Origin of the sequence: Streptomyces hyderabadensis (assembly GCF_020404845.1) — a bacterium.
GTDB classification, from domain to species: domain Bacteria; phylum Actinomycetota; class Actinomycetes; order Streptomycetales; family Streptomycetaceae; genus Streptomyces; species Streptomyces hyderabadensis.
On record NZ_JAIOJZ010000020.1, the window covers coordinates 1 to 54,896 of the forward strand.

Annotated in this window: 60 protein-coding genes (1 of these 60 running past the window's edge); 30 read left to right on the top strand and 30 right to left on the bottom strand. The window is 71.8% G+C overall.

Annotation, left to right across the window (positions count from 1 at the left end; genetic code table 11):
• Positions 1-43 precede the first annotated feature (43 nt).
• Together K7854_RS17240 and K7854_RS17245 are read right to left on the bottom strand one after the other, a co-directional pair.
• Positions 44-706 (bottom strand): response regulator, encoded by a 663-nt coding sequence (locus tag K7854_RS17240; protein ID WP_226027415.1) that lies wholly within the window; start codon positions 704-706, stop codon positions 44-46.
• On the bottom strand, positions 703-1,980 hold the full coding sequence (locus K7854_RS17245) for a sensor histidine kinase (RefSeq protein ID WP_226027416.1): 1,278 nt from the start codon (positions 1,978-1,980) through the stop codon (positions 703-705). Before K7854_RS17245 ends, K7854_RS17240 begins: the two co-directional genes overlap by 4 nt.
• Before the next feature lie 94 nt (positions 1,981-2,074).
• On the opposite strand from K7854_RS17245, the gene K7854_RS17250 reads away from it, so the two are divergent.
• Complete coding sequence (locus K7854_RS17250; RefSeq protein WP_226027417.1) at positions 2,075-2,635, top strand: GNAT family N-acetyltransferase; 561 nt, start codon at positions 2,075-2,077, stop codon at positions 2,633-2,635.
• Positions 2,636-2,652: 17 nt separating this feature from the next.
• Here the strand turns inward: K7854_RS17250 and K7854_RS17255 are convergent, their stop codons facing one another.
• The 6 genes from K7854_RS17255 to K7854_RS17280 form a co-directional block, all read right to left on the bottom strand.
• On the bottom strand, positions 2,653-4,188 hold the full coding sequence (locus K7854_RS17255) for a type IV secretory system conjugative DNA transfer family protein (RefSeq protein ID WP_226027418.1): 1,536 nt from the start codon (positions 4,186-4,188) through the stop codon (positions 2,653-2,655).
• A 43-nt stretch (positions 4,189-4,231) separates the two neighbouring features.
• A complete protein-coding gene (locus tag K7854_RS17260) occupies positions 4,232-5,644 on the bottom strand; it encodes an ATP-binding protein (protein WP_226027419.1) in 1,413 nt (470 codons plus the stop codon).
• A gap of 12 nt (positions 5,645-5,656) precedes the next feature.
• A complete protein-coding gene (locus tag K7854_RS17265) occupies positions 5,657-7,198 on the bottom strand; it encodes an SCO6880 family protein (protein ID WP_372481041.1) in 1,542 nt (513 codons plus the stop codon).
• 14 nt (positions 7,199-7,212) lie between these two features.
• Positions 7,213-8,547 carry a hypothetical protein gene (locus tag K7854_RS17270; protein ID WP_226027421.1) on the bottom strand — a complete coding sequence of 445 codons (1,335 nt, stop codon included), beginning with the start codon at positions 8,545-8,547 and terminating at the stop codon, positions 7,213-7,215.
• Complete coding sequence (locus tag K7854_RS17275; RefSeq protein WP_226027422.1) at positions 8,537-9,337, bottom strand: DUF8175 domain-containg protein; 801 nt, start codon at positions 9,335-9,337, stop codon at positions 8,537-8,539. Before K7854_RS17275 ends, K7854_RS17270 begins: the two co-directional genes overlap by 11 nt.
• Positions 9,338-9,503: 166 nt before the next feature.
• Positions 9,504-9,812, bottom strand: a complete 309-nt coding sequence (locus tag K7854_RS17280) for a DUF8827 family protein (protein ID WP_019526682.1) — start codon at positions 9,810-9,812, stop codon at positions 9,504-9,506.
• A 349-nt stretch (positions 9,813-10,161) separates the two neighbouring features.
• Between K7854_RS17280 and K7854_RS17285 the strand changes: the two genes are divergently transcribed.
• Together K7854_RS17285 and K7854_RS17290 are read left to right on the top strand one after the other, a co-directional pair.
• Complete coding sequence (locus K7854_RS17285; RefSeq protein WP_226027522.1) at positions 10,162-11,181, top strand: C40 family peptidase; 1,020 nt, start codon at positions 10,162-10,164, stop codon at positions 11,179-11,181.
• 206 nt (positions 11,182-11,387) lie between these two features.
• Positions 11,388-12,104, top strand: a complete 717-nt coding sequence (locus tag K7854_RS17290) for a phosphatase PAP2 family protein (RefSeq protein WP_226027423.1) — start codon at positions 11,388-11,390, stop codon at positions 12,102-12,104.
• A gap of 11 nt (positions 12,105-12,115) precedes the next feature.
• Here K7854_RS17290 and K7854_RS17295 read toward each other — a convergent pair whose 3' ends face one another.
• Together K7854_RS17295 and K7854_RS17300 are read right to left on the bottom strand one after the other, a co-directional pair.
• Positions 12,116-13,708 carry an FAD-binding oxidoreductase gene (locus tag K7854_RS17295; protein WP_226027424.1) on the bottom strand — a complete coding sequence of 531 codons (1,593 nt, stop codon included), beginning with the start codon at positions 13,706-13,708 and terminating at the stop codon, positions 12,116-12,118.
• 273 nt (positions 13,709-13,981) lie between these two features.
• Complete coding sequence (locus K7854_RS17300) at positions 13,982-14,152, bottom strand: hypothetical protein (RefSeq protein WP_226027425.1); 171 nt, start codon at positions 14,150-14,152, stop codon at positions 13,982-13,984.
• A gap of 91 nt (positions 14,153-14,243) precedes the next feature.
• Between K7854_RS17300 and K7854_RS17305 the strand changes: the two genes are divergently transcribed.
• Together K7854_RS17305 and K7854_RS17310 are read left to right on the top strand one after the other, a co-directional pair.
• Positions 14,244-15,188, top strand: coding sequence for an SCO4651 family lipoprotein (locus K7854_RS17305; RefSeq protein WP_226027523.1), 945 nt, complete (start codon positions 14,244-14,246; stop codon positions 15,186-15,188).
• A 77-nt stretch (positions 15,189-15,265) separates the two neighbouring features.
• Positions 15,266-15,430, top strand: a complete 165-nt coding sequence (locus K7854_RS17310) for a hypothetical protein (RefSeq protein WP_007451049.1) — start codon at positions 15,266-15,268, stop codon at positions 15,428-15,430.
• Here the strand turns inward: K7854_RS17310 and K7854_RS17315 are convergent.
• On the bottom strand, positions 15,416-15,805 hold the full coding sequence (locus tag K7854_RS17315; RefSeq protein WP_226027426.1) for a metal-sensitive transcriptional regulator: 390 nt from the start codon (positions 15,803-15,805) through the stop codon (positions 15,416-15,418). The genes K7854_RS17310 and K7854_RS17315 overlap by 15 nt on opposite strands.
• A gap of 206 nt (positions 15,806-16,011) precedes the next feature.
• On the opposite strand from K7854_RS17315, the gene K7854_RS17320 reads away from it, so the two are divergent.
• Both K7854_RS17320 and pitH read left to right on the top strand, forming a co-directional pair.
• The gene (locus K7854_RS17320; RefSeq protein WP_030403626.1) at positions 16,012-16,632 is read left to right on the top strand and encodes a DUF47 domain-containing protein; all 621 of its coding nucleotides are present in this window, start codon (positions 16,012-16,014) and stop codon (positions 16,630-16,632) included.
• Positions 16,633-16,639: 7 nt separating this feature from the next.
• Complete coding sequence (gene pitH, locus K7854_RS17325) at positions 16,640-17,638, top strand: low-affinity phosphate transporter PitH (RefSeq protein WP_226027427.1); 999 nt, start codon at positions 16,640-16,642, stop codon at positions 17,636-17,638.
• 112 nt (positions 17,639-17,750) lie between these two features.
• On the opposite strand, the gene pstB is transcribed toward pitH, so the two are convergent.
• The 7 genes from pstB to K7854_RS17360 form a co-directional block, all read right to left on the bottom strand.
• Entirely contained in the window at positions 17,751-18,527 is a 777-nt protein-coding gene (gene pstB, locus K7854_RS17330; RefSeq protein WP_226027428.1) for a phosphate ABC transporter ATP-binding protein PstB, read from the bottom strand.
• A 53-nt stretch (positions 18,528-18,580) separates the two neighbouring features.
• Positions 18,581-19,645, bottom strand: coding sequence for a phosphate ABC transporter permease PstA (gene pstA / locus K7854_RS17335; RefSeq protein ID WP_109035063.1), 1,065 nt, complete (start codon positions 19,643-19,645; stop codon positions 18,581-18,583).
• Positions 19,642-20,652, bottom strand: coding sequence for a phosphate ABC transporter permease subunit PstC (gene pstC / locus K7854_RS17340; protein ID WP_226027429.1), 1,011 nt, complete (start codon positions 20,650-20,652; stop codon positions 19,642-19,644). Before pstC ends, pstA begins: the two co-directional genes overlap by 4 nt.
• A 120-nt stretch (positions 20,653-20,772) precedes the next feature.
• Positions 20,773-21,900 carry a phosphate ABC transporter substrate-binding protein PstS gene (gene pstS, locus K7854_RS17345; RefSeq protein ID WP_226027430.1) on the bottom strand — a complete coding sequence of 376 codons (1,128 nt, stop codon included), beginning with the start codon at positions 21,898-21,900 and terminating at the stop codon, positions 20,773-20,775.
• A 185-nt stretch (positions 21,901-22,085) separates the two neighbouring features.
• A complete protein-coding gene (locus K7854_RS17350) occupies positions 22,086-22,532 on the bottom strand; it encodes an NUDIX hydrolase (protein ID WP_226027431.1) in 447 nt (148 codons plus the stop codon).
• Between the two features lie 34 nt (positions 22,533-22,566).
• The gene (locus K7854_RS17355; RefSeq protein WP_226027432.1) at positions 22,567-23,979 is read right to left on the bottom strand and encodes a CHAD domain-containing protein; all 1,413 of its coding nucleotides are present in this window, start codon (positions 23,977-23,979) and stop codon (positions 22,567-22,569) included.
• Positions 23,960-26,200 (bottom strand): RNA degradosome polyphosphate kinase, encoded by a 2,241-nt coding sequence (locus K7854_RS17360; protein ID WP_226027433.1) that lies wholly within the window; start codon positions 26,198-26,200, stop codon positions 23,960-23,962. Before K7854_RS17360 ends, K7854_RS17355 begins: the two co-directional genes overlap by 20 nt.
• A gap of 250 nt (positions 26,201-26,450) precedes the next feature.
• On the opposite strand from K7854_RS17360, the gene K7854_RS17365 reads away from it, so the two are divergent.
• From K7854_RS17365 to K7854_RS17385, 5 genes are read left to right on the top strand one after another with little or no spacing between them, the layout of a single operon-like run.
• Positions 26,451-26,993, top strand: coding sequence for an RNA polymerase sigma factor (locus tag K7854_RS17365; protein ID WP_011029464.1), 543 nt, complete (start codon positions 26,451-26,453; stop codon positions 26,991-26,993).
• Positions 26,990-27,853, top strand: a complete 864-nt coding sequence (locus K7854_RS17370) for a cupin domain-containing protein (protein ID WP_226027434.1) — start codon at positions 26,990-26,992, stop codon at positions 27,851-27,853. The genes K7854_RS17365 and K7854_RS17370 overlap by 4 nt, the downstream gene beginning before the upstream one ends.
• A gap of 52 nt (positions 27,854-27,905) precedes the next feature.
• Entirely contained in the window at positions 27,906-28,766 is an 861-nt protein-coding gene (locus K7854_RS17375) for an ABC transporter ATP-binding protein (protein ID WP_226027524.1), read from the top strand.
• The gene (locus tag K7854_RS17380) at positions 28,763-30,286 is read left to right on the top strand and encodes an ABC transporter permease (protein ID WP_226027435.1); all 1,524 of its coding nucleotides are present in this window, start codon (positions 28,763-28,765) and stop codon (positions 30,284-30,286) included. The genes K7854_RS17375 and K7854_RS17380 overlap by 4 nt, the downstream gene beginning before the upstream one ends.
• Before the next feature lie 2 nt (positions 30,287-30,288).
• Positions 30,289-30,951 (top strand): ABC transporter, encoded by a 663-nt coding sequence (locus K7854_RS17385; RefSeq protein WP_226027436.1) that lies wholly within the window; start codon positions 30,289-30,291, stop codon positions 30,949-30,951.
• A 63-nt stretch (positions 30,952-31,014) separates the two neighbouring features.
• On the opposite strand, the gene mshD is transcribed toward K7854_RS17385, so the two are convergent.
• Positions 31,015-31,944: a mycothiol synthase gene (gene mshD, locus K7854_RS17390; protein ID WP_226027437.1), complete on the bottom strand. Its 930-nt coding sequence runs from the start codon at positions 31,942-31,944 to the stop codon at positions 31,015-31,017.
• A 208-nt stretch (positions 31,945-32,152) separates the two neighbouring features.
• On the opposite strand from mshD, the gene K7854_RS17395 reads away from it, so the two are divergent.
• Together K7854_RS17395 and K7854_RS17400 are read left to right on the top strand one after the other, a co-directional pair.
• Positions 32,153-33,988, top strand: coding sequence for a bifunctional metallophosphatase/5'-nucleotidase (locus tag K7854_RS17395; protein ID WP_226027438.1), 1,836 nt, complete (start codon positions 32,153-32,155; stop codon positions 33,986-33,988).
• A gap of 200 nt (positions 33,989-34,188) precedes the next feature.
• Complete coding sequence (locus K7854_RS17400; protein WP_226027439.1) at positions 34,189-35,118, top strand: hypothetical protein; 930 nt, start codon at positions 34,189-34,191, stop codon at positions 35,116-35,118.
• 30 nt (positions 35,119-35,148) lie between these two features.
• Here the strand turns inward: K7854_RS17400 and K7854_RS17405 are convergent, their stop codons facing one another.
• The 5 genes from K7854_RS17405 to K7854_RS17425 form a co-directional block, all read right to left on the bottom strand.
• Complete coding sequence (locus K7854_RS17405) at positions 35,149-36,630, bottom strand: sensor histidine kinase (protein WP_226027440.1); 1,482 nt, start codon at positions 36,628-36,630, stop codon at positions 35,149-35,151.
• A complete protein-coding gene (locus tag K7854_RS17410; protein WP_226027441.1) occupies positions 36,627-37,367 on the bottom strand; it encodes a response regulator transcription factor in 741 nt (246 codons plus the stop codon). The genes K7854_RS17405 and K7854_RS17410 overlap by 4 nt, the downstream gene beginning before the upstream one ends.
• 89 nt (positions 37,368-37,456) lie before the next feature.
• Positions 37,457-38,527 carry a S1C family serine protease gene (locus K7854_RS17415; protein WP_372481042.1) on the bottom strand — a complete coding sequence of 357 codons (1,071 nt, stop codon included), beginning with the start codon at positions 38,525-38,527 and terminating at the stop codon, positions 37,457-37,459.
• 118 nt (positions 38,528-38,645) lie between these two features.
• Complete coding sequence (locus K7854_RS17420) at positions 38,646-39,668, bottom strand: LacI family DNA-binding transcriptional regulator (RefSeq protein WP_186778296.1); 1,023 nt, start codon at positions 39,666-39,668, stop codon at positions 38,646-38,648.
• A 42-nt stretch (positions 39,669-39,710) separates the two neighbouring features.
• Complete coding sequence (locus K7854_RS17425) at positions 39,711-40,505, bottom strand: response regulator transcription factor (RefSeq protein WP_226027443.1); 795 nt, start codon at positions 40,503-40,505, stop codon at positions 39,711-39,713.
• A 226-nt stretch (positions 40,506-40,731) separates the two neighbouring features.
• Here K7854_RS17425 and K7854_RS17430 point away from each other — a divergent pair, with 226 nt between their 5' ends.
• From K7854_RS17430 to K7854_RS17460, 7 genes are all read left to right on the top strand, one after another.
• Positions 40,732-41,592 (top strand): alpha/beta hydrolase, encoded by an 861-nt coding sequence (locus K7854_RS17430; protein ID WP_226027444.1) that lies wholly within the window; start codon positions 40,732-40,734, stop codon positions 41,590-41,592.
• A 36-nt stretch (positions 41,593-41,628) separates the two neighbouring features.
• Complete coding sequence (locus K7854_RS17435) at positions 41,629-41,883, top strand: MoaD/ThiS family protein (protein ID WP_003974810.1); 255 nt, start codon at positions 41,629-41,631, stop codon at positions 41,881-41,883.
• Between the two features lie 3 nt (positions 41,884-41,886).
• Entirely contained in the window at positions 41,887-43,065 is a 1,179-nt protein-coding gene (locus tag K7854_RS17440; protein WP_226027445.1) for a hypothetical protein, read from the top strand.
• Positions 43,066-43,223: 158 nt separating this feature from the next.
• Entirely contained in the window at positions 43,224-43,961 is a 738-nt protein-coding gene (locus K7854_RS17445) for an LmeA family phospholipid-binding protein (RefSeq protein WP_226027446.1), read from the top strand.
• A gap of 477 nt (positions 43,962-44,438) precedes the next feature.
• Positions 44,439-45,284 (top strand): sulfurtransferase, encoded by an 846-nt coding sequence (locus tag K7854_RS17450; protein ID WP_226027447.1) that lies wholly within the window; start codon positions 44,439-44,441, stop codon positions 45,282-45,284.
• Between the two features lie 33 nt (positions 45,285-45,317).
• Complete coding sequence (locus K7854_RS17455; RefSeq protein ID WP_100048746.1) at positions 45,318-45,605, top strand: DUF1416 domain-containing protein; 288 nt, start codon at positions 45,318-45,320, stop codon at positions 45,603-45,605.
• Positions 45,606-45,705: 100 nt separating this feature from the next.
• The gene (locus K7854_RS17460; protein ID WP_226027448.1) at positions 45,706-45,966 is read left to right on the top strand and encodes a DUF3099 domain-containing protein; all 261 of its coding nucleotides are present in this window, start codon (positions 45,706-45,708) and stop codon (positions 45,964-45,966) included.
• 11 nt (positions 45,967-45,977) lie between these two features.
• Here K7854_RS17460 and K7854_RS17465 read toward each other — a convergent pair whose 3' ends face one another.
• Positions 45,978-46,625, bottom strand: coding sequence for a TetR family transcriptional regulator (locus tag K7854_RS17465; protein ID WP_226027449.1), 648 nt, complete (start codon positions 46,623-46,625; stop codon positions 45,978-45,980).
• Between the two features lie 93 nt (positions 46,626-46,718).
• Here K7854_RS17465 and K7854_RS17470 point away from each other — a divergent pair, with 93 nt between their 5' ends.
• The 5 genes from K7854_RS17470 (at position 46,719) to K7854_RS17490 (ending at position 50,921) form a co-directional block, all read left to right on the top strand.
• Positions 46,719-47,504 carry an SDR family NAD(P)-dependent oxidoreductase gene (locus tag K7854_RS17470; protein WP_226027525.1) on the top strand — a complete coding sequence of 262 codons (786 nt, stop codon included), beginning with the start codon at positions 46,719-46,721 and terminating at the stop codon, positions 47,502-47,504.
• 37 nt (positions 47,505-47,541) lie between these two features.
• Complete coding sequence (locus tag K7854_RS17475; RefSeq protein ID WP_226027450.1) at positions 47,542-48,306, top strand: glucose 1-dehydrogenase; 765 nt, start codon at positions 47,542-47,544, stop codon at positions 48,304-48,306.
• Between the two features lie 112 nt (positions 48,307-48,418).
• Complete coding sequence (locus K7854_RS17480) at positions 48,419-49,291, top strand: hypothetical protein (RefSeq protein WP_226027451.1); 873 nt, start codon at positions 48,419-48,421, stop codon at positions 49,289-49,291.
• Positions 49,288-50,043, top strand: a complete 756-nt coding sequence (locus tag K7854_RS17485; protein ID WP_226027452.1) for a hypothetical protein — start codon at positions 49,288-49,290, stop codon at positions 50,041-50,043. Before K7854_RS17480 ends, K7854_RS17485 begins: the two co-directional genes overlap by 4 nt.
• A complete protein-coding gene (locus tag K7854_RS17490; protein ID WP_226027453.1) occupies positions 50,040-50,921 on the top strand; it encodes a hypothetical protein in 882 nt (293 codons plus the stop codon). The genes K7854_RS17485 and K7854_RS17490 overlap by 4 nt, the downstream gene beginning before the upstream one ends.
• 16 nt (positions 50,922-50,937) lie before the next feature.
• Here K7854_RS17490 and K7854_RS17495 read toward each other — a convergent pair whose 3' ends face one another.
• The 3 genes from K7854_RS17495 to K7854_RS17505 are packed head-to-tail and all read right to left on the bottom strand — an operon-like array spanning position 50,938 to position 51,969.
• A complete protein-coding gene (locus K7854_RS17495; RefSeq protein ID WP_003974797.1) occupies positions 50,938-51,300 on the bottom strand; it encodes a DsrE family protein in 363 nt (120 codons plus the stop codon).
• A 28-nt stretch (positions 51,301-51,328) separates the two neighbouring features.
• Positions 51,329-51,580 (bottom strand): hypothetical protein, encoded by a 252-nt coding sequence (locus tag K7854_RS17500; RefSeq protein ID WP_226027454.1) that lies wholly within the window; start codon positions 51,578-51,580, stop codon positions 51,329-51,331.
• Positions 51,577-51,969, bottom strand: a complete 393-nt coding sequence (locus K7854_RS17505; protein ID WP_226027455.1) for a hypothetical protein — start codon at positions 51,967-51,969, stop codon at positions 51,577-51,579. Before K7854_RS17505 ends, K7854_RS17500 begins: the two co-directional genes overlap by 4 nt.
• Before the next feature lie 172 nt (positions 51,970-52,141).
• Here K7854_RS17505 and K7854_RS17510 point away from each other — a divergent pair, with 172 nt between their 5' ends.
• From K7854_RS17510 to K7854_RS17520, 3 genes are all read left to right on the top strand, one after another.
• On the top strand, positions 52,142-52,984 hold the full coding sequence (locus K7854_RS17510; RefSeq protein WP_226027456.1) for a helix-turn-helix domain-containing protein: 843 nt from the start codon (positions 52,142-52,144) through the stop codon (positions 52,982-52,984).
• On the top strand, positions 52,966-53,181 hold the full coding sequence (locus K7854_RS17515; RefSeq protein ID WP_226027457.1) for a DUF397 domain-containing protein: 216 nt from the start codon (positions 52,966-52,968) through the stop codon (positions 53,179-53,181). The genes K7854_RS17510 and K7854_RS17515 overlap by 19 nt, the downstream gene beginning before the upstream one ends.
• A gap of 172 nt (positions 53,182-53,353) precedes the next feature.
• Positions 53,354-53,929, top strand: a complete 576-nt coding sequence (locus K7854_RS17520) for a heme-binding beta-barrel domain-containing protein (protein ID WP_226027458.1) — start codon at positions 53,354-53,356, stop codon at positions 53,927-53,929.
• Positions 53,930-53,945: 16 nt separating this feature from the next.
• Here K7854_RS17520 and K7854_RS17525 read toward each other — a convergent pair whose 3' ends face one another.
• Positions 53,946-54,209, bottom strand: coding sequence for a hypothetical protein (locus tag K7854_RS17525; RefSeq protein ID WP_226027459.1), 264 nt, complete (start codon positions 54,207-54,209; stop codon positions 53,946-53,948).
• Positions 54,206-54,556, bottom strand: a complete 351-nt coding sequence (locus K7854_RS17530) for a DUF6247 family protein (protein WP_226027460.1) — start codon at positions 54,554-54,556, stop codon at positions 54,206-54,208. Before K7854_RS17530 ends, K7854_RS17525 begins: the two co-directional genes overlap by 4 nt.
• Positions 54,557-54,672: 116 nt before the next feature.
• Between K7854_RS17530 and K7854_RS17535 the strand changes: the two genes are divergently transcribed.
• Positions 54,673-54,896, top strand: the 5' portion of a protein-coding gene (locus K7854_RS17535; RefSeq protein ID WP_087808594.1) for a Fur family transcriptional regulator. It continues 214 nt past the right edge of the window; 224 of the gene's 438 nt are visible here — the first part of the coding sequence; it begins with the start codon at positions 54,673-54,675; the stop codon falls past the right edge of the window.

The window sequence follows — 54,896 nt, forward strand, 5'->3', positions numbered from 1 at the left end:
TCTGCGTTTTTCCCCCCGATCAATCCCTGGCCCCGTTCCATCCCTAGCCCACCAGCTTCGTTTCGTAGGCCAGGATGACGGCCTGGACGCGGTCCCTCGAGCCCGTCTTGGCCAGGATGCGGCCCACGTGGGTCTTCACCGTCGACTCGGCGAGGTGGAGACGCTCGGCTATCTCCGTGTTGGTCCAGCCCTGGCCCATGACGCGCAGGATCTCGGTCTCCCGGTCGGTGAGCGGGGACAGGCGCGGATCGGGGGAGACCGCCGGGGTGGTGGTGGCGGCCGGCAGGTGGTGGACGTATGCGTCGAGGAGGCGGCGGGTCAGGCTGGGGGCGACCACGGCGTCGCCCGTGGCCACCGCGCGGATGCCGGAGAGGAGTTCCTCCGGCTGGGCGTCCTTGACGAGGAAGCCGGAGGCGCCGGCGCGCAGGCCGGAGTAGGCGTACTCGTCCAGGTCGAAGGTGGTGAGGATGAGGACGCGGGTGCGGCCGCCGCCCGCGACGATGCGACGGGTCGCCTCGATGCCGTCCAGGCCGGGCATGCGGACGTCCATGAGGACGACGTCCGGGTGGAGTTCGGTCGTCATCCGGGTCGCTTCCGCGCCGTTGGACGCCTCGCCGACGACCGTCATGTCGTCCTGGCTCTCCAGGAGCATGCGGAAACCGAAGCGCTGGAGGGGCTGGTCGTCGGCGATGAGGACGGTGGTCACTGCGGGGATTCCTCCGGTAGGTGCAGATGGACGCGCCAGCCCTGCTCGGGGGCCGGGCGGGGGCCGGCCTCAAGTGTGCCCCCGTACAGGGAGGTTCGTTCGCGCATCCCGGGCAGGCCGCGGCCGCCGGAGAGCGCGGGGGACGGGAGCGGGGTGGTTCGGCCGGTGTCGGTGACGGTGAGGGTGACGGCGCCGCCCGCCTCGTAGGAGAGGTCGATGTGGGCGGTGGCGTCGGGGCCGGCGTGCTTGAGGGTGTTGGTGAGGGCTTCCTGGATGACGCGGTAGAGCGTGAGCTGGCGGCCCTCGGGGAGTGCGGGCTCGCCCTTGATGGTGGTGCGGACGGGCAGGCCGGCCTGGCGGACGCCGTCCAGGAGGCGGTCGAGGTCGGTGAGGGCGGGCTGCGGGGCCAGTTCGGGTGCCTGGCCGGCGCCGCCGTCCTGGTCGTCGTCGCGCAGGATGTCCAGGAGGCGGCGGAGTTCGCCGAGGGCCTGGCGGCTAGTCGTGCCGATGGCGTCGAGGGCCTGGGCGGCGCGGTCGGGGGACTTGGCGGCGGCGTAGCGGCCGCCGTCGGCGAGGCCGGTGATGACGGAGAGGTTGTGTCCGATGATGTCGTGCATCTCCCGGGCTATGCGCGCGCGTTCGGCCGCCGCGGCGAGCCTGACCTGCTGGTCGCGTTCGGTCTCCAGGCGGCGGGCGCGGTCCTCAAGGGCGGCTGTGTAGTCGCGACGGGTGCGCACGGTGATGCCGATGAGCACGGCCACGCCGAGGGACACGAGGTGCGAGCCGACCTGCTGGTTCCAGGAGCCCGCGCTGTCGCCGTAGCGGACGACCGTGACACAGGCCGGAACGGTCGCCAGGGTCACCGCCCACCAGAGGTTGCGCAGCGGCAGCCGCAGGGCGATGTGGTGGACGAGGAGGAGTTGGAGCAGGGCGGCCTGCAGGGCGGCGCCCGACCAGGCGCTCACCAGTGCCGGAGGCAGGGTGATGAGGAGGGCGGTCGCGGGGTGGCTGCGGCGCCAGAGGAGGGGGACGGAGAGGGCGACGCTGAGGACGAGGACGAGGCCGAAGGGCACGTCGGGGTTGTGGGCGACGTTGTCCCAGCCGCCGCTGGTGGCGTCGATCAGGGCGGCCAGTACCCAGAAGCCGGTGAGGTGGAGGTCCCACACGAGCGGATGACGGTGGTCGAAGGAACGGATCCGCCGGTTGACACGCTGGACGTACTCGGTGAGGGGTTCGGCGGCTCGGTCTTCCGGCACCGGCTTCACGGGCTGCATCCGACCATGGTCGGGGATGGGGGCGACGCGGGCGTCCGCCTGGGGGCCGTATATGAGGTGAGGAGCGTAGTACCCGGGTATTACGGTGACCGGCATGAGTGCCTCGGTCCCCGGTGACTACGTGATCCGCTCCATACGCGCCGACGAGTGGCCCGCGGTGAAGGAGCTGCGGCTGCGGGCCCTGCAGGACCCCGTCGCGGACCTCGCGTACCTGGAGACGTACCAGAACGCGGCGGCGCGGCCGGACTCCTTCTGGCAGGAGCGGGCGGCCATGGGCAGCGAGGGGGCTTCCGGAGCGCAGCAGCTCGTCGCCGTCGGGCCCGGCGGGCTGTGGCTCGGCACGCTGACCGTGATCGTGGAGGAGGCCGGCACGACGGACTGGGCCGGGTTCCCGGTGGACCGGCGGCAGGGGCACGTCGTCGGGGTGTTCGTACGGCCCGAGTGGCGCGGGAGCGGGCTGACGAAGGCGCTGTTCGACGCCGGTCTGGAGTGGGCCTGGGCGAGTGGTCTGGAGCGGGTGCGGCTCATCGTGCACCCGGACAACGGGCGGGCGCGGGGCGCCTACCGCAAGGCCGGGTTCGTGCCGAGCGGGCGGACGGTGCCGCTGGAGGGCGGGCCCGGCGACCACGAGTTGGAGTACGTGCTGGAGCGCTGATTCGTCCCGTGCCGCGGTCAGACGGGGAGTTCGTCGTGCGGCCAGCGGGCGCGGCCCTGTTCGCGGGAGCGGAGCAGGGCCAGGGTCGGCATGCCGAGGTCGGTCCCGGTGGCGAGCAGCTCCGGGAGCTGGGGGAGCGGGGCCACGGCCGCGACGTCGTCCAGGACGAGCGTCAGTGGTGGGTCGAGGCGACCGGAGGATGACCGTTCGGCCATGCGCCGGCCGCGCTCGACCACGCTGGAGACGAGCGCCGTCAGCAGCGGCATCGCGCCCGGGCTCGTGCGGGGGTCCTCGATGGATTCACCCACCACGTAAAGGGTTCCCTGTTCGTGGACGAAGGAATCCAAGGCGAGGGCATCATTTCGGTTGGGAGTGCAGGCCTCGCGGATATTGACCGTGGAGAGCGCGGCCAGGGCCCGGGCGGTCAGCTGCTGGGCCATGTCCCGGCGTTCGGGGTGGGCGGTGAGGGACCCTTCGAGTTCTCCCGCGGAACCGGGGGCGGCCTTGGGATGGGTGCGCAGGATGCGGACGGCGTCCTGCACCTGGAGGCCCTGGGACCAGCGGTGGACGTGGCGGATGGTGCGGCCGTCGATGGCGGCGGCGTGGAGGTAGCTGCGCAGCAGCAGTTCGGCCGTGTCGCCGACCGCCTGGTCGAGGCGGGCGGTGGGGCGGACCGGGGTGAGCAGCGCGGCGGCTCTGGCGGTGGCCGTCTCTCTGTCCTCGCAGCCCGCGGTGGGGGACCAGTGGAAGCGGGCCGGGGTGTCGCAGAGGTGGTTCGGGTCGTAGAGGTGGGCGGGGCCGAGTTTCGCGCGGGCGTCCTTGGTGTCCGACCAGAGGGCCGGGTTGGAGGTGATGACGAGGGCGGCGCCTTCTGCGTCCCGCAGGGTTTGGACGGCTGCTGAGTGGCGGCCTTCCCTTGGGCCGTAGTGCACCCCGCCTTCGGCGCGGTTGGTTTCCCACCCGCCCACTCGCTTGCCGTTGGACACAGCGGCCAGGGGCTCGGTTTCCGGAGCCGGGGCTTGTTGCGGCGCCCTGGGGGTGGGCACCTCGTGCACCGGTACCTCACTTACCGGTACCTCGCTTACCGGTACCTCGTGTACCGGTGCTTCCCGGACTCGGGGCTCCCCGACCGGCTGCTCCTGCGCTGCCGGTGCCGGTGCCGGTGCCGCCGCCGGCACCTCGCGCCGTCGCTGCCGTACCGCGCGCCACCGGGCGACCGTGCCCATGACGAACACCGTGAGTACCACCAGCACCATCAACTGGCCGATGAACAGCCCCCAGAACAGCCCGTACCCGGAGAGCGCCGCCCGAGGGGCGTCCGGCCAGGCGCCGGGGATGTCGTGGGGCTGGGCGATCAGCTGGCGCATGGCCTGCGGGGTGCCGGTGAAGCTGACGCCGTCGGGCCAGGAGCCGTGCGCGAACAGGGCGGACAGGCCGGTCGCCGTCCACACCAGCAGGGTCATGCCGAGGAGGAAGGCCAGTATGCCGATCAGCAGGCCGTCGGGGATGCCGCCCTGGGCCGGCCGCTGGTCGCGGCGGTCGTCCGGTCTCATGCGTCCGGTGCCTCTCCGTCTCTCGTGCTGTGCCGCCGTCGTGCTAAGCCACCGTCGATTCCGACGAGTCGCCGATGTGCTGCTCCATGAACGCGGCCGCCCGCTCCTCCGCCTCCAGCTCGGCGGCCCGCAGGGCGTCGTCGGTCAGATCGGAGGACGACTCGGTCATCGCGCGGTCGGTGAAGACCAGGGGGCGTTCGGTCTCGGTGATGAGGTGCTTGACCACCTGGACGTTCCCGTTGACGTCCCACACCGCGATGCCGGGGGTGAGGGACGGGATGATCTCCACCGCCCAGCGGGGCAGGCCGAGGACGCGCCCGGTGGCCCGTGCCTCGTCGGCCTTCTGGGCGTAGATGGTGCGGGTGGAGGCCATCTTGAGGATGGCGGCGGCCTCTCTGGCGGCCGCCCCGTCGACGACGTCGGACAGGTGGTGCACCACCGCCACGAACGACAGACCCAGTCGGCGCCCGAACTTCAGGAGCCGCTGGAACAGCTGCGCCACGAACGGGCTGTTGATGATGTGCCAGGCCTCCTCGACCAGGAAGATGCGCTTCTTCCGGTCCGGCCGGATCCAGGTGTGCTCCAGCCAGACGCCCACGATGGCCATGAGGATGGGCATGGCGATGGAGTTGCGGTCGATGTGGGAGAGGTCGAAGACGATCAGCGGTGCGTCGAGGTCGATGCCGACGGTCGTCGGGCCGTCGAACATGCCGCGCAGGTCGCCGTCGACGAGGCGGTCCAGCACCAGCGCCACGTCCAGGCCCCAGGCCCGTACGTCGTCTATGGCGACGTTCATCGCCTCGGCGGACTCCGGCTCGGGGTGGCGGAGCCGCTCGACGATGTCGGTGAGGACCGGCTGGCGTTCGACGATGGTCTCGTTGACGTAGGCGTGCGCGACCTTGAGGGCGAAGCCGGAACGCTCGTCCAGGCCGTGGCCCATGGCGACCTCGATGATCGTGCGGAGCAGCGCGAGCTGGCCCGTCGTCGTGATCGCCGGGTCGAGCGGGTTGAGGCGGATGCCGTGGTCCAGGGCGGCCATCGGGTCGAGGCGGATGGGAGTTATGCCCAGCTCCTCGGCGATGAGGTTCCACTCGCCGACGCCGTCCTCGCCCTGGGCGTCCAGGACGACGACCTGGCGGTCGCGGAAGCGGAGCTGGCGCAGGACGTACGTCTTCTCCAGGGCCGACTTGCCGTTGCCGGACTCGCCCAGCACGAGCCAGTGCGGGGCGGGCAGCTGCTGGCCGTAGAGCTGGAAGGGGTCGTAGATGTAGCCCTTGCCGGAGTAGACCTCGCGGCCGATGATCACGCCGGAGTCGCCGAGGCCGGGGGCGGCCGTGGGCAGGTAGACGGCCTGGGCCTGGCCGGTGGACGTGCGGACGGGGAGGCGGGTCGTCTCCACCTTCCCGAACAGGAAGGACGTGAAGGCGTCGGTGAGGACGGTCAGCGGGTCCCGCATCAGGCTCAGCCCCTACCTTCGGATGCCGGTGGCGAACGGAAGAGTGTTCACGAAGGCGCGATGGTGCTCACGGTCGCACCACTCCAGTTTCAGGTACGACTTTCCGGCCGAGGCCCTTATCGTCCGCTTGTCGCGGGCCAGCGCCTCGGGGGAACGGGAGGAGACGGTGATGTAGCCGACCAGGTTGACGCCGGCCGCGCCACTGGCGAGGTCCTCGCCGCGCTGGTCGAGGCGGCCGTGGGCGGCGATGTCGCGGGGGTCCACGGTCCGGTTCATCTTGGCGGCGCGGGACGCCTCGGCGTCGTCGTTCGTCTTCTCGGTCAGCATGCGTTCGATGGCGACCTCGGTGGGTTCGAGGTCCATCGTCACGGCGACGGTGCGGATCACGTCCGGGGTGTGGACGAGGAGCGGCGCCAGGAAGTTGACGCCCACCGGGGTCATCGGCCACTCCTTGATCCAGGCGGTGGCGTGGCACCAGGGGGCGCGGGTCGCGGACTCCCTGGTCTTGGCCTGGAGGTAGGTGGGCTCCATGGCGTCCAGCTCGGCCGGCCAGGCATTGCGCTTGGTCATCGCCTGGATGTGGTCGATGGGATGGTCCGGGTCGTACATGGCGTGGATCAGGGAGGCGAGCCGGCCCTGGCCCAGCGGCTGGCGTACGCGGATGTCGGCTTCCTGGAGGCGGGAGCAGATGTCGGTCAGCTCGCGCGCCATCACGACCGCGAGTCCGGCGTCCCGGTCCAGTTTGCGCCCGGTGTGCGGGCGGGCGGCGCGGGCCATGGTGTGGGCCTCGGCGGCCAGCTCGCGGTTGTAGTGCATGCAGGCGATCAGATAGGCGCGGTGCTGCTCGCTGCTGGTCGACACCATCGACTGGAGCTGGTCGTACGACTGCTGCAGCCACGCCGGTGACCTGTCGTCGCCGCGCTGGGCGACGTCCTTGGCGTGTGCGTCGGGGTCGGCCGGGAGGGTGCGGGCGAGCATCTGGATGCGGGTGACGAAGCCGTCGCCGTTGGCCACGTGCTTGAGCAGGGTGCCGAAGCGGTCGACGAGGGCTTCCTGGTCCTCGGAGTCGCGCAGTCCGACGCCGGGGCCCTCGATCTCGATCGCGGCCGTCACCGTCTTGCGGTCGGCGTGCAGCAGTACGGCGATCTCGTCGGGCCCGAAGGGCGCCGCCAGCCAGGAGATGCGGCCGATGCCGGGCGGCGGCCCGACCTCGACCTCCCGGCCGTCGATCCTCGTGCCCGCCTCGATGGCGCCGGAACGGTAGGTCGTACCCCTGCGGAGGGTGCGCTTGTAGCTGCGGTTGATCTCGAACCACCGGTAGAACGTGCGGTGGTTGTACGGCACGTAGACCGCCGCCAGGGCGAGCATCGGGAAGCCGACGAGCAGCACGATGCGCAGGGACAGGACGGGGACGAGCAGCCCGCACATCATGCCGAGGAACGCGCCCGCGACGATCAGCGCGATCTCTCCGGTCTCGCGGTTGCGGCCGACGATCGCGTTCGGCCGGGCGCGGCCGATCAGATACGTACGGCGGGGCGTGACCGTATGGGACATGTGGGACTCGGTCGTCAACGCCCGTCACCTCCTGTGCTCTTGCTGTTGCGGGTGTTGCTTGCGTGCGGTGTGTTCACCGGGCTGCCGGAGCGCGGTGCGGGTGCGGCGGAGGGGACATTTCCGCCGCCGCCGTTCGAGGGGCGCGAGCTGTGCGCGGCGACTCCGCCGGAGGCGGGGTTGGAGGGGCGGGCGGCTGCGGAGGAGGACTGTCCGCCGCCGCCGCCGTCGCCGCCGCTGCGGGTGCTGTGGGTTCTGATGCCCTGGGCGACCAGGTTCGCCGGGGAGCTGATCACGGCGGCGGCCTTGCCCTCGGCACCCTGCATGATGCGGTTGTTGCGCCCGTTGGCGATCTCGTCGCCGAAGCCGGGGACGAAGCGGTAGATCATCGCCGAGGCGAAGATCGCGAGCAGGATGATGGCCAGGCCGGACACGATGGCGGCCACGGAGTCGGGCCCGTCCTCCGTGGTCAGCGCGCCGGCCAGGCCCAGCACGATGACGATCACCGGCTTGACCATGATCACCGCGATCATGATGCCGGCCCAGCGGCGGACGTGGCCCCACAGGTTCTTGTCCACCAGGCCGGCGTAGACGACGACGCCGAGCAGGGCGCCGACGTAGAGCAGGACGGCGCGCAGGTACAGCTCCAGGTAGAGGACGCCGGCGGCGACGATCGACACGAAGGACACCAGGATCAGCATGATCGGGCCGCCGCCGATGTCGTTGCCCTGCTTGAGCGCCTGGGAGAACGTGCCGAAGAAGGTGTCCGTCTGGTCGCCGGTGCCCTTGGCCAGGACGTCGGTGACGGCGTCGGTGGCCGACACGACCGTGTACAGGATCAACGGCGTGAAGGCCGACGCCAGGACGGTGAGCCAGAGGAACCCGACGGCCTCGGAGATCGCGGTGGTGAGCGGGACGCCGCGGACGGCACGCTTGGCCACGGCCAGCAGCCACAGGACGAGCGTGAGGAACGCGGACGCCGCGAAGACGACGGCGTACTGCTTGAGGAAGGTGTCGTTCGTGAAGTCGACGTCGGCGGTGCTCTTGACTGCGTCACTGAGCGTGTCGACGGTCCAGGCGGCGGCGTCGGCACAGCCCTTGGCGAGGGAGGAGAGGGGGTCGAGGGTGCTGGGGAGCGTGTCGGGCGTTGACCCGCCACCCCCGGAACCACCGCCTTCGCCTCGTTCGCAGTAGTCCTTGGCGGGGCCCACGATGAGGTCGCAGTTGTCGTCCGACGGGGTCGGCGACGGCGTGGGGGCGGCTGCGGCACGGGTGGCGACCAGTACGAGCGTGGTCTGTACGGCGGTCAAGGCCGTCGCGGCCTTGAGTACGCGGCGCTGGTCAGCGGGCATACGTGAACCCTCCGTACTCCTGGACGGCCTTGGACATCTCGTCGGCGCTGGAGGCCTTGTTGTCGCCCGGGACAGGCGCGGGGCCGTCCTTCTGGGAGAAGGACTCCACCTTCCAGTCGCCGCCCACCCAGCGCAGCTGCAGGGTCATGGTGAACCAGTCGCTGCTGACGGGTGTGGTGGTCTTTTCACCCGCTGTGCCGAACACCCCCGTGCACCAGACGTCCACGGTCGCGTTCGTGTCGGAGTACTGCGTGGTCTTGGTCCCGATCGGCATGGTGCGCGACACGTAGGTGTTGCCACCTGTGGCGTTGCCGTTCTTGTCCAGGCCGATGCTGCTGAGGAACTTTTCGCTGTAGGCCTTGTCGAACTTGTCGGCGAGAGCTGCCTGTTTGTCGGCGACGAAGACCCGCCGCACGATGTCGTCCCGCAGGGCCGGCTTGACGATGTCGGCCGATACGAGAGTCACCGCGTAGTTCGCCGCCGCGCTCTGTGCTCCCTGTTCGTCATGGGCGAAGCCCGCCTGTACGGGGCGCGTGCCCGACGGTGCCGTCGCCGACGTCTTGGGCTTGTCGCCGTCGCCGCCCTCCGCGGATGCGGAATCGTCTCCTCCACGGTTCGCGAAGGCGATCGCGGCGATGAGCAGGACGACGACGCCGACCACGGTGACCAGGCTCCGGGAGGAGGAGCGGCTACCGCGCCGGGGGCCGCCGTCCTCCTCCGGCAGCCGGAGCCGGGTCTGGCCGGTGCCGCCGTAATCGCCGGACGACTGGTGATCGTCTCCGAGACTCATGCCGCGTACGCCCCCTCGACGTCGGGTCGGCCGTGTACGTACGACGGTAGCCGTGCTGGTTCCCGCTCGGGCGCGGTGTTATGACTCGACATCAGGGAAACGCAACCTCAGCCGGTTGGCACGACGGGCGGGTGGGATGGAGGGGGAGGAACGGTTGGGTGCCGGGCTACACGGCCATCCCGTACACGATGGTGAAGAGCGTGCCGAGCGAGCCGATGATGAACACGCCCGTCAGCCCCGCGATGATCAGGCCCTTGCCCTGCTCCGCGCTGAAGGTGTCCCGCAGAGCGGTGGCACCGATGCGCTGCTTGGCGGCGCCCCAGATGGCGATGCCGAGGCAGAGCAGAATGGCGACGGCCATCACCACCTCGATCATCACCTTGGCCTCGTTGCCCAGGCTGCCGAAGGGGCCCCAGTCCGGAGCGATCCCCCCGATGATGGTGTTGATGTCTCCCTCGTCGGCCGCAAAGAGCATGTAAGTCACCGCCCCTGTTGGGTAGTTCCGCGCCCTCTGCGGACATGCAGAGGTCAAGCCTCATTGTCGCCGACAATGGCACCGTCGCATGTCGACTTGGCGTCATTGATTGGCGGGTTTCGTACGAACAGCTTGCCACCGGTCCGCGCCGGGCCCTGGCCGGGTGGTGCGGAACGGTGTGCGAAGAGTCGTATGGTCACTCTGTGTATCACGTGAGGTTACACCGGGCAATGATGCGGGGGCGCAACCTGTCACGCGGTTCCGTCGTTGGACCTCTTTCGGGTGTTCGCGGCCGACGCGGTCAGGTGCCGTGCGACATGGCCGGGAAACGGCACTGAACGGTGCACCCATGGGGGATGGTTGGGGCATGCGCAAGATGTGGGTCGGAGCCGGTGCCGCGGTCGCCCTGGGGATGGGCTTCGTGATGCTGCTCGTCGTGGGTGTCTACCTCGTCGCCGGGAACCTGGCCGGCGGTGCGGGCGGCGGGGCCAAGAAGCTCGCCAAGGGGAGCGTGCCCGCGGCGTACCAGCCGCTCGTCCAGAAGTGGGGCAATCTCTGTCCCGCCATCAACCCCGCACTGCTCGCGGCGCAGTTGTACCAGGAGAGCGGGTTCAACCCGAAGGCCCGGAGCGCTGCGGCGGCGCAGGGGATAGCGCAGTTCATCCCCGGGACGTGGGCCACCCACGGCATCGACGGGGACGGGGACGGGGACCGGGACGTGTGGGACCCGGCGGACGCGATTCCGTCGGCGGCGTCGTACGACTGCTCGCTCGCCTCGTACGTGAAGGACGTGCCCGGCGATCCGACCGAGAACATGCTGGCCTCCTACAACGCCGGGGCCTATGCGGTGATCAAGTATCAGGGTGTGCCGCCGTACAAGGAGACGCAGAACTACGTCAAGGTGATCACGACCCTGGAGAAGAGCTTCGCTGCGCCCGCCGGGCGGGTTGATCCGTCCGAGCAGGCTGCGGGGGCCATTGCCTATGCGCAGAAGAAGCTGGGGACGCCGTATCTGTGGGGTGGGAACGGGACGGCCGACCAGGGTGGGCGGTTCGACTGTTCGGGGCTGACCAAGGCGGCATACGAGAGTGTGGGGATCAAGCTGCCGCGGGTTGCCAACGACCAGTACAACGCGGGGCCGCATCCCGGGCGGGACGAACTGCTGCCGGGTGACCTGGTGTTCTTCTCGGACGACCTCACCAACTCGCGGGCCATCCGGCACGTGGGGATCTACGTGGGCGGCGGGTACATGATCGACGCGCCGCGGACGGGGGCGGTCATCCGGTTCGACCCGATCGACACTCCCGACTACTTCGGGGCCACCCGGGTGACCGAGGATGGCGCGAAAGCGCTGCCCACCACGGTGTGAATGGGAGGGTGTGGACTCAGCGTGAAACCCTGCCCTGAGCTGCGGCGACGTGTCTCTCTTCGATAACGTCTGCGTGATCATTCAGTGGAGTGTGGAACGTATCAACAGGGGACGTGCGTTCCTGTTGACGTACAGCTGACCACGGGGGTGGCAGAAGAGGCGTGCGACAGGTGCGCCGGAGGACATGACGAAGGGGCCGCAGCACCATGGCTGGACTCGCCGAATCCGGGTCGAACCCCGACGTCGAGCTGCTCTACGACATCAACGGCCTGGCCAAGGACGCGCCGCACTGGTTCGACCGGGTCATGGAGTTCGTCGGTGAGTACGGACTGCTGTTCGCGATCGTGCTGCTGGTGCTGTGGTGCTGGTGGGGTGTGCGGCGGCGGGGCGGCGAGGACGCTGCCTCGAACGTGGCCGCGCTGGTGTGGGCACCGCTCGCCGCCGGGGTCGCCGTACTGGTCAACGTGCCGATACGGGGGTTCGTCGAGCGGCCGCGGCCCTTCAAGTCGCATGACGGGCTCGAAGTGCTGGTGGAGGGGAAGAACGACTTCTCCTTCGTGAGCGACCACGCCACGCTCTGCATGGCCCTGGCGGTCGGACTCTTCGTCGCCAACCGGAAGTTCGGGATCGCCGCCATCGTGCTGGCGCTCTTCGGCGGCTTCGCCCGGGTCTACATGGGCGTGCACTACCCGACGGACGTCGTGGGCGGGTTCGCCCTCGGTACGGCGGTCGCGCTGCTGCTGTCGCCGGTCGCCATGGCCCTGCTGACGCCGCTGACCCGGGCGGTCGAGCGTTCGCCCCGGGTGGGGTGGCTGGTCAGCGCGCGGGGGCGGACGGGTGCCGCCGGGCGCGGTGCGGTGATCCCCGGGGCGCGCAAGGAGAGTGCCGCCGAGGCGTCGGGCGAGCGGGATCTCGCCGCCTGACGCTCTGACGGTCACAGTGCCTGCGGGTAGGTGAAGACGCGGTCCGGGTCGTACTGGTGCTTCAGCCGCGCCAGACGCGGGGCCGCGTCTGCGTAGTAGGCCTTCCGCCAGTCCTTCAGGGTCGGGTCCGGATAGTTCTGGTAGGCCGCGCCCGAGGCGTACGGGCGCATCGCCGCGTGGGCGGATTTCAGCCAGGACTGGGCCGCCGTACCGTTCGTGCCCGGCCGCCACGAGACGAGGTACTGGGCCAGCGTCCGGGAGCGCCGGTGGACGAACGCGGTGGCCGTCGGGGAGACGCGGTTCACGGCGCCGCCGAGTGCGGTGAACGCGATGCTGCCGGCGCCGCCGCGCACCTGGGGGAGCTTGGCGAGCAGGGTCTTGATGCCGGCCGGCGGGATCGAGTGGTCGAAGAAGTCCGAGCGGGCCGCGTACGTCTCGCGGCCGAGCGAGCCCTCCGGCGAGTGGCCCGGGGCGGAACCCGGCAGGTGGCAGCGGGCGTCGGTCGAGAAGGACGAGCAGCCCGCGTACACCTCCATCGACTCCTCGTACGTGCGGCGCCTGAGCAAGACCTTGCTCGCGGATGATCCGACCCGGTCGGCGAGGCGGTCGACGGCGTTCTGCAGCTCGCCGTAGGTGCCGAGGGAGAAGGCGGCGACCGAGACGGTGGGGGTGCGGCCGGGGGCGGCGGCCAAGTGGAGGGAGGACCAGATCTCGTCGGGCTGGTCGGGGCCCCACTCCTGCCAGGCGCGGACGACCGCCGCCGCCCTGCGCCAGGGCCAGGTCAGGTACGCCGATACGGCGCGGGGCGCGGGGTGGGTGCGGAAGTGGAACTCCGTGACGATGCCGAAGTTGCCGTTGCCCGCGCCGCGCAGCGCCCAGAAGAGGTCCTTGTGGTCGCCCGTCGCGTCGGCGGTGATCTCCTTGCCGTCCGCCGTGACCAGGGTGGCCCGGGTGAGGCTGTCGCAGGTCAGGCCGTAGGCGCGGGAGACGACGCCGTGGCCGCCGCCGAGGGTGAGGCCGGAGACGCCGACGGTGGGGCAGGAACCGGCGGGGACGGTCACGCCCTTCGCGGCCAGGGCGCGGTAGACGTCGATCAGCTTGGCGCCGGCGCCGACGACCGCCTCGCCGGCGGAGGCGCGGACGCGGTTCAGCTTCGAGACGTCGATGATCAGGCGGCCGTCGCCGGAGGACCAGCCGGCGTAGGAGTGGCCGCCGTTGCGGATCGCCACGGGGATGTGGTGGGCGCGGGCGTAGGAGAGGGCGGTGCGGATGTCGTCGGGGTGGGCGGCGTAGGCGACGGCGGTGGGCTTCAGGGTGTCGAAGCGGGTGTTGTAGAGCTGGCGGGCCGTTTTCCAGGCGCGGTCGCCGGGGCGGACGAGTTGGCCGTCCAGGGAAGCGGCGAGGGCGGACCAGGTGGCGGGGGCCCTGGGGGTGGGGATGGGGGTGGGGGTGCGGGTGGTGGGCTTGTTGCCGACTGTGGTGGTGGTTGTGGCTCCGGTGGCCTTGGAGTCGGTGCCGGTGGTCTGGTTCTTGCCGGTGCAGGCGGGGGTGGTTGCCGCCAGGGCCGTTGCCGTGGTGGTGGTCAGGAAGGTGCGCCGGTGCATGTCGCCTCCGCGTCCCGTGGGGGTCGTGGGGGGAGACGAGGGTGTGGGGGTGGGGGTTCCCCGGTGTGCTCCCGTGCGCCGGGTGTATGGGTGTACGGGCGTACGAGCGTGTACGGGCGTACGGGCGTGTACGGGGGCGCGTGAAGGGCGTGGGTGTCGGGCGGGGGAGTGCTTGCCGCGCTGGGCGGGTGCCGCTGCGCCCACCCGTGCCGCCTGGGGGTACCTCCCAGGCCGTTCAGGCACTGGGGGAGGCACGACTGCCCGCAGCTGCGGCTAGGCGGTGGTGTGGGTCTGGGCGTCCGTGCGGGCCTGGCTTCTGGCTCTGCGGGCCGGGCCTCGCCAGCCGCAGGTGCAGCGGGCCAGGCAGAAGGGGCCTTGTTCGACCGTCGTCGTGAGGTGTTCCGGGGATTCCGCGGGGGCTTCTGGACCGTCCTGCTGCGCCACGCCCACAACGTTACCGGGGTCGCCCGGCCCTCGTTAAGCGGGACGGCAGGGGGTCCGGAACGGGCGTGACGGCATGGGACAGCAGGTGGCGATGGTCGGGCGGGAGCGGGAGCTGCGGAGCTGGCGGACGGGCGGCGGTCTCGCCCTCGCCTGCGGTGTGGTCGGCGTCTGTCTGGCCGGTTCCGGATGCTCGGGGCAGGGGGCCGCGGTCCAGGGGGCGGACGGCGGGGATCCGGTCGCCGTGCTGCACCGGGCCGCCGACCGGCTGGTGGCCGCCGGGAGCGCCAAGGCGCGGACCGCGATGCAGATGGCCAGCGGCGGGACGCGGGTGACCATCCGGGGCGAGGGTGTGTACGACTTCGAGGAGCGGCTCGGGCAGCTGAAGGTGCGGCTGCCGCAGGATCCGGCGGGGGCGAGTGAGCACCGGCCGATCACCGAGCTGCTCGCGCCGGGTGCCCTGTTCATGAAGAACCGGGGCGCCGGTGTCCCCGACGACAAGTGGGTGCGGGTGGCGACCGACTCGCTGTCCGACGGGAACCTGGTGACCGGCGGCGCGACGGATCCGTTCGCCGCCGCCGAGGTGCTGCGGGGGACGCGGACGGCGACGTTCGTCGGGCGCACGGAGCTGGCCGGGACCGAGGTGCGGCACTACCGGGGGACGGCTGATCTCGCGCGGGCGGCACGCGGTGCCTCCGACGGCAACAGGAAGGCGCTGGCCGCGGCGGCCGAGGGGTTCGCCACCGCCGAGGTGCCCTTCGACGCCTACCTCGACGACGAGGGCCGTATCCGCAAGGTCCGGCACCGCTTCAGCTTCGCCAACGGGCGCCAGGACGGCACCGGCATCGTGGACGTCGCCTCGACGACGCTGCTCTACGACTTCGGCGCCGCCGTACGCGTACGGCTGCCGGAGGACCGGGACATCTACGCCGGCAAGATCGCCGCCGAGCCGGGCGAGCAGGGCGAGCCGGGCACGGCGGGCGAGGGCTCAGGCACGGCGGGCGAGGGCTCCGGTGCGGCGGTCGACGGCAAGAACTAGCCCTTCCGTGCCATGCGCGGTGTGTAGGCCGCTCCCTACTCTAGGAAGTCGGTGACGGCAGAGACGAGGTGACGCGTGTGGCTCCGGTCGGCGGTACGGCGGTTCAGGACCACGTGGCCCTCGCCGAGATCGAGCTGTGCGGCGAGCTGATCATCGCGGCCTCGGCCGCCCGGGAGCGGCTCAGCCTGGAGAGCATCGACGAGGTGCTGCGCGTCGCCGAGGAGCGGTCACGTGCGCAGTAGGCGGCCGATCGCCTTTGTCGCCTCTTCCACCTTCGCGTCGATCTCGTTGCCGCCCTTGAGGGCCGCGTCCGCGACGCAGTGGCGCAGGTGCTCCTCCAGCAGCTGCAGCGCGAAGGACTGCAGGGCCTTCGTGGAGGCGGAGACCTGGGTCAGTATGTCGATGCAGTAGACGTCCTCGTCGACCATCCGCTGCAGGCCGCGGATCTGGCCCTCGATCCGGCGCAGGCGCTTGAGGTGCTCGTCCTTCTGCTTGTGGTAGCCGTGCACGCCCCGGTCGTGGTCGGTCACGATGTCCGTGCCGTCCGTCTCGGTCTGCGGCACCGTCTGGTCCACGGCGGGGGAGGGCGCACCCGCGCCGGCCTCGGTGGTCGTCATCGCGTCCTCCAATAACGGACATATACCCCTGGTGGGTATATGGTAACGAACTTTCCCGGGTAGGGGGCCCTTGCCGGAGCGCCCGGCGTCGCCCCCCTGCTCATCACTCTGCCTGATGGGCGACACTGGTGGACGGCCGATAGCAGTGGCCGGATGATGCGCCTAGCATCAGCCTGACCGAAACCGATGCACCCCGAGGACCCCACGTGCGCTTTCGTCTGACCCCCAGGGAGACGAGCTTCTACGACATGTTCGCCGCATCCGCGGACAACATCGTCACGGGCTCCAAGCTCCTGATGGAACTGCTCGGGGCGGACGCATCCGCCCGGGCCGAGATCGCAGAGCGTATGCGGGCCGCCGAACACGCGGGTGACGACGCCACGCACGCGATCTTCCACCAGCTGAACTCCTCGTTCATCACGCCCTTCGACCGCGAGGACATCTACAACCTCGCCTCCTCCCTCGACGACATCATGGACTTCATGGAGGAGGCCGTCGACCTGGTCGTCCTCTACAACATCGAGGAACTGCCCAAGGGTGTCGAGCAGCAGATCGAGGTGCTGGCGCGGGCCGCCGAGCTGACCGCCGAGGCCATGCCCAACCTGCGCACCATGGACAACCTCACCGAGTACTGGATCGAGGTCAACCGGCTGGAGAACCAGGCCGACCAGATCCACCGCAAGCTGCTCGCCCACCTCTTCAACGGCAAGTACGAGGCCATCGAGGTGCTGAAGCTGAAGCAGATCGTGGACGTGCTGGAGGAAGCGGCCGACGCGTTCGAGCACGTGGCGAACACGGTGGAGACCATCGCCGTCAAGGAGTCCTGAGCCGTTCATGGACACCTTCGCTCTGGTCGTGACCATCGGGGTCGCGCTCTTCTTCACGTACACCAACGGCTTCCACGATTCGGCCAACGCGATCGCCACCTCGGTGTCGACGCGTGCGCTGACGCCCCGGGCGGCGCTCGCCATGGCCGCGGTCATGAACCTGGCCGGCGCGTTCATGGGATCCGGGGTCGCCAAGACCGTCAGTGAGGGGGTGATCCAGACCCCCGAGGGTTCGAAGGGGATGGGGATCCTCTTCGCGGCGCTGGTGGGCGCCATCGTCTGGAACCTCATCACCTGGTACTTCGGGCTTCCCTCGTCCTCGTCGCACGCGCTGTTCGGCGGCATGGTCGGCGCGGCGCTGGCCGGGAGCACCACCGTGTACTGGCACGGGGTCGTCGACAAGATCGTCATCCCCATGTTCGTGTCGCCGGTGATCGGCCTGCTGGCCGGCTACCTGGTGATGACCGCGATCATGTGGATCTTCCGGCGGGCCAATCCGCACAAGGCCAAGCGCGGCTTCCGCATCGCGCAGACGGTGTCGGCGGCGGGCATGGCGCTGGGGCACGGCCTGCAGGATGCGCAGAAGACGATGGGCATCGTGGTGATGGCGCTGGTCATCGCCGACGTCGAGGACTACGGCGACCCGATCCCGGTGTGGGTGAAGCTCGCCTGCGCGCTGATGCTGTCCGCGGGCACGTACGCCGGTGGCTGGCGGATCATGCGGACGCTGGGGCGGAAGATCATCGAGCTGGATCCGCCGCAGGGGTTCGCCGCGGAGACGACGGGGGCGTCGATCATGTTCGGGTCGGCGTTCCTGTTCCACGCGCCGATCTCCACGACGCACGTGATCACCTCGGCGATCATGGGTGTGGGGGCGACGAAGCGGGTCAACGCCGTGCGGTGGGGGGTCGCGAAGAACATCATCATGGGGTGGTTCATCACGATGCCGGCCGCCGCGGTGGTGGCGGCGGTGTCGTTCTGGATCGTGAACCTCGCCTTCCTCTAGCGAGGCCCCGCACAGCACGTGAGAGGGCCCGCCCCCGGGAGCCGGGGGCGGGCCCTTGTGCTCCTCGCGGTGGCACCGCCATGCAGCACCGCGAGGGGTTGGGAGGGACGGTCTAGCCGAAGCGGCCGGAGATGTAGTCCTCCGTGGCCTGGACCGACGGGTTGGAGAAGATGCGCTCCGTCTCGTCGATCTCGATCAGCTTGCCGGGCTGCCCGACCGCCGCCAGGTTGAAGAACGCCGTACGGTCCGAGACGCGCGCCGCCTGCTGCATGTTGTGCGTCACGATGACGATCGTGAAGCGCTCCTTCAGCTCGCCGATCAGGTCCTCGATCGCCAGGGTGGAGATCGGGTCCAGGGCGGAGCAGGGCTCGTCCATGAGCAGGACGTTCGGCTCGACCGCGATCGCCCGCGCGATGCACAGGCGCTGCTGCTGGCCGCCGGAGAGGCCGGAGCCCGGCTTGTTCAGGCGGTCCTTGACCTCGTTCCAGAGGTTGGCGCCGCGCAGCGACTTCTCGACGATGTCGTCGAGCTGGGACTTCTTGTAGTTGCCGTTCAGGCGCAGGCCCGCCGCCACGTTGTCGTAGACCGACATCGTCGGGAACGGGTTCGGGCGCTGGAAGACCATGCCGACCTCGCGGCGCACGGCCACCGGGTCGATGCCCGCGCCGTAGAGGTTCTCGTCGTCGAGCATCACCTTGCCGTCGACGCGTCCGCCCGGGGTGACCTCGTGCATGCGGTTGAGCGTGCGCAGGAAGGTGGACTTGCCGCAGCCGGAGGGGCCGATGAAGGCCGTCACGGAGCGGGGCTCGACGGTCATCGAGATGTCCTCGATGGCCAGGAAGGAGCCGTAGTAGGCGTTGAGGCCGCTGACATCTATGCGCTTGGCCATGGGTATCACTGCTTCTTTCGGTCCGAGTCGCTGACTGTTCTGCGTCGGTCGCGTCAGCGACCCGTCTTCGGGGCCTTCCAGCGGGCGATGCCGCGGGCCGCGAGGTTGAGGATCATGATGAAGGCGATCAGCGTCAGGGCCGCCGCCCAGGCACGGTCGTAGGCCGCGTCGGAGCCCGCGCCGTACTGCAGGTAGATGTACATCGGCAGCGACTCCTGCGGGTCCTGGAAGGGATTCGCGTTGATGAAGTCGGTGCCCCAGACCAGCAGCAGCACGGGGGCCGTCTCGCCGGTGATGCGGGCGACGGCCAGCATGACGCCGGTGACGATGCCGCCGATCGAGGTCGGCAGGACCACCTTGAGGATCGTGCGCCACTTCGGCACGCCCAGGGCGAGGGACGCCTCGCGCAGCTCGTTCGGGACGAGCTTCAGCATCTCCTCGGTGGAGCGGACGACCACCGGGATCATCAGGATGCACAGGGCGAACGAGCCGGCCACGCCGGACGGGCCCATGTCCAGGATCAGCACCCACAGGCTGAGCACGAACAGACCGGCGACGATGGACGGGATGCCCGTCATGACGTCCACGAAGAAGGTGACGGCCTTGGCGAGCCGGCCGCGTCCGTACTCGACCAGGTAGATCGCGGTGAGCACGCCGACCGGCACGGAGAACAGCGTGGCGAGGCCGACCTGCTCCAGGGTGCCGAGGATGGCGTGGTAGATGCCGCCGCCGGGCTCGCTGTCGCCGACCACGCCCATCGAGTGGGTCAGGAAGTAGCCGTCGAGGACCTTCACGCCCTGCTTCACGGTCTCCCAGATCAGGGACAGCAGCGGGATCAGGGCCAGCAGGAAGGCGACCCAGACCATGCTGGTCGCGACCCGGTCCTTGGCCTGCCGGCCGCCCTCGACGCGCGCCGAGATGCCGTACGAACCGGCGACGAAGAGGACCGCGGCGATCAGGGCCCACTGGATGCTGCTGTTCAGCCCGGCGGCGGCGCTGATGCCGAGGCCGAGGAGGACCGAGCCGGCCGCGACCGCCCACGGGAACCACTTGGGCAGGGTGGCGGCGCGCAGCGAGCTGCGGTTCTTGGGGGCGGGGGTCAGGGTTGCGTTGCTCATGCGTTGGCCCCCGAGTACTCCTTGCGGCGGGCGATGATCATGCGGGCGCCGCCGTTGACCAGCAGGGTGATGACGAACAGGACCAGACCGGAGGCGATCAGGGCGTCGCGGCCCATCTGGGTGGCCTCGTTGAACTTGCTGGCGATGTTCTGGGCGAAGGTGCCGCCGCCCGGGTCGAGCAGGCTCGGGGTGATGTCGAAGGTCGGGGAGAGCACCATGGCCACGGCCATCGTCTCGCCGAGCGCGCGCCCGAGGCCGAGCATCGAGGCGGAGATGACGCCGGAGCGGCCGAAGGGCAGCACCGACATCCGGATGACCTCCCAGCGCGTGGCGCCGAGGGCCAGGGCGGCCTCCTCGTGCATGCGCGGGACCTGCCGGAAGACCTCACGGCTGACGTTGGTGATGATCGGCAGGATCATGATCGCGAGCAGGATGCCGACGGTGAGCAGCGAGCGGCCCGCGCCGCCGTTCCACTCGAAGATGCCGGTCCAGCCGAGGTACTCGTCGAGCCAGCCGTAGAGCCCGTTCAGGTGCGGGACGAGGACGAGCGCGCCCCACAGGCCGTAGACGATCGAGGGCACGGCGGCGAGCAGGTCGATCACGTAGCCGATCAGGCCGCCCAGCTTGCGCGGGGCGTAGTGCGTGATGAACAGCGCGATGCCGACCGAGATCGGGACGGCGATGGCCATGGCGATGACCGACGACACGACGGTGCCGTAGGCCAGGACCGCGATGCCGAACTCCGGCGGGCTGCCGGTCGGGTTCCATTCGAAGCTGGTGAAGAAGTTCGCCTCGTCCTCGCCGATGGCGAGGACGGCGCGGTAGGTGAGGAAGGCCGCGATGGCGGCCATGATGACCAGCACGAGGATGCCGGACCCGCGCGAGAGGCCGACGAATATCCGGTCGCCGGGGCGGGTGACGCCGCGGCCGGCGCGCTTGTTCCCGGCGGCGGGTGGCTGGGGTGTGCGGGAGGGGGCTGGCTTCTGGGTGTCCGTTGTTATGTCCATCGGGTTCTCCGGTCTGCGGAGCCGCCGTGGTCGGCGGCTCGGGCGGAGCCCGGTCGGGGCTCCTGGCGGCGGTGCACCGGACGGTGCGGTCCGGCCCCGGGGGACCGGACCGCACTCGGGTCAGCTCAGGCCCGAGATGGTCTCGCGGACCTTGGTGATGATCTCGGTGGGCATCGGGGCGTAGCCGGCGTCCGCCAGCAGGCCCTGGCCGTCCTCCGAGGCCATGTAGTTCAGGAAGGACTTGGTGGCGGGCAGGGTGTCGGCCTTGTTGCCCTTGTCGCAGGCGATCTCGTACGTCACCAGGACCAGCGGGTAGGCGCCGGCGGCGTCCGGGGTGTAGTCCAGCTCCAGGGCGAGGTCCTTGCCGGTGCCGACGACCTTGGCCGCGCCGATGGCGGCGGTGGCGTTCTCGACGGTGGCCTTGACCGGCTCGGCGGCCGCGGTCTTGACGTCGACGGTCTTGATGCCGTCCTTGGCGTAGGAGAGCTCGAAGTACGAGATGGCGCCGGGGGTCTGCTTCACCTGGCCGGCCAGGCCGGAGGAGCCCTGCGCGGACTGGCCGCCCTTGGCCTCCCAGGACTTGCCGCCCTCGTACTTCCAGTCGTCGGGCGCGGCGGCCTTCAGGTACTTGGTGAAGTTGTCCGTGGTGCCGGACTCGTCGGAGCGGTGGAAGGCCTGGATCTTCAGGTCCGGAAGCTTGGCGTCGGGGTTGAGCTTCTTGATCGCCTCGTCGTTCCAGTTGGTGATCTTGCTGTCGAAGATCTTGGCCATCGTCGGGGCGTCCAGGACGAGCGAGTCGACGCCCGTGACGTTGAAGCCGACCGCGATCGGGCCGCCGACCATCGGCAGGTCGATGGCCTGGCCGTCGGTGCAGACCTTCTTCGAGGCCTCGATCTCCTCCGGCTTCAGCGCGGAGTCCGAACCGGCGAACGCGGTCTGGCCCTGCGTGAAGGCGGTGATGCCCGCGCCCGAGCCGGTCGGGTTGTAGTTGATCTGTACGTTCTTGCAGGCCGCGACGTACTGCTTGACCCAGGCGTCGATGGCGTTCTTCTGCGCGGAGGAGCCGGAGGCCTGGAGCTGGCCCTTGGCGTCGTCGCACTTGATGTTGCTGTTGGCGGCGGCGCTGGCGTCGCCGCCGTTGCTGTTGCCGCCGGTGTCGTCGGAGCCGCACGCCGTGAGGGCCAGGGCGCCGGAGACGGCGAGAGCACCGAGAGCGAGGGCCCGCCGGTTCATGCGCTGAAGCTTCACTTGAGGGAGTTCCTTCCAGGAGCCGCCGTCCTGAATTCGGCGGCGTGCGAGGAGTGGTAAGGCCGAAATTAGGCAGATCAGATGAAGGCGCCGAAGGGCATAAATGAACGCCGGGTGAACCCCTGTGGACGGTGCGGTGAGGTCACGGAACGCTTACGTCGAGGACACGGGGCGGTCCCGAGGGGTCAGGCCCCGCCGGGTGCTCCGGGCAGGCGCGTGGCGAGCAGCTCGGCGACGAGGGCCCGGTCCCGGGGCTGCGTGAGGCGGGCTCGCGCGGCCGCCGGGGACAGCCAGAGGATGCGGTCGACCTCGTCGGAGGGGGCGAAGGCGCCGGTGGTGGCCTCGGCGGCCCAGTAGCGGACCTCCTTGGGGCGGCCGCCCGCGAGGTAGCGCACGGTGGACAGCTCCGCGCCCGGGTCGGCGGCGTACCCCGTCTCCTCCGCGACCTCGCGCAGGGCGCCCGCGAGCGGGGCCTCGCCCGGCTTGAGCTTGCCCTTCGGGTGCGACCAGTCGTCGTACTTGGGGCGGTGCACGAGGCACAGCTCCAGGCCGCCGGCGGCGCTCGGCGGCGCGGGGCGCCACAGGACGCAGCCGGCCGCACGGACCGTGGTGTCGTCGTCTGCGGGGCTCACGGTGCGCACGCCTCCCGTCGTCCTGCGGCCGTGCCTACGGCAGCCTGATCGGTTCCTTGCGCCAGCAGTGCTGGAACGCGTACCGCGCCGCCTCCACCTCATGCCGCTGGTCGGCGTGGAGCACGCCGAGCGCGTACGCCGTGGCCGGGGCGATACGCGGGGTACGGGCGGCCTGGGCGGCGGCCGCGGCGGCCTCCGCGGCGTCGCGGTGGCGGTCGAGGGCCTCGCCCGCGGCCAGCAGGCGTACGTCGACGGAGTCGTCGGTGTCCCCGGGGCCCGCGGGGGCCGCGCCGGCCAGCGCCTCCAGGGCGTAGCGGTGCAGCCGCAGCAGCAGGCGGACCTGGTGCCACGGGGCGTCCTGGGGGTGCGGGGCCGGGTCCGGGGAGAGCCCGTGGACCAGCGCCTCGGCGTTGTACGGGCTGCCCGCGGTGACCAGGGGGAGGGCGGCCACCGCGTCGGTGAGGCGCTCCTGCGCGGCCGCGGCCAGCGGGCGCAGGTCGACGGGCGCGGCGTCGGGGCCGGTGGATCCGGGGGCAGCGGCGGCTGCCCTGCGGCCGGTGCTGCTCAGTGGCACTTCGCTGGCCAGTAAGGCGACCTTGTCGGCGACGGCGTGGAAGCGGCTGCTGCCCAGCGCCTGGAGGGCCGTGGAGTGCGCCCGGGTGCGGGCCAGGGTCAGCTGCCGGTCGAGCAGCGCGCCCGCCTTGGCCGCGCCCACCGTGAGGTTGCCGCGGTTCGCGGACGCCGGGTGGGCGGCCACGGGTGCGGTGGCTGCGGCGGACACGGCGGACACGCCGGGCGGCGGCACGGTCGCGGTGACGCCGGCCCGGCCCACCGGCCGCGGGGCCGGGAACGCCGTCGAGCCGGAGAGCCGGTGCAGGGCCTGGAGCAGGCGTTCCAGCCGGGACGCGTAGGCGTGCTCCATCGCCAGCGTGCCGGACAGCCAGGCCAGCTCGGGGCGCATCTCCTCCGCCCAGTCGGCGTCCAGCAGCGGCTGGAAGGTGTGCAGGGTGGCGCTGATGCGGCGGGCGGCTCGGCGCAGGGCGCGGGCGGCGTCCACGTCGTCCGCGGGCGGGGTCGCCCGGACCGGGGAGCCGTGGGTGCCGTGGGTGCCGTTCGCGGCCGGCTCCGTGGCGGTTCGGGGGCCGGGTCCCGGGCGGGTGCCGGTGCCGGTTCCCGGTCCCGGGCGGGTGGCGGGTCCCGTTCCGGGTCCCGGGCGGGTGCCGGTCTCCGGGCCGGTGCCGGTTCCCGTTCCCGACTCCCGGTGCCGGCGCAGCGCGCGCAGGAACTCCGTGGCCTGGGCACGCAGGTAGCCCACGAGTGCGTCGGTGTCCGCGTCGGCCCGCGGGCTCGCGCCCGCTTCCCCGCGCGCGGTCGCGTGCCCGCTCGCGGGGTGCGGCGGCGGGGCGGTCGCCGTGGGGTCCGTCGGGTCAAGGTGTCGCTGTGCCACGCCGGCGCCTCCGGGCGTCTATGAGCATCTCCTGGACGTTGCGCAGGGGCTGGCCGTCCGCGTCGGTGGCGTGCCGGGTCCACTCGCCGTCCGGGCCGAGGTGCCAGGAGGCGGTGGTGTCGGACATGCCGTTCTCGAGGAGCCGGTTCAGGGCCGCCCGGTGGGCCGGGTCGGTGACCCGGACCAGGGCCTCTATCCGGCGGTCGAGGTTGCGGTGCATCATGTCGGCGCTGCCCAGCCACACCTCGGGCTCCCCGCCGTTGCCGAAGGCGAACACCCGCGAGTGCTCCAGGAAGCGGCCGAGGACGGAGCGGACCCGGATGTTCTCCGACAGGCCCGGCACCCCCGGGCGCAGCGCGCAGATCCCGCGCACCCACACGTCGACCGGCACACCTGCCTGGGACGCCCGGTAGCAGGCGTCGACCACGGCCTCGTCGACCATCGAGTTGACCTTGATGCGGACGTGGGCGGGGCGGCCGGCGCGGTGGTGCTGGATCTCCTTGTGGATGCGGGAGACGAGGCCGTCGCGCAGCGACTTCGGCGCGACGAGCAGCCGGCGGTAGGTCTCGCGCCGGGAGTAGCCGGAGAGGCGGTTGAACAGGTCGGAGAGGTCCGCGCCGACCTGCGGGTCCGAGGTGAGCAGGCCCAGGTCCTCGTAGAGGCGGGCCGTCTTCGGGTGGTAGTTGCCGGTGCCGACGTGGCTGTAGCGGCGCAGCGTCTCGCCCTCCTGGCGTACCACCAGGGAGAGCTTGCAGTGGGTCTTGAGACCCACCAGGCCGTAGACGACGTGGCAGCCGGCCTCCTCCAGCTTGCGGGCCCACTTGATGTTGGCGGACTCGTCGAAGCGGGCCTTGATCTCCACCAGGACGAGGACCTGCTTGCCGGACTCGGCGGCCTCGATGAGCGCGTCGACTATGGGGGAGTCGCCGGAGGTCCGGTACAGCGTCTGCTTGATCGCCAGGACGTCCGGGTCGGTGGCGGCCTGCTCCAGGAACGCCTGCACGGAGGTGGAGAAGGAGTCGTACGGGTGGTGGAGCAGGACGTCCTTGGTGCGCAGGGCGGCGAAGATGTCCGGCGCGGACGCCGACTCGACCTCGGCCAGGTCGCGGTGGGTGCCGGCGACGAACTTCGGGTACTTCAGCTCGGGCCGGTCCAGGCTGTGGATGCGGAAGAGGCCGGTGAGGTCCAGGGGGCCGGGCAGCGGATAGACCTCCGCCTCGCCGATCTTGAGTTCGCGTACGAGGAGGTCCAGGACCTCGCGGTCGACCGACTCCTCGACCTCCAGGCGGACGGGCGGGCCCAGGCGCCGCCGCATCAGCTCCTTCTCCAGAGCCTGGAGGAGGTTCTCCGCGTCGTCCTCCTCCACCTCCAGGTCCTCGTTGCGGGTGAGGCGGAAGGTGTGGTGCTCCAGCACCTCCATGCCCGGGAACAGCTCCTCCAGGTGGGCGGCGATGACGTCCTCGACGGGGACGTAACGGCCCGGGGAGGCCTCCAGGAAGCGGGAGAGCAGCGGGGGGACCTTGACGCGGGCGAAGTGGCGGTGGCCCGTGACGGGGTTGCGGACGACCACCGCGAGGTTGAGGGAGAGGCCCGAGATGTACGGGAAGGGGTGGGCCGGGTCGACCGCGAGGGGGGTGAGGACCGGGAAGATCCGGTGCCGGAAGAGGGTGAACAGGCGGGCCTGCTCCTTCTCCGCCAGCTCGTTCCAGCGGACCAGGTGGATGCCCTCCTCGGCCAGGGCCGGGGCGACGTCCTCGTGGAAGCAGGCGGCGTGCCGGGCCATCAGCTCGCGGGAGCGGGCCCAGATCATGTCCAGCACCTCGCGGGGCTGGAGGCCGGAGGCGGAGCGGGTGGCGACGCCGGTCGCGATGCGGCGCTTGAGGCCGGCGACGCGGACCATGAAGAACTCGTCCAGGTTGCTGGCGAAGATCGCGAGGAAGTTGGCGCGCTCCAGGAGGGGCGTGCTCGGGTCCTCGGCGAGTTCGAGCACGCGTTCGTTGAACGCGAGCCAGCTGCGCTCGCGGTCCAGGAAGCGGCCCTGCGGAAGGCGGAGGTCGCCGTTCTGGGACTCCTCCGACTCCTCGTACGCGTCGAGGTCGGCGTCGATGTCCGGCTCCAGGCCGGAGACCGTGGCGGCCACCGTGTCGGGGCGGTGTGCCGCGATGGAGCCCACGGAGGGCTGCGTGTGCTGGACCTCTGCCTGGGTGTTCGGCTGCCTCATGAACCCATTCTTCCGCGCCGCGCGCGAGTCAGGCGCGTCGGAGGGCCCCAAGGGCCCGGAAGGCTGCGGCTCGGTCGGCTTCATTCGGTGAGCCTCGCAAGGCTGTCTGAATCGATGGTTACGGGGACATGACGTGCGGGATAGCGGCGGGCCTCCGAAAGGTCGCCGGGAAGGGCGGCGGGCGGGAAGGGCGGCGGGGCGCCTCTGGGATCGTGTGAACCGATCGGCACGGCTCGTGCGATGAGGAGATGTGAGCGAAACGAGAAGCGACGGGGAGCTGCTGCGGGCCGTCGCGGCGGATGCCGACCGCCGCGCCTTCGAGGAGCTGTACCGCCGGTACGCACCCTGGCTGACCGCCCGCATGCGCAGCCGCTGCGCCGACGCGGCCGTGGTCGACGACGTCGTGCAGGAGACCTTCCTCGCGGTGTGGCGCGGCAGCGCGCGCTACCGGGAGGAAGGGGACGTGGCGGGGTGGCTGTGGCGGATCGGGTCGCGGCGGCTGATAGACGCGCTGCGCGGCGAGGGTGCGCGCGGACGGCTGCGGCAGGCGCTGGCGCGGCTGCGGCACCGGGACGAGGTCTCGGCGGAGGAGCGCGTCCTCGCCGGGGTCGAGCACGGGGACCTCGCCGGCGCGCTCGTGCGGCTCTCGCCGGAGCTGCGCGCGGTGCTCCAGGCCACCGTCGTCGACGGGCTGACCACCCGTGAGGCGGCCGTCCTGCTCGGCATCCCGCCGGGCACGGTCAAGACGCGGGCGATGCGGGCCCGCCGGCAGCTGAGGGAGGCGCTGGCATGAGAATCGAGGAGAGCCGTCCCCGGGACGCCTGGCACGTGGACGAGGACGACCTGCGGGCCTATGCCCGGGGCGAGCTGGCGGCGCCCGCGCTGTGGTCCGCCGACACCCATCTGACCTCCTGCGCCACCTGCCGGGGCGTCCTCGCCGAGGTGAGCGACGCCGCCGCGCTGGACGCGGGGTGGGCCCGGCTCGACGCCGAGCTGGACGCCCCCCGGCCCGCCCTGCTGGAGCGCCTGCTGGTGCGGTGCGGCGTGGGTGACGGCACCGCGAGGCTGCTGGCGGCCACCCCGATACTGCGCCGGTCCTGGTTCGGCGCGCTCGCCGCCGTGCTGATCACGACCTTCCTCGTGGCCGTCGCGGCCGGTGCCGCCGGCCGGCCCACCCTGTTCCTGGTCTGCGCCCCGCTGCTGCCGCTGGTCTCCGTGGCGCTCGCCTACGGGCCCGCGCTGGACCCCACGCACGAGATGGCCGTCGTCTCGCCGATGCACGGCTTCCGGCTGCTGATGATCCGCACGGTCGCCGTGCTGGTGGTGGCGCTCGGGGTGGGCGGCCTGGCCTCTCTCGCACTGCCCGGGTTCGGACCGGCCGCCCTGGCCTGGCTGCTGCCCGGGCTGGCCCTCACCGCGACCGGGCTCGCGCTGACCCCCCGGCTGGGTCCGGTGCTCGCACCGTCCGTGCTCGTGTGCGCCTGGGCGGCCGTGCTGCTGGCCGCGGACGCGGCCCGCGCGTCCACGGACAGTCCGCTGGCGCCGTTCACCGCGACCGGACAAGGCGTGTCCGGGTGTGTGGCGGTGCTGGGCGCCGGGCTGCTGTTCCTGTACCGCGACCGGTTCGACGTCTCCACCCGCGGCGTCGCGTGAGCCCCCGCTTCGTCTTGACCCTTCTCCCGTACGGAAGTGCCGTATGACCTCCATGACCCCCACCGTCTCCGCGTCCGGGCTCAGCCTCCACTACGGGCGCACCCGCGCCCTGGACGACGTGTCGCTGCGGCTGAGCCCGGGCGTCACCGGGCTGCTCGGGCCCAACGGCGCCGGGAAGACCACGCTGCTGCGCGTGCTCGCCACCGCCGTGCCCGCCGACCGGGGGGCCTTCACCGTCCTCGGGCACGACCCCGCGAGTGCGCGCGGCCGGCAGGAGGTGCGGCGGCGGCTCGGCTATCTGCCGCAGACGCCCGGCTTCCACCCGGACTTCACCGCCTTCGAGTTCGTCGACTACGTGGCGATCCTCAAGGAGCTGGCCGACCGCCGGGAGCGGCACCGCGAGGTGCGGCGCGTACTGGAGGAGGTCGATCTCGGGGACGCACGCGGGCGCCGGATCAAGAAGCTGTCCGGGGGCATGCGGCAGCGGGTCGCGCTCGCCGCCGCGCTGGTGGGCGACCCGGGGTTCCTGGTGCTGGACGAGCCGACGGTCGGGCTCGACCCCGAGCAGCGGATGCGGTTCAGGGAGCTGATCGCCGGAGCGGGGGAGGGGCGGACCGTGCTGCTGTCCACCCACCAGACCGAGGACGTGGCGATGCTCTGCCACCGCGTGATCGTCATGGCGGCCGGGGCGGTGCGGTTCGACGGGACGCCGGCCGAGCTGACCGCGCGGGCCGCCGGGCGGGTGTGGAGCAGCACGGAGAAGGACCCCGGCGCCAAGGCCGGCTGGCGCACCGGCACCGGCTCCTTCCGGAACGTGGGCGATCCGCCCCCCGGCGCCGAGCCCGCCGAACCCACCCTGGAGGACGGCTACCTGCTCGTCCTGGACGGCGCGGACACGGAGGTGGCGGCGTGAGCGCCGTACTGGTGGCGGAGCCCGCGCCCGTACAGGCGCCGCTGCGGGACCGTGGTGCGCGGGCCGTGCTGGCCCTGGCCCGGTTCGAGGCACGCAGGCTGCTGCTGAGCATCCCCGTCCTCATCGCCTTCGCGGCGTACGTCGCGTGGATCGTCTGGCGCACCAGAACCTCCTGGGACGGCAGCCCCGCCCTCCAGGACGCCGACCGCGCCACCCAGTCCATGCCGATGCTCGTCGGCCTGGCCGTCCTGCTGTACGCCAACTACGCGGTCGTCCGCTCCGAACGGCACGGCACCGAGCCGCACTTCTCGATGCTGGTCCTGCGGCCCTGGCGCCGTACGGCCGCTCACGCGCTGTCGGTCGTGCCGGCCGCCCTGCTCACCGCCGTGTGCGTGGCCGGTCAGTTCACCTGGGAGGCGTTCAAGCCGGGGGCCATCGGGCACGGTTCGCCGGCCGAGCTGGCCGTGGGGCCGCTGACGGTGCTGGTGTTCGGGGAACTGGGGGTGCTGCTCGGCCGGCTGGCGCGGCGGTGGGCGTTCGCCGCACCGCTGCTGGTGGTCGTGCTGCTGTTCGCCTTCGTGCTCGGTGCCTCCCCGGGCGACACGAACGGGCGGTCCTGGCTGGCACCGGTCGTCTCCGAGATCGGCCCGGACACCCTGCCCTCGGACCTGCTGGGGCGGCCCGCCGCCTGGCACGCCCTCTACCTGTCGGGTGTCGCCCTGTGCATCGCCGTCCTCGCGGTGGTCGTCGCGGGCGGGCGGAGCGCGGCGGTCCGGTCGGGCCTCGCCCTCGGCCTCGCGGCGGCGGTGACGGGCGGCGTGCTCCAGGCCCAGGGCGCGACGCCGTCGCCGGAGCTGACCGCGGCGCGTGAGCGTGCCTCGGTGCGCCCCGAGCTGACCTGCACCGAGCACGGCCGGTCGAAGTACTGCGCCTTTCCCGAGTGGGGCCCGCGCACCGACGCCTGGGCCGGGGTCGTGGACCACGTCCAGTCCCTGGCCGGCGGCCCCGCGCACGACCGGCCCCTGGTCGTACGGCAGCGGATCGACGCCCGGTACGGGCCGGCGGCCGACAGCGCGATTCCCGCGCTGACCGACGCCCATCAGGTGACCGTGGGCACCGCCTGGGGCGGTAACCGGGTCCCCGAGTTCTCCAGTGCCGTCGCCGCCGTCCTCGTCGCGGGCACGGAGGCGGCGGGGAGCGAGATCTGCGACGGGCGGATGGTCACCGTCATGTGGCTCTCCCTGAGCTGGCAGGACGACCCGATGGCCGCACTGCGCCGGGTCCGCCTGGACGACAGTGTGAAGGGCTCCGCGATCGTCCTGTCGCCCACCGACCCGTTGAGCATGACGGAGGGGCAGACGGACGTCGTACGGCACCTGCTGGAGAAGCCGCCCGCCGGGGTCGGGACCCGGGTGAAGGAGCACTGGGCCGAGCTGACCGCGCCGGGTGTCACGACCGCCCGCGTCGCCGAGCTGCTGGGCGTGGCCAAACCGGGGAAGGCGGACTCGTGCGAGGAGTGACCATGGCTCCGGGAGTGACGGCGCAGCTGGTCGGCCCGCTGTGGCGCACGCTCCCGTGGCGGGCTCTGGCGGCGGCGGGGACGCTGGGTCTGCTGGTCGCGGCCGGCCCCCTCGCCACCGGTGCCGAACCGGCGCCCTGGCAGACGCTGTTGGTGCTGCGCGGTGTCGCCCTGATCGGCGCGCTGGGCCTGGTCTTCCTGCTGGACGACCCGGCCCGCCACCTCACCGCGCCCGTCCCGGCCCCGAGACCCGTCCGGCAGGCGCTGCGGGTGGCCCTGGTCGCGCCGATGGCCGTCCTGTGGTGGACGGCCGTACTGCTCCTGTCCCACTCGGCGTCCCGGCCCCCGGCCGGCGCGGTCAGCCTGGAGGCGGCGGCGGTGGGCGTCCTGGCCCTCGCCGTCGCGGCCCTGGCCGTACGGCTGACGGACGAGGCGAGCCCGGGGCCGTTCGTCGCCGCGGCCCTGCTGCTCATCGCCGTCCTCGCGCCCCTCCTCGCACCGGAGGGGTGGGCGTTGTTCGTCCAGGCCGACGATCCGCGCTGGCCCGCCGGGCACGACCGGTGGGCACTGCTGCTGGCGGTGGCGGCCGTGGTGGGGGCGCTGTGCGGGCCGGAGCCGCTGGGGCGTGGGGCGCGGCGGCTGAGCAGGGCCGGTGCGCCGGGGTGAGCGGGGCGTTGCCCGGGGGTGAGCGGGGCGGTGCCCGGGGGTGAGGGGGGCGGTGCCCGGGGCTCAGGTCTCCGTGCGGTACATCAGGTCCGTCTCGTGGGTGGTGAAGCCGAGGCGCTCGTAGACGGCCACCGCCGCCTTGTTGTCGGCGTCGACGTACAGCATCGCCGTGGGCAGCCCCTGCTGCTCCAGGTGGCGCAGGCCGATCGTGGTCAGCGCCTTGCCCAGGCCGCCGCCCTGGGCGTCGGGGCGGATGCCGAGGACGTACACCTCGCCCAGCTGCTCCTCGGCGTGCACCTTGGTCCAGTGGAAGCCGATCAGCTCGCCGTCCCGCTCGGCGAGGAAGAACCCCGCCGGGTCGAACCACGGCTCCGCCTTGCGGTCGTCGAGGTCGCGCTGGGTGAGCGAGCCCTGTTCGGGGTGGTGGGCGAAGGCGGCGGCGTTCACGGCGAGCCAGGCCGCGTCGTCCTGGCCGGGCACGAAGGTGCGTACGCTCACGCCCTCGGGCAGCCTCGGCTCCGGCAGGTCCAGCCCGGCCAACGGGCGGCGCATCTGCCGCAGTTCGCGGAAGAGGGACAACCCCAGCACCTGGGCGAGGTGCCGGGCCGCGGAGTGCCCGCCGTGCGCCCAGACCCGCAGCCGCTTGCCGGAGGCGGCGAGCAGCGCGGAGCCCAGGGCCCGGCCGTGGCCCTGGCCCCGGTGCGAGGGGTGGACGACCAGCTCGGCGGCCGGCGGCTCGACCGGGTCGGTGCCCTCCAGCTGGGCGTAGCCGACGAGTTCACCGCCGTCGACGGTGAGCAGGAGGTGCGCGACGCCCTCCCGGGCGGGGCCGCGCAGTTGCAGCCGGCCCTGCTCGGACACGGCGTGCTGCCCGTCGTTCCGGGCCGCCTCGGCGAGCAGGGCGAGGACGGCGTCGGTCTGCTCCGGGGTGAGTTCGGCGAGGGTCTCGATCGAGCGGGGGCGGCCGGGCCGCACGGTGTCGTCGCTGGTCATGCGTACGAGGGTAAGGGGCGGGCGGGGCAAAGCGGCGGCAGCGGACCAGGACGAGGAAGGGGAGGAGGCAGGGGACGAAGGAGGGGGTGAAGTTAAACCAGGCTGTAACCCGGAAGCCCCTGTCGCGCTACGCGCGTTGACTCTAGGCTGCTGCGCCGACGAGCCGTCTCCTCAGCGGCTCGCGCCACGCACACCCACAGGGGGGCGCATGCCAGCCACAGCACAGCCGCACCAGCCGCGTCGCAGACGCCGTACCAGCCGTCTCCTCGTGGCCGCCGCCACCGTCGTCACCGCCGGGGCGCTCGCCGCGGCGACGCTGCCGGCCTCGGCGAGCGCGGGCGGGACCGACCGCGGCCACAGCGGCCATGGGAACGGCGGTCACGGTCACGGCCGCTACCAGGACGTCCAGCTCCTCTCCTTCAACGACCTGCACGGCAACCTGGAGCCGCCGGCCGGTTCCTCCGGCCGGGTCACCGAGGTCCAGCCGGACGGCACCACGAAGACGGTCGACGCGGGCGGCGTGGAGTACCTGGCCACCCATCTGCGCGAGGCCCGCAAGGGCAACCGCTACTCCATCACCGCCGCGGGCGGCGACATGGTGGGCGCCTCCCCGCTCCTGTCCGGTCTCTTCCACGACGAGCCGACCGTCGAGGCGCTGAACAAACTCGACCTGGACGTGACGAGCGTCGGCAACCACGAGTTCGACGAGGGCGCCAGGGAACTGGCCCGCCTCCAGAACGGCGGCTGCCACCCCACCGCGGGCTGCTACACGGACAAGGAGTTCGAGGGCGCCGACTTCCCCTACCTGGCGGCGAACGTCCTCGACGAGAAGACCGGCAAGCCCGTCCTCAAGCCCTACTGGGTGTGGAAGCAGCGCGGCGTCAAGGTCGGCTTCATCGGTGTGACCCTGGAGGGCACCCCGGACATCGTCTCGGCCGAGGGCGTGAAGGGCCTGAAGTTCAAGGACGAGGTCGAGACGGTCAACAAGTACGCCAAGGAACTGCAGCGCCAGGGCGTGAAGTCGATCGTCGCGCTCATCCACGAGGGCGGCTTCCCGGCCTCCTCCTCCTACAACTACGACTGCGACTCCCCGGGCGCGGGCGACGGCATCTCCGGGCCGATCGTCGACATCGCCAAGAACATCACGCCGCAGGTCGACGCGCTGGTCACCGGCCACACCCACAACGCGTACGTCTGCACCATCCCCGACCCGGCGGGCAACCCCCGCATGGTCACCTCGGCCTCCTCCTTCGGCCGCCTCTACACGGACACCACGCTGACGTACGACCGCCGCACGGGTGACATCGCCCGCACGTCGGTGAAGTCGGCGAACCACGTGGTGACGCGGGACGTCGCCAAGGCGCCCGACATGACCCGGCTGATCGACAAGTGGAGCACCCTGGCCGCCCCGATCGGCAACCGCCCCATCGGCTACGTCTCCGCCGACATCGACCGCAACGGCACCGAGTCCCCGCTGGGCGACCTGATCGCCGACGCGCAGTTCGCGTACGGCAAGGAGCAGGACCCGGAGACCGACCTGGCCCTGATGAACCCGGGCGGCATCCGCGCCCCGCTGACCTACGCGGCCTCCGGCGCCGAGGGCGACGGCGTCGTCACCTACGCCGAGGGCTTCACGGTGCAGCCCTTCGCCAACACCGTGAACCTCAAGGACTACACCGGCGCCCAGCTGATCCAGGTCCTCAAGGAGCAGGTGAGCGGCCCGAACGAGGCGGCCCCGAAGATCCTCCAGGTCTCCTCCGGCCTCACCTACACCCTGGACCTCACCAGGTCGGGCGCGGACCGCGTCGTCACGGACTCGATCCGCCTGAACGGCGCCCCCATCGACCCGTCCGCCACCTACCGCGTCGCGTCCAACAGCTTCCTCGCGGGCGGCGGCGACGGCTTCACCACGCTGGGCGAGGGCACGAACGAACTGGTCGGCACGGACGACCTGGCCGCCTTCCAGCAGTACCTGACGGCCAACTCCTCGGCCACCGACCCGATCGCACCGCCGGCCGCCGACCGGATCACGGTCGTGCAGTAACCGGCCGCGGCCCGGCGTACCACGAGCCCGGCCCACCGTACGGCTCAGCCGTCGCGGTTTGCCGGGCTCGTCACACCGGGGCCGGAACTCGTCGGCGGTCACAGGGGTCTTGCAAGAATGAGGGGGCGACGAGGATGCCCACACCCTCCTCGAGTCTCGTCGACCCCGATGACGAGTCGCGACACCGAACGGGAGCCCGAATGCGCGCGCAGGACCAGACCGACCGCATAGACCCCTCGGCCGCGAAGGTGCCGCTGACCCGCACCGCGGCCAGAACCTCGCAGGAGTCCACCGTGGCCCGGATGGCGCACGCGATGCAGAGCTCCGCCGGGAACCAGGCCATGGCGCACGCGGTGTCCCACTCGCGCACGCCGGTCCAGCGGACGGTGGCCAACGTCATGGAGGACATGACGGAGGAACAGCTCAGGCAGCTGCTGCCGAGCTACAACGTCGACCCGGCAGACGTCGATGCCATCGTCGCCAAGTTCCACGCCAGGAGGAACACCCCGCTGGCGCCCACCTCCGTGCAGGACCTCCTGCGCATGGCGATGCCGGCCAAGTACCCCCGGGAGGAGGTCGAGAAGGGCATCAAGAAGAACCTCACCGACAGTGCCCCTTCCCGTCGCGTCGCCGCCAGCACGGTGATCACCCTGCACCGCGGCGACACCCGGAGCAAGGAAGAGGTCGAGGCGGCCGGCGGGTTCTTCGGCTGGGGGCCGGTGACGGTCGAGCACGCGAGGTCGCTCGCGACCGCCTGGCAGGCGAAGAACGCGGCGCAACGACGCGACTGGTTCCAGGACTGGAAGAGGGAGACCGCCACGAAGAAGGACGACCTGCCCTACGTGGCCACCGGCGGCGAGGCGCAGAAGGGCGGGTACCAGTACACCCTCAACGTGCCGTTGCAGCTGGTGGGGGGCGAGACGACGCCGGGAATGCTCAACCCGACCCTGTGGGCGGACAAGGCCGACCTGAGCCAGGCGTCGGTACTGGCGCTCGAGTCGCGAGGCGAGTACGTCTTCATCACGGGCGTCCCCCTCAAGTACATCTCGGGCCTCAAGCCGCCCGTTCCGCAGAAGCCGGACAGCGTGAATACCGCCGCGGCCGCAGCGGCGGGCCCTCCCCAGACGTGAGGCCGTGAGGGGGGGGGGCCGGGCCCCCGGCTACCCCCGGCCCCCGTCGGCCCCTCCGGTCTCCGGCGGGGGCACCGGCGCCCCCGGCAGGCGTACGGAAGCCACCGTGCCGCCGCCACCGTCCTCGGCCGGGGTCAGGCTCACGGCCCCGCCCGCCTGCTGCACCGTCCGCGCCACGATGGACAGGCCCAGGCCGGAGCCGGGCAGCGCGCGGGCGCTCGGGGAGCGCCAGAAGCGGTCGAAGACGTGCGGCAGTTCGTCGGCGGAGATGCCGGGGCCGTGGTCGCGGACGGTGAGGACGCCGTCGGCGAGGCGTACGTCGATCGTGCCGCCGTGCGGGCTGAACTTCACCGCGTTGTCCAGGATGTTGACCACCGCGCGTTCCAGTGCGGCCGGCTCCGCCCGTACGTACCACGGGTGTACGTCCGCGTTGATCGTCAGCTCCGGACCGCGCAGGCGGGCGCGGCGCAGGGCGGACTCGACGACGTCCTGCCAGGCGAGGATCCGGGTGCGGCCCTCGTGCTGGCCGGTGTCGGGGCGGGACAGCTCCTGGAGGTCGCCGATGAGCGCCGCCAGCTCCGTCATCTGCGCCTTGACCGAGGCGAGGAGCGCCTTGCGGTCGGCCTCCGGGATCGGGCGGCCCGTCTCCTCGCTGCGGGTGAGCAGCTCGATGTTGGTGCGCAGGGAGGTGAGCGGGGTGCGCAGCTCGTGCCCCGCGTCGGCGATGAGCTGCTGCTGCAGGTCGCGGGAGCTGGCCAAGGACGAGGTCATGCTGTTGAAGGACCGGGACAGCCGCGCGATCTCGTCGTCGCTGTCGTCCTCGACGGGGATGCGGATGGTCAGGTCTTCGGTGCGGGCGACGTGTTCCACGGCCCGGGTCAGGTCGTCGACGGGACGCAGCCCGGTCCGCGCCACCCACAGCCCGGCGGCGCCGGCGCCGAGGACTCCGACGCCGGAGACGAGGAGGAGGATCAGCGCCAGGTCGTTGAGCGTGGACTGGGTGCCCTTCAGCGGTACGGCTGCGATGAGTGCGGCGCTCGCCCGGTCCTGCGTGACCGGGTTGGTGATGGTCACCGGCAGCGTCAGTACGCGCAGTTCGGTGCCGTCCTCGGCGGTGCCGTTGCGGAAGCTGCCCTCACGGGGTGAACCGTCGTCGATCACCTCGTGGTCGGCTTCCGTCACCTTGATCTCACCCACCGAGGTGGTGAACAGGCAGACCGTCCCGGTCGCCGTTACCACCTGGGAGTAGGTCGTCCGAAGACCGTTGACGCCTTCCCGCGGAGTCTGCGAGCAGTTGTTGAGCGCTTCCCGGGCCTGGTCACGCTGCTGCGGGTCGTTCAGCATCGTGGCCTTCCTGAGGTCGCTGTCGACCTGGTCGTACAGCCTCCCCTGGACGATGAACCAGCACGTCACCGAAACCGCCGCCACCGCGAACGCCACCGCCGCCGCCACCAGCAGGGACAGTCGCGCCCGGATGGGCAGCGCGCGGACCCGGCGGGCCAGGCCTGTCACTCGGCGCCGCCCTGCCGCAGGACGTAGCCGACGCCGCGGACGGTGTGGACCAGGCGCGGCTCGCCGCCCGCCTCGGTCTTGCGGCGCAGGTACATGACGTACACGTCGAGGGAGTTCGACGACGGCTCGAAGTCGAAGCCCCAGACGGCCTTGAGGATCTGCTCCCGGGTGAGGACCTGGCGCGGGTGCGCCATGAACATCTCCAGCAGGGTGAACTCCGTGCGGGTCAGCTCCACCGGGCGCCCGGCCCGGGTGACCTCGCGGGTCGACAGGTCCATGGTCAGGTCGGCGAAGCTCAGCGTGTCGTCGTCCTCGGCGGTGGCCTCCACCGCCGCCGCGTAGGAGCTGCGCCGCAGCAGCGCGCGGATGCGGGCGAACAGCTCGTCCAGTTCGAACGGCTTGACCAGGTAGTCGTCCGCTCCGGCGTCCAGGCCGGTCACCCGGTCACCGACTGTGTCGCGGGCCGTCAGCATCAGGATGGGCGTCAGGTCACCGGCGCCGCGGATGCGGCGGGCGGCGGTCAGGCCGTCCATGCGGGGCATCTGGATGTCCAGGACGACCAGGTCGGGCCGGTAGGCCGCCGCCTTCTCCAGCGCGTCGGCGCCGTCGACGGCGACCTCGGTGTCGTACCCCTCGAAGGCGAGGCTGCGCTGGAGGGCTTCGCGGACCGCCGGCTCGTCGTCGACGATCAGGATGCGCTGGATCTCGCGGTCGCGGTCGGCGTCTGCGGGGCTCATGGGCTCGGGTTCCTCGGGTGCGGTCGGGGGCGGGCAGGGAGGGTCAACGCCTTCAGCGTCGCACGTCCGCGCGCCCGCTCGGCTCCACGTCAGTTGCTCGCGCCCGCCCGCAGCTCGGGCAGGTCGGCCTTGACCGTGTTGATCGGGATGGCGAAGCCGAGGCCCACGCTGCCCGCGCTCGCGGAGGACTCGGTCGCCGAGTACATCGCGGAGTTGATGCCGATGATGTTGCCGTTCATGTCGATCAGCGCGCCGCCGGAGTTGCCCGGGTTGAGGGAGGCGTCGGTCTGGATCGCCTTGTACGTCGTCGTGGAGGAGCCGGTGTCGCCGTTGAACTGCTGGCCGCCGAACTCGAACGGCCACTGGCCGCCCTGCCGCTGCTGCTGTTGCTCCTGGCCCTCATCGGTCGAGACGGTCACGTCCCGGTCGAGGGCGGAGACGATGCCGCTGGTCACGGTGCCGGTCAGGCCCTCGGGGGAGCCGATGGCGACGACCTGGTCGCCGACCCCGACGCCGTCGGAGTCGCCGAGGGTGGCGGCCTTCAGGCCGGAGGCGTTCTCCAGCTTGATCAGCGCGAGGTCCTTCTTGCTGTCGGTGCCGACGACCTCGGCGGTGTACTGCTTGCCGTCGCTCGTCGTGACCTTGACGGAGGAGGCGCCGGACACGACGTGGTTGTTGGTGATGATCTCGCCGTCGTCGGTGATGATCACGCCGGAACCGGTGGAGGAGCCGGCGTTCGAGGTGGCGTTGATCTCGACGATGCTCGGGCTGACCGCCTTCGCGACGCCGGAGACCGTGCCCTTCTGGCTGGAGGGCACCACGTTGGTGCTGGTCGAGCTGGAGGCGACGGTGTCGCCGCCGGCCAGCTCCTGGATGCCGTACGCCGTGCCGCCGCCGACGGCCGCCGCGACGATCGCCACGGCCACCAGCAGGGCGGCCGGGCCGCGCCGCCGGGCCGGACGCCTGCCGTGCGGTTCCGCGGGCTGCTCGGGCTGCTCGGGCCGCATGTCCGGCAGGGGCTGCGTGGGGTTCCCGGGCGGCTGCGCCGGCGGGGGCGGCCACTCCGGGTTGACGGGAGAGGAGGCGTGCTGGTGGGGTCCCTGGTACGGGTTCGCGTGCTCGTACTCGCCGTTCTGGCGGAGGCTCTCGGTCATGTTCATGAGCTTCCCGCCCCCGGATGAGAGCGGCCTGAGTGCCGCCTGAGAAGCCCGGCAGAACCTCGTATGCCCGATATAAAGAGGTCAGGGCGGTGTGTTGCGCAAACGCCAGGGCGGTGTGTTACGCGCAGCCGCAGGACTGCCGGACCACCAGCTGCGACGGGAACACCTTCAGCCGCTCGCGGCGGGAGCCCGCCACCCGCAGGCCGTCGTCCAGGACCAGGTCCACGGCGGCGCGGGCCATCGCCGACCGGTCCGAGGCGACCGTCGTCAGCGGCGGGTCGGCGAGGTCCGCCTCCTTGATGTCGTCGAAGCCGGCCACCGCCAGCTCCCCGGGGACGTCGATGCGCAGCTCGCGGGCCGCGCGCAGCAGGCCGATCGCCTGGTCGTCGGTGGAGCAGAAGATCGCGGGCGGGCGCTGCGGCCCGGAGAGCAGCTCCAGGCCCACGCGGTACGCGTCGTAGCGGTTGTACGGCGCCTCGAAGAGCCGGCCCTCGGTGGAGAGCCCGGCCTCCTTCATCGCACGCCTCCAGCCCTCGACGTGGTCGGAGACCGGGTCACCGACGGACGGGGTCTCGGCGGTGCCGCCCATACAGGCGACGTAGGCGTACCCGTGCTCCAGCAGATGCCGTACGGCGAGCTGGGCGCCGCCGAGGTCGTCGGTGACGACGGCGACGTCGTCGATGGCCTCGGGGCGCTCGTGCAGCAGGACGACGCGGGCGTCCCAGGCGTCGATCTCGGCGGCCGCCAGGTCGTTCAGGGCGTGGCTGACCAGGATCAGGCCGGAGACCCGCATGCCGAGGAAGGCGCGCAGGTAGTGGACCTCGCGCTCGCCGACGTAGTCGCTGTTGCCGACGAGCACCATCTTGCCGCGCTCGGAGGCGGCCCACTCGACCGCGTGCGCCATCTCCGCGAAGAACGGCTGGCGCGCGTCCGGGACGATCAGGCCTATGAGGTCCGTGCGCCGCGACGCCATCGCCTGGGCGACCCGGTCCGGGCGGTACCCCAGTTCCTTGATCGCGGCGAGGACACGCTCGCGCGTGGCCGGGGCGACCGGCCGGGGTCCGTTGTTGATGACGTAGCTGACGACCGCGGTGGAAGTCCCCGCCAGTCGCGCCACGTCATCCCGAGTCACCTTGGCCACGCGCGGAGTCTACGCGGATGGACCCGCCCCGGGCAGGGCGTATCACACCTTGGATGACCTTGCGTCCGCCGCCTCGTCCTGCTGGGAACCCTCGCCCCCGGGCTCCTCGGCCTTGTCGTTCCGCTCGGCCTTCCCGGTCTTCTCCGGCTTTTCGGTCTTCTCCGGCTTCTCCGGTGTCACGAAGCGGTAGCCCACGTTGCGGACGGTGCCGATGAGCGACTCGTGCTCGGGGCCGAGCTTGGCGCGCAGCCGCCGCACGTGCACGTCGACCGTGCGGGTGCCGCCGAAGTAGTCGTACCCCCACACCTCCTGGAGCAGCTGCGCGCGGGTGAACACGCGGCCGGGGTGCTGGGCGAGGTACTTCAGCAGCTCGAACTCCTTGAAGGTGAGGTCCAGGACCCGGCCCTTGAGCTTCGCGGAGTAGGTCGCCTCGTCCACCGACAGGTCGCCGTTGCGGATCTCCATGGGGGAGTCGTCGCCGCCGAGCTGCTGGCGGCCGGTGGCCAGCCGCAGCCGCGCCTCGACCTCCGCCGGACCGGCGGTGTCGAGGAGTACGTCGTCGATGCCCCAGTCGGCGGTGACGGCGGCGAGACCGCCCTCGGTGACGATGAGGACCAGCGGACAGCTCAGGCCCGTGGAGCGCAGCAGCTGGCACAGGCTGCGGATCTGGGGAAGGTCGCGGCGCCCGTCGACGAGGATGACGTCGGCGCCCGGGGTGTCGACGAGGGCGGGGCCCTCCGCCGGGGCCACGCGTACGTTGTGCAGCAGCAGGCCGAGGGCGGGGAGCACCTCCGTCGACGGCTGGAGGGCGTTGGTAAGGAGCAGCAGAGAACTCATCGCGCCCCACCTGCCTGGGACGGTTTGTGGTCGTGCCCGGTTCGCTCGCCCATAACGTCTGGTTCCTCCCGGTCCCTGCGAGGACGTTTGGCACTGCTTCGTACTGGTGGCGTTCGGGAGGTGAATGCCCGGCGACCGCCCGACGACCGCCCGGCATCGCTCCCGAAAGCACAAAAGGACCCGGGGGCTACGTTGCCCGAGTCCTCTGCCCAGCAGAATAGCCGACATGAGCAACCGACCGCCGGGTCATGTGGCGCGTTCCACCCGTGGTCCAGCCAATCGTCCGCATCCCGAGACGCCCCGGGGAGCGCCGCGCCGGGCGCCCGCGCGCACCTTCCTCCGTACGGCCGACGGCGTCTCCATCGACGCCGTGTACGAGCCGGGACCGACCGGGCGCGACCCCTCTGACCTGGCGTTCGTCGTCGCGCACGGGTTCACGGGCGACGCCGACCGGCCGCACGTGCGGCGCATCGCGGCGGCGTTCGCGCGGCACGGCGCCGTGGTCACGTTCTCCTTCCGGGGCCACGGCGCGTCCGGCGGACGGTCCACCGTCGGGGACCGCGAGATCCTCGATCTGGCGGCGGCGGTCGCCTGGGCGCGCGGTTTCGGACACACCCGGGTGGCGACCGTCGGCTTCTCCATGGGCGGCTCGGTGGTCCTGCGGCACGCCGCGCTGTACGCCGACGACGCCGTGGCGGGCACGGACGCCGTGGTGTCGGTCAGCTCCCCCGCCCGCTGGTACTACCGGGGCACGGCACCCATGCGCCGGCTGCACTGGCTGGTGCTGCGCCCCGCCGGGCGCCTGGTGGGCCGCTACGGCCTGCGCACCCGTATCCACCACCGCGACTGGGACCCGGTGCCGCTGTCACCGGTGGAGGCGGCGGGCCGGATCGCGCCGACGCCGCTGCTGGTCGTGCACGGCGACCGGGACGGGTACTTCCCCCTCGACCACCCCCGGATGCTGGCCGAGGCGGCGGGTGACCACGGCGAACTCTGGCTGGAGCCCGGCATGGGCCACGCCGAGAACGCCTCCGCCGGGGAACTGCTGGACCGCATCGGCGACTGGGCGGTGGCCCGGGCGGGCTAGCCTGACGTTGTTCATCGCCGACGACGAAGGAAGCAGATGGCAAAGGTCACGGTGCGCTACTGGGCCGCCGCGAAGGCCGCGGCGGGGGTGGCCGAGGAGCCGTACGACGCGGCGACGCTCGCCGACGCGCTCGGCGCGGTCCGCGAGCGCCACCCCGGCGAACTCACGCGCGTGCTGCTGCGCTGCTCGTTCCTCGTCGACGGCGACCCCGTGGGCACCCGCGGGCATGAGACGGTACGGCTGGCCGAGGGCGGCACGGTCGAGGTGCTCCCGCCGTTCGCAGGAGGGTGAGCGATGACCGACCAGCCGCATCAGCCGTACCAACCGCATCAGCCGCATCAGCCGTACGGCCAGGATCAGCCGTACGAGGGATACGACGCACAGGCCTGGCCCGCCCAGCAGCAGCCGTACCAGTCGTACCCGGGGTACGGGGAGCCGCAGCCGGATCCGAACGCCGGCCAGTACACGCAGCAGTGGCAGGGGCAGACCTGGGAGACGCAGGTGCAGCCGCCGGTCTCCGCCGAGGAGACGGCGTACCTCCCGCCGCACGCCCAGCCGCAGCCGCAGCCCCAGCCGTACCCGTCGCAGGGATACGGACAGCCGCAGCCGCAGCCCGAGGCGTACGAGCCCCCCGCGCACGCCCCTGCCTCTGCCCCCGCGCCCGCGCCCGACGCCTCCGCCGAGCCCGGTTACGGTCCCGCGACCGTCGCCGGGAACACGCGGATCACGGACGCGCAGCGGGCCCGCGCCGAGGGGCGTTCGCCGATCATCGACCCGGGCATGCAGCCGGCCGGGCTCACCGCGCTGCTCGGGCTGCTGCTGTCCGGCGCGGCGGCGCTCGGCACGTACGCCCTGCTCGTCCCGCTCGTCGTCCTCCAGGCGGTCACCGCGGCGGGCTGGTTCCGGCTGAACGGCATGTGGCCCGCCCGGCAGGGCATCGCGCTGGGCTTCGCGGGCGCGCTCGCCGCCGACGCGGCGCTGCTGGCGTCGGACCGCTCCCCGGCGGCGATCCTCGGCACGCTCGGGGTGTGGGTGCTGCTCTCCCTGGTCCTGCAACTGCGCTCGCACGCCGACCCCGACGAGCGGATGTACGGCCTGATGGCGACCATCGCCGCGGCGGCCCTGGCCGTCGTCGCGGGCGGGTACCTCGCCGCCGACGCGGACGCGGTGGCGGTCGGCGGGATCGCGGTGGCCGTGGCCGCCGTGGCCCGTGCGCTGCCGCTGCCGACCCCGGTGTCCGTGGTCGTGGCGCTGCTCGCGGCGGCCGGGGCGGGCATCGCGGTCGGCTCGGCGACGGACTTCGGGGCCTCGGGCGCGCTGCTCGGCGCGGGGGCGGCGGTCTGCGCGCTGATCGGCCTGCGGGTGGCGGCCTACGACTACCCCTCCCGCTTCGTCCACTTCACGGCGGGCGTGGCGCTGCCCCTCGCCGCGGCGGCCCCGGCCGTCTACGTCCTGGGCCGGGCCCTGGCCTGAGCCTCCCGACAGGGGGCGCCGTCACAGGTGTCGGCGCCCCCTGTCACAGGTGTTCGACAAAACCCGGGGGCGCCCGGGGGCCGCGTTACGCTCGCGCTGGACGGCCGCCGGTCGTCGGGTCCGCCGCCGTCGAGCGTCCAGGGTTGGGGAAACACCGCATGCGCGCACTGCGAATACTGTTGATCGTCGTCGTGATCCTGGGCGGCCTCTTCGTGATCGCCGACCGTGTCGCCGTCAACTTCGCCGAGGACGAGGCGGCGGACAAGCTCCGCAGCACCGAGAACCTGGCCGAGACGCCGGACGTCTCGATCAACGGCTTCCCCTTCCTCACCCAGGTCGCCGGCGGTGAACTGGACGACGTGGAGATCGGCATCGACGACTACGAGGCCTCCACCGGCAACGCGAACGAGAAGATCCGCATCGCCCGCCTGCGGGCGAACATGAAGGGCGTCGAGTTCTCCGGCGACTACAGCTCCGCCACCGCGGCCACCGCCACCGGCACCGCGACCGTCGGCTACGACGAACTGATGAAGGCCACCAAGTCCGAGCCCACACAGATCGCGCCCGGCATCGACGCCAAGGTCATCGGCCTCTCCGACGGCGGCAACGGAAAGATCAAGGTGTCGCTGCAGGCCACGGTCCTCGGCGTCGAGGTGCCCGAGCCGGTCGAGGTGCTCAGCTCGGTCAAGGTCAAGGACGACGACGTGGAGGTCGTCGCCGACGGGCTGCCGGAGATCGGCGGCAGGCAGCTCGCCGAGTCCCGGGTCCGGGCCATCACCGACTTCCAGCAGACCATCGACGAGCTGCCGGGCGGCATCAGGCTCGACAAGGTCGAGGCGGCCGAGGACGGCGTCGAGATCACGGTGAAGGGTTCGAACGTCAAGCTGGCCGGGTAGGACGACAGGCGGCGCTCCACCGGCGCCCCGCCCGGCGGACCCGCGACGTCCGCCCCGCCCGCCGCCGACGGCTGCGTCCGACTGGCGAGACGCTGCCGTCCGTACCGCAGAAGCCGGGGCACCCGCGCCGTCCCCTGCGGTCCTCCGCGCCGGAGCGACGGGTTTCCGTATCCCACATCTCGGACGATCCCGTCTCATCATGCGACACATCGGTGACACGGCCCGCCCCCAATCCTTACGATCGGGACCTATGAAGCAACAGGCGGATCTCACGAAGCGGCGGGCAGTGGACCTGTGCCGCGTTGCCGCCATGCTCTGTCGCACCTTCTGAGGCGGACGGCGACGTCGCCGTCCGAGTCCCCCTCGTCCCTCGCCCCCGCCCCGGCCTGCCCCGGGCACCCGCGCGCCGCCGCACGGCCCGAGCGCGCCCACCCTCGTACCGCACGCCCCGCCGCCAACTGCCCCGGAGGAGAAAACATGAGCCGCAGCGACGTCCTGGTCGACGCCGACTGGCTGCAGGACCACCTGGACGACCCGAGCATCGCGATCGTCGAGGTGGACGAGGACACGTCCGCCTACGAGAAGAACCACATCAAGAACGCGATCCGGATCGACTGGACCCAGGACCTCCAGGACCCGGTCCGCCGTGACTTCGTCGACCAGGAGGGCTTCGAGAAGCTCCTGTCGGCCAAGGGCATCGCCAACGACACGCTGGTGGTCCTCTACGGCGGCAACAACAACTGGTTCGCGTCGTACGCCTACTGGTACTTCAAGCTCTACGGCCACGAGAACGTCAAGCTCCTCGACGGCGGCCGCAAGAAGTGGGAGCTGGACGCCCGCGAGCTGGTCCCCGGCGACGAGGTGCCCGAGCGCCCCGCCACCGACTACAAGGCCAAGCCGCAGGACACCTCCATCCGCGCCTTCCGCGACGACGTCGTCAAGGCGATCGGCGCGCAGAACCTGGTCGACGTCCGCTCGCCCGACGAGTTCTCCGGCAAGCTGCTCGCCCCGGCCCACCTCCCGCAGGAGCAGTCGCAGCGCCCGGGCCACGTCCCGTCCGCCCGCAACATCCCGTGGTCGAAGAACGCCAACGACGACGGCACCTTCAAGTCGGACGAGGAGCTGAAGCAGCTCTACACCGACGAGCAGGTCGACCTGGCGAAGGACACCATCGCCTACTGCCGCATCGGTGAGCGCTCGGCCCTGACCTGGTTCGTCCTGCACGAGCTGCTGGGCGTGGAGAACGTCAAGAACTACGACGGCTCCTGGACCGAGTACGGCTCCCTGGTCGGCGTGCCGATCGAGCTCGGCGCCAACAAGTAAGCCCGCCCCTCCCAACACCTCAGGAGTAACGACATGTGCGGAGCGAAGGCCGGCGGCCCCGACGCCTCGACGATCAAGCCCGGTGAGACCACCATCCAGGGTCAGGTGACCCGCGACGGCGAGCCGGTGACGGGCTACGTCCGTCTGCTGGACGCCACCGGCGAGTTCACGGCGGAGGTCCCGACCTCCGCGACGGGCCAGTTCCGCTTCTACGCGGCCGAGGGCACCTGGACCGTACGCGCGCTCGTCCCGGGCGGCTCCGCCGACCGTACGGTCGTCGCCCAGCAGGGCGGCCTGGCGGAGGTCGCGATCGCCGTCTGACGGCGGCAACGGCCGAAGGGGCCGCACTCACCGGGTTGGACGCCTGGGGTGCGGCCCCTTCGGCGTGTCCGGACGGGATGTCCGGACCTACGCTGGAGGTATGTACGCGCGGCGGCGGCACGTCTACTTCGCCATGATGGGGACCTGCATCGTGCTCTTCGTCCTGGCCTGGGGCGTCGTGCGCCTCTGGTCCGTCCCGGCGGCCGTCGGCCTGTGCGTGTTCGCGATGCTGATCCCGCCGGTGGCCGCGGTGATCGCCAACCGGCGCGGCCCCGACGACCGCTGGTGGGACGACCCTTCGGGCGACGCCCAGTCCGACGAGTGGTGGGACGAGCTGGACGGCAAGAAGCGCCCGCACTGAGCGAGCCCGCCCTAGGCCCCGTCCAGGCCCCCGCCGAGACGTTCCAGGCAGCGCACCGCCAGATCCGCGGGTGAGCCGGGCCCCTCGGCCCCGGCATCGGTGCCGGCCCAGGTCTCCAGGGCGATCCGGATGGTGTCGGTGGCCGCGGCGGCCACCAGCCGCACCCTCAGCCGCGCCTCCAGCGGATCGCGGCCCTCGTCCCCGGGGGCGGCCAGCCGCGCGATGACCGGCACGAGCCGTTCCTCGGACTCCTGGTTCACCCGGTACCACACCGCACGCAACGCCGGATCGTCCGCGGCGGCCCGCAGCAGCCCCCGGGTGCGCAGCAGCGCCTGGGCGGCCTGGGCGTCCGGGACCGCCAGGGCCTGCTCGGCGGCGGTCCGCAGCGCCACGCCGAGCGGGGTGCCCGGCTCCATGCTCTCCAGCAGCCCGCGCCAGCGGTCGCCGCCGACCGTCAGCAGGGGGCCGACCGCGTCCTGCTTGGAGCGGAAGTACCGGTAGAAGGTGCGCAGCGCGACCCCGGCCTGCCGGGCGATGTCCTCCGCCGTCGTGGCGTCCGGGCCCCGGGTGGCGAAGAGTTCCGCCGCCGCGTGGGCGATGTCGAGCTGGGTGGCGGCCTTGCGGCGCTCGGTCAGGGACGGGGGCGGCTCGGTGCTCACCCCAGAAGAGTACGTCCCGCGACCCCCTGGTGGCACGCCGTGACGTAGTGGCAAACCGTGCCACCCAGGCGTACGGTGACTCGTATGAACCACATGCATCGTTACGAAGGCCGTCGCGTCCTGGTCACCGGCGGCGGCTCGGGCATAGGCCAGGCCACCGTGCTGCGGCTGCTCGCGGAGGGCGGCACCGTCGTCGCGGCGGACGTCAGCGAGCCGGGCCTGAAGGACACCGTGGAGAAGGCCGGGGCCCACGCGGACCGCCTCACCACGCTCGTCGTCGACATCGCCGACGAGACCTCGGTGCGCGAGGGCGTCCGGGCGGCGACGGACGCGCTCGGCGGCCTCGACGCCCTGGTCAACGCGGCCGGCATCCTGCGCTCCTCGCACACCGAGGAGACCGCCCTCGCGGACTTCACCCGCGTCCTGACCGTGAACCTCGTCGGCACCTTCCTGGTGATCCGCGAGGCGATCCCCGCGCTGCTGGAGGGCAAGGACGCGGCCGTCGTCAACTTCAGCTCGACCTCCGCCGCGTTCGCGCACCCCTACATGGCGGCCTACGCGGCGAGCAAGGGCGGCATCCAGTCCATGACCCACGCGCTGGCCGCCGAGTACGCGGGACGCGGCATCCGCTTCACCGCCGTCCAGCCCGGCTCCATCTCCTCCGGCATGACCGACGGCAGCGGGGTCAGCGGGCAGAGCGTCGGTCCCGGACTGCCCGCGGACGCCGACATGGCCCTGTTCGCGAAGCTCTCCCCCGCACTCGGCCAGGGCTTCGCCGGTCCGGAGACGGTGGCGTCGGTCGTCGCGATGCTGGCCTCGGAGGACGGCCGGTTCATCACCGGCACCGAGGTCCGCGTCGACGGCGGCACCCACTTCTGAGGGCGCCCGCCCCCCGAACCCCAGAAAGGCACCCACCATGCACGACCTCACCGGCAAGAACGTGATCATCACCGGCGGCGCCCGCGGCCTCGGCGCGGAAGCCGCGCGGCAGGCGGTCGCCGCCGGGGCGCACGTCCTGATCACCGACGTCCTGGACGCCGAGGGCGAGGCCACCGCCCGCGAACTCGGCGACCACGCCCGCTTCCTGCACCACGACGTGACCTCCGAGGAGGACTGGCGGCGGGCCGCCGACTTCGCCGCCACCGAGTTCGGAGCCCTGCACGGCCTGGTGAACAACGCCGGGATCTCGACCGGCAGCCTGCTGGAGTCGGAGTCCGTCGAGCACTTCCGCAAGGTGCTCGACATCAACCTCACGGGGGTCTTCATCGGCATGAAGACCGTGGTCCCCGCGCTGAAGGAGGCCGGCGGCGGATCCATCGTCAACATCTCGTCCGCGGCCGGCCTGATGGGCCTCGCCCTCACGGCCGGCTACGGCGCCTCCAAGTGGGGCGTGCGCGGGCTCACGAAGATCGGCGCCGTGGAGTGGGGCACCGCCCGCATCCGCGTGAACTCCGTGCACCCCGGGATGACGTACACCCCGATGACCGCGGCCGTCGGCATCGAGCGCGGCGAGGGCAAGTACCCGAACACGCCCATGGGCCGGGTCGGCGAGGCCCACGAGATCGCCGGCGCGGTCGTCTTCCTGCTCTCGGACGCCGCGTCCTACGTCACCGGCGCCGAACTCGCGGTGGACGGCGGCTGGACCACCGGCCCGACCGTGGCGTACGTCATGGGGCAGTAGGCCCCGCCGCGGCCGAATCGTGATCAACACGGCCGCAACCCCGAACCCCGGCTGTGGGTCTCCTGTGTGCGCGCGCACGGAACGCGCGCTTCACGTTCTGTGGGGGGACGTCATGGAAGAGGAACCGGCGAGACCCGCGGCACCGGCCGCGCCGACGACACCGGAGGGGCCACAGCCGGCGGCGGCCCCCGAGCCACCCGTCGGCGAGGCCGCACCCGTCGGCGAGGCCGCGCCGGACGCAGGGGCCGCGCCCGACGCAGTGGCTGGACGAAGCCGACGGCGCGGGCGTACGGCCCTGCTCATCGCCGCCGCCGCCGTGCTGGGGCTGGTCGCCGGCACGTGTACCGGGGTTCTCGTGCAGGCGGACCGGGAGCCGACGAAGCTGCCGCCGCTGTCGCAGGCCGCGCTCGCACCCAGCACGGGGAAGGCACCGAAGCCGCTGCCCGCCGACCAGGACCGCCGGGTGCGCACCGACGGCGACCTGCGCGAGCTGCTGTTGAAGAAGCCGAGCGGGGCGCGGGAGATCGAGTGGCTGGACGGCGTCGACGGGTGGATGGACCTCGCGACCTACGCCGGAAACTTCGGGAGCCCGAGCGAGCAGTTCTCGGAGTACGTCCATGACGACTTCCGCCGGGCGGCCGTCACCCGCTGGCGAACCGGGGCCACCCGCACCGTGGAGATCCGGCTCATTCAGTTCCACCAGGAAGAAGTCCTGTCCGCACTGGAGGGCAGCGACACCGGGCGGCACTGGGCCGGGTGGGGACGGGAGGACGACACCGACAGGTGGCCCGTTCCCGGCACCGGGGACGGCGAGGTGTTCGTGCACAACCGTCCGGAGTCCGTGGACGGGTCTCCGCCGCTGTACTCCGCCGAGGCACATGCCTGGCGGGGCGACATCGAGATGGAGATCTGGATCGCCGACACGGAGCGGATCGGCAAGGACCAGATCATGGATCTGGCCCGGCGGCAGATGGAGCGGTTGTGAGCGGGCAGGGGAAGCGGCGCGGGCGGGTGACTGCCGTCGCCGCGGGCGGTTTGTTGATGGCCGTCGTCGTGGGAGCGGTCGGCTACACCGTCGACACGGTCAAGGATGCCGATCGGGCCTCCGGCGCACCCGTCTGGACACCGCCCGGTGCCTCGACGGACGGCGAGAAGGAGACACCGGCGACCGGACTGTCCGGAGCCCTGGTGCCGTACCGGTCCGACGAGTGGACGCGGGGCCCCGACCTCGGGGAGTTCGGGGCGGACGCCGCGCTGACCGGTGCCCATGCGGCCGCTCTGACCAAGGAGTCGCTGAGCGACCTGCCCCGCTCGCAGCGCAAGGAGCTGGAGAAGGAGATCGACCGCCTGCACATCACGGGCGTGGCAATGCGCAGCTACGCCACGACGGGCGGCTTCCACGACGGTGAGCAGACCGGGGCGGCCACGCTCAGCATCGTCCTGACCCGGATGGACCGGGGCGCGGCCCGTTCCGGCGCGAGCGACCGGAACGAAGCCTTCGAATCCCTGGACGTCTTCGAGGCGGGACCGAGCATCAAGGGCCACAAGGACGCCCGCTGCTACCGCCTTCCGGGCGAATCGGATGAGGAACTCGACGTCATGTTCTGTACCGCCTCCCAGGGAGACGTCCTCGTCTCCGCCACCGCCGAAGGCGTGCGGCCGTTCGGTGCCGAGGGCGTCGTCGCGCTGCTGACCGAGCAGCTCGACCGCCTCGGCGAAACCGGGGTGGCGGTGTGACCGAGCAGCCCGCACAGGCCGAGCAGCCCGCCCAGCCGTCCATGGAGCCCGTGCCCGACATCGCCCAGCCGGTCGCGGAGCCCGCCGACGCTGCGGTGCCCTCCGCGGCGAGGAAGGACCGTCGCGTCCTGCACGGCGTGCTGCGCTGGACCGCGGCCGTCGCCGTCTTCGCCGCGGTCGGGTCGGCCACGGCGTACGGCGTCACGAGCATGGACCGGACGGACGTACCGGGCTTGGCGACCCGGACGGACGGGCGCTGGACGTACCCCGAGCTGACGGCCCCGCCGCTGCCGACCGGCAGTCCCCGCCCGTTCGCACGGACCAATCCGGCCGGCACCCACTACGCGGACCTGCGGGAGCTCGTGCTGCCCGCGCCCGAGGGTGCCGAGCCGGACAAGAGCCTGCGTGGCAAGGACGGCTGGCTGGCGACGGACGAGTTCCTCAAGGAGTACGGGGACACCTCCGAACAAGAGGAGCTCCGGCAGCTGTTCGTCGACTACGGACTGCGCCACATCGCCGCTCGCGGCTGGACCACGTCCGACGGCACTCACACGCGGGTCTACCTGCTGCACTTCGACACCGCGGCCGTGGTGGACGAACTGCGCAACAGCCACCTCGCGTCGTACAGCGAGCCCGCCTACGCCGTGCGGGGGACGGACCTGAGCTTTCCCGACGAGAAGTTCCCGACGGAGGCCGTGAGCGACGACCTGGACTACTCGGTCTACGTCGAGCCCGAGCCGTACGGCGCCGAGCAGGTGAGGCAGGCGTACCTCGGCGCCGGGGATGTGCTGGCCGTCGTCCTGCAGACCCGCAAGGGCGGGGCGGCCGCTGTGCCCTTCCAGCAGACGGTCGCCCTCCAGAGCAGGCTCCTCGGGTGACCGGGTAGCGGACCGCTCAGTAGACGAGGGCCTGCGTGTCGTCGGCCAGGGCTTCCTGCACGAAGACCTGCGCGCCCGCGATGCGCACGCCCTCGATGACGTCCTTCTCGGTGAGGTCGCGCCGGGCCGCGCACTGGGTGCACAGCGTCACCCGGCCACCCGCGAGGAGCGAGTCCAGCAGGTCGGGCAGCGGCGCGGCGTGCGGCAGCTCGAACTCGGCCGCACGCCCCGGCACCGCGAACCACGCGGACTCACCGGTCAGCCACAGCGACACGTCGACCCCGCTGGCCACGGCCACCGCCGCCACGGTGAACGCCTGCGAGCAGCGCTCCGGGGCATCGGCCCCCGCCGTCACCTTGATCACGAGCTTCTTCGCCATGCCGGAAGCGTAGCCCTCGCGGGCGGCGTCAGACCGCGAAGGTGATCGTCACCAGTAGCGTCGCGACGCAGAGGACGGTCAGCAGGCCGCTGACCGTGGCGCCGTCCAGCCGGGTGCGCCGCCGGGGCGGGGCCTTGTGCTTCGGCGCGGGCCGGGGCGGGTGGCCCGGGTGGAACGGGGGCATGGCGAAGCCGGGGGAGAGGGGCGTCCGGTCCCGTCGCGGCGCGAGCCGCTGTGCCCGCCGGCACTCCTCGTAGGGCAGTCCGCCGTCGTACGTCATGCCTCGTGCTCCTTGCGCTGGTGCTGGCGCAGCAGGACGTTCGCGTCCGTCACCGCGCTGTGGTCGAACGCCGCGCGTGCGGCCTCCCGCCGGTCGGCCAGCCAGGCGCAGGCCTCGCAGTCCGGCACCGGCAGGAGCGGCCGTTCCAGCTCGCCGGGGGCCGGGGGCGTGGCGAGGGTGCGGTCGTTCGCGGCGCGCAGGCTCGCCCCGAGGCGCTCGCGGTCGGTCGCGGGGCGCAGCGCGGCCGGTTCCGCCTCCCACTCCCGGCCGCCGCCGAGGGGACGCAGCAGCACACGCGCCCCGCTGCGGTCCCGGTACTCACCGACTTTGGCGGCGGCGGTGTCGTAGAGCACGGTGCCGGGCTCGTAGGTGGCCGGTTCTGGTCTCACGGGTCCGCTCCCTTACGTCAACATCTATACGGAATGCGACAGTTGCCCTACTCTGCGTAGTGGTGGGCAGTTACGAGCATGACCCACGGCGGGGGTCGCCAAGCCCGGAACGGCCGCTAGTGCCACAACGGGCGCTCCAAATTCCACAAATTCCACAGCCGGGAGGGGTGCGGTGCCGCAGCGGAGGGCGATCACGGGTCGCAGTCAGGAACCGAGGGCACGGTTCGCGGAGGAGCTGCGGCTGCTCCGGCACCGGCGGGGCGTGTCCCTGCGGGGCGTCGCGGAGGTGGTGGGGTGGGACGCGTCCCAGTTCGGGAAGATGGAGAACGGCCACACGCTGGGCGGCCCGGAGATCGTCGAGGCGCTGGACCAGTACTACGCCACGGGCGGCATGCTGCTCACCCTGTGGGAGCTGGCGGTGGCCGATCCGACGCAGTTCAAGGAGCGGTACCGCCGGTACATGGTGCTGGAGGCCGAGGCGGTGAGTATGTGGCAGTACTCGCCGAGTTTCGTGCCGGGCCTGCTCCAGACGCCGGAGTACGCGGCGGAGCTGCTCAGCCAGGGTGGACTGACGGGCGTCGAGCTGGACAAGCAGGTGGCGGCGCGCATGGGCCGCCGCGAGCCGCTGCTGGCCGAGGGCGGGCCGCAGTTCCGGGCTTTGCTCTCCGAGGCAGCGCTGCGCAGCCCAATGAACGCACCCGCTCAGTGGCGGTCGCAGTTGCGTCATCTCTTGGTGATGGGAGGCCGTTCCAACGTCATCGTCCAGGTGCAGCTGTTGTCGGCCGGGCTGCACGGGCTGCCCAACACCGACGCCATGTTCCTGCGCGGTGCTGGTGGCCGGACCGTGGCTTGGGTAGAGACGGGCTATTCAGGCGAACTGGTGCAAGAAACTCAGGCCGTTGATCTGCTCCAGCTCCGATACGATCGGGTGCGCGATATGGCCCTGTCTCCGGGCGAATCGCGGGAGTTCATCGAGCGGATGCTGGAGGAAGCGCCATGCGAGCCATCGATCTGAGCACGATCACCTGGCGCAAGAGCAGCTACAGCAACCCGGACGGCGGCAACTGCGTCGAGGTCGCCCCCAACCTCCCCTCCCTCGTCCCGGTCCGGGACAGCAAGGACCCCGCCCGCGGTGCCCTCCTGTTCGCCGCGCCCGCGTGGGTCGCCTTCCTGGACGGAGTCCGGCGAGAAGAGCCGAGGTGGGCCGCGTAAGCTGGGGGCGGCCCTGTCGTATGCCCCCCGCTCAAGGAGCACCCCGTGGAGATCTTCTTCGAAGCCCTGCTGGTCCTGGTCTGCGTCGGCGTTCTCGCCTTCGCCGGTCTGACCGTGAAGAAGCTGTACCAGGGCCAGCGCTGATCACCGACGCCAGGAAGTAAGTCCGCTCATGATCGAGATCCCGTCCGACCTGCACAAGGACCTCGTCCCCCTCGCCTTCCTCCTCGGTGACTGGGCGGGCGCGGGCGTGCACGACTTCCCCGGTGCCGAGAAGTGCAACTTCGGCCAGGAGGTCTCCTTCACCCACGACGGCCGGGACTTCCTGGAGTACGAGTCCCACACCTGGGTGCTGGACAACGACGGCAACAAGGTCCGCCCGCTGGAGTCCGAGCACGGCTTCTGGCGCATCGACGCGAACCGCAAGGTCGAGGTCACGATGACCCGCGACGACGGCGTCATCGAGATCTGGTACGGCGAGCTGGCCGACCAGAAGCCCCAGATCGACCTGGTCACGGACGCGGTGGCGCGCACCGCGGCCTCCCGCCCCTACACCGGCGGCAAGCGGCTGTACGGCTACGTCAAGAGCGACCTGATGTGGGTCGGCGAGAAGCAGACCCCGGAGGTCGAGCTGCGCCCCTACATGTCGGCGCACCTGAAGAAGGTCGTCACCCCGGAGGACGTCGAGCGCTGGGCCAAGGCCCTGCCGGACGACATGCCGGACGACGGGATCGCTTTCTTCAAGTAATCCTCCGTTCGCCCGGTCACCCGTTCCAGACGATGGTGCAGATGTAGACGCACTCGTGCCGGGGGACCGCGAGGAATTGGATGAAGCCGCGTCCGCCGAAGATGGGGAAGTTCCGTAACCCGCCGGGCTTCCCCTCCGGGCGACTGCCCGCAACCTCGGCTTCTCGTCCGAGGGCGGCGATCTCGGTGGCGATCCGCTCCACCTCGGCCACGACGCCTACGGGCAACCCTGCCGTGAGGTACTCCTCGCTCGGGTTGTACTCCCACTTCCAGTCGCTCACAGACCCGCCTCCGCCTCCGCGTCGGCGTGGATCTTCCGGATCTCCGCGATGGCGTCCGTCGGATCCTCCGTGCCTGCACTCACCACTTCTTCCAGGTGCCGCAGTCGCGCGGCGAGCGTCGGCCGGCGCTGGATCGCCACGAACACTCCCCAGGTGTGGACGAACGTGCGCAGAGGTGCCAGGGACTGCGTCTGTTGCGCGTTGGTGGTCGCCTCGACGAGATCCTCGACGAACGCGGGCACCCGGCTCGGCGTCAGCCTCGCGACCGCGGTACGGAGTGCGTCGGGGGTGAGCGCGGGCATGGGGACAAGGGGCTCGGTGAGTGGTTCCGGGTGGTGAGCGGTCATGAAGTCCTCCGGGGCGAAGGCCGATGTCGATGTCGACGGTACCGATGGCGGCGATGGGCCGGGGCGATTCCCGGGCGTCACCCGATGAAGCGGACCGCCGGGCCTAGACTCGTGGTGTGGTGAGCACCGACTGGAAGAGCGACCTCAGGCAGCGCGGCTACCGGCTGACGCCCCAGCGGCAGCTGGTGCTCGAAGCCGTCGACACCCTGGAGCACGCGACCCCCGACGACATCCTCGGCGAAGTGCGGAAGACGGCGTCGGGGATCAACATCTCCACCGTGTACCGCACGCTGGAGCTGCTGGAGGAGCTGGGGCTGGTCAGCCACGCCCACCTCGGGCA

Bases quoted from the DNA above. Each gene is read 5' to 3' on its own strand.
- K7854_RS17445 (WP_226027446.1), top strand. From the start codon at position 43,224: ATGCGCGCACTGCGAATACTGTTGATCGTCGTCGTGATCCTGGGCGGC.
- K7854_RS17395 (WP_226027438.1), top strand. From the start codon at position 32,153: ATGCCAGCCACAGCACAGCCGCACCAGCCGCGTCGCAGACGCCGTACC.
- K7854_RS17515 (WP_226027457.1), top strand. From the start codon at position 52,966: ATGCGAGCCATCGATCTGAGCACGATCACCTGGCGCAAGAGCAGCTAC.
- K7854_RS17290 (WP_226027423.1), top strand. From the start codon at position 11,388: ATGGCTGGACTCGCCGAATCCGGGTCGAACCCCGACGTCGAGCTGCTC.
- K7854_RS17440 (WP_226027445.1), top strand. From the start codon at position 41,887: ATGACCGACCAGCCGCATCAGCCGTACCAACCGCATCAGCCGCATCAG.
- pstB (WP_226027428.1), bottom strand. From the start codon at position 18,527: ATGGCCAAGCGCATAGATGTCAGCGGCCTCAACGCCTACTACGGCTCC.
- K7854_RS17305 (WP_226027523.1), top strand. From the start codon at position 14,244: ATGGTCGGGCGGGAGCGGGAGCTGCGGAGCTGGCGGACGGGCGGCGGT.
- K7854_RS17470 (WP_226027525.1), top strand. From the start codon at position 46,719: ATGCATCGTTACGAAGGCCGTCGCGTCCTGGTCACCGGCGGCGGCTCG.
- K7854_RS17415 (WP_372481042.1), bottom strand. From the start codon at position 38,527: ATGAACATGACCGAGAGCCTCCGCCAGAACGGCGAGTACGAGCACGCG.
- K7854_RS17385 (WP_226027436.1), top strand. From the start codon at position 30,289: ATGGCTCCGGGAGTGACGGCGCAGCTGGTCGGCCCGCTGTGGCGCACG.
- K7854_RS17410 (WP_226027441.1), bottom strand. From the start codon at position 37,367: ATGAGCCCCGCAGACGCCGACCGCGACCGCGAGATCCAGCGCATCCTG.
- K7854_RS17530 (WP_226027460.1), bottom strand. From the start codon at position 54,556: ATGACCGCTCACCACCCGGAACCACTCACCGAGCCCCTTGTCCCCATG.
- K7854_RS17245 (WP_226027416.1), bottom strand. From the start codon at position 1,980: ATGCAGCCCGTGAAGCCGGTGCCGGAAGACCGAGCCGCCGAACCCCTC.
- K7854_RS17475 (WP_226027450.1), top strand. From the start codon at position 47,542: ATGCACGACCTCACCGGCAAGAACGTGATCATCACCGGCGGCGCCCGC.
- K7854_RS17430 (WP_226027444.1), top strand. From the start codon at position 40,732: ATGAGCAACCGACCGCCGGGTCATGTGGCGCGTTCCACCCGTGGTCCA.
- K7854_RS17375 (WP_226027524.1), top strand. From the start codon at position 27,906: ATGACCCCCACCGTCTCCGCGTCCGGGCTCAGCCTCCACTACGGGCGC.
- K7854_RS17455 (WP_100048746.1), top strand. From the start codon at position 45,318: ATGTGCGGAGCGAAGGCCGGCGGCCCCGACGCCTCGACGATCAAGCCC.
- K7854_RS17250 (WP_226027417.1), top strand. From the start codon at position 2,075: ATGAGTGCCTCGGTCCCCGGTGACTACGTGATCCGCTCCATACGCGCC.
- K7854_RS17280 (WP_019526682.1), bottom strand. From the start codon at position 9,812: ATGCTCTTTGCGGCCGACGAGGGAGACATCAACACCATCATCGGGGGG.
- K7854_RS17275 (WP_226027422.1), bottom strand. From the start codon at position 9,337: ATGAGTCTCGGAGACGATCACCAGTCGTCCGGCGATTACGGCGGCACC.
- K7854_RS17260 (WP_226027419.1), bottom strand. From the start codon at position 5,644: ATGCGGGACCCGCTGACCGTCCTCACCGACGCCTTCACGTCCTTCCTG.
- K7854_RS17370 (WP_226027434.1), top strand. From the start codon at position 26,990: ATGAGAATCGAGGAGAGCCGTCCCCGGGACGCCTGGCACGTGGACGAG.
- mshD (WP_226027437.1), bottom strand. From the start codon at position 31,944: ATGACCAGCGACGACACCGTGCGGCCCGGCCGCCCCCGCTCGATCGAG.
- K7854_RS17255 (WP_226027418.1), bottom strand. From the start codon at position 4,188: ATGAGACCGGACGACCGCCGCGACCAGCGGCCGGCCCAGGGCGGCATC.
- pitH (WP_226027427.1), top strand. From the start codon at position 16,640: ATGGACACCTTCGCTCTGGTCGTGACCATCGGGGTCGCGCTCTTCTTC.
- K7854_RS17450 (WP_226027447.1), top strand. From the start codon at position 44,439: ATGAGCCGCAGCGACGTCCTGGTCGACGCCGACTGGCTGCAGGACCAC.
- K7854_RS17425 (WP_226027443.1), bottom strand. From the start codon at position 40,505: ATGAGTTCTCTGCTGCTCCTTACCAACGCCCTCCAGCCGTCGACGGAG.
- pstA (WP_109035063.1), bottom strand. From the start codon at position 19,645: ATGAGCAACGCAACCCTGACCCCCGCCCCCAAGAACCGCAGCTCGCTG.
- K7854_RS17315 (WP_226027426.1), bottom strand. From the start codon at position 15,805: ATGACGACCACCGAGGCCGGCGCGGGTGCGCCCTCCCCCGCCGTGGAC.
- K7854_RS17265 (WP_372481041.1), bottom strand. From the start codon at position 7,198: ATGTCCCATACGGTCACGCCCCGCCGTACGTATCTGATCGGCCGCGCC.
- K7854_RS17400 (WP_226027439.1), top strand. From the start codon at position 34,189: ATGCGCGCGCAGGACCAGACCGACCGCATAGACCCCTCGGCCGCGAAG.
- K7854_RS17495 (WP_003974797.1), bottom strand. From the start codon at position 51,300: ATGGCGAAGAAGCTCGTGATCAAGGTGACGGCGGGGGCCGATGCCCCG.
- pstC (WP_226027429.1), bottom strand. From the start codon at position 20,652: ATGGACATAACAACGGACACCCAGAAGCCAGCCCCCTCCCGCACACCC.
- K7854_RS17360 (WP_226027433.1), bottom strand. From the start codon at position 26,200: ATGAGGCAGCCGAACACCCAGGCAGAGGTCCAGCACACGCAGCCCTCC.
- K7854_RS17520 (WP_226027458.1), top strand. From the start codon at position 53,354: ATGATCGAGATCCCGTCCGACCTGCACAAGGACCTCGTCCCCCTCGCC.
- K7854_RS17295 (WP_226027424.1), bottom strand. From the start codon at position 13,708: ATGCACCGGCGCACCTTCCTGACCACCACCACGGCAACGGCCCTGGCG.
- K7854_RS17500 (WP_226027454.1), bottom strand. From the start codon at position 51,580: ATGACGTACGACGGCGGACTGCCCTACGAGGAGTGCCGGCGGGCACAG.
- K7854_RS17270 (WP_226027421.1), bottom strand. From the start codon at position 8,547: ATGCCCGCTGACCAGCGCCGCGTACTCAAGGCCGCGACGGCCTTGACC.
- K7854_RS17480 (WP_226027451.1), top strand. From the start codon at position 48,419: ATGGAAGAGGAACCGGCGAGACCCGCGGCACCGGCCGCGCCGACGACA.
- K7854_RS17460 (WP_226027448.1), top strand. From the start codon at position 45,706: ATGTACGCGCGGCGGCGGCACGTCTACTTCGCCATGATGGGGACCTGC.
- K7854_RS17435 (WP_003974810.1), top strand. From the start codon at position 41,629: ATGGCAAAGGTCACGGTGCGCTACTGGGCCGCCGCGAAGGCCGCGGCG.
- K7854_RS17285 (WP_226027522.1), top strand. From the start codon at position 10,162: ATGGGGGATGGTTGGGGCATGCGCAAGATGTGGGTCGGAGCCGGTGCC.